Annotated in this window: 62 protein-coding genes and 1 pseudogene; 24 read left to right on the top strand and 39 right to left on the bottom strand. The window is 71.2% G+C overall.

The features are described from left to right. The first annotated feature begins 145 nt into the window (after positions 1-145). Together ACTVAJ_RS25745 and ACTVAJ_RS25740 are read left to right on the top strand one after the other, a co-directional pair. On the top strand, positions 146-1,723 hold the full coding sequence (locus ACTVAJ_RS25745) for a hypothetical protein (protein WP_470390850.1): 1,578 nt from the start codon (positions 146-148) through the stop codon (positions 1,721-1,723). 92 nt (positions 1,724-1,815) lie between these two features. Further along, the gene (locus tag ACTVAJ_RS25740; RefSeq protein ID WP_470390849.1) at positions 1,816-2,055 is read left to right on the top strand and encodes a hypothetical protein; all 240 of its coding nucleotides are present in this window, start codon (positions 1,816-1,818) and stop codon (positions 2,053-2,055) included. 40 nt (positions 2,056-2,095) lie between these two features. Here the strand turns inward: ACTVAJ_RS25740 and ACTVAJ_RS25735 are convergent, their stop codons facing one another. From ACTVAJ_RS25735 to ACTVAJ_RS25705, 7 genes and pseudogenes are all read right to left on the bottom strand, one after another. Continuing rightward, the gene (locus ACTVAJ_RS25735; RefSeq protein ID WP_470390848.1) at positions 2,096-2,749 is read right to left on the bottom strand and encodes a pyridoxamine 5'-phosphate oxidase family protein; all 654 of its coding nucleotides are present in this window, start codon (positions 2,747-2,749) and stop codon (positions 2,096-2,098) included. 218 nt (positions 2,750-2,967) lie between these two features. Beyond that, positions 2,968-3,456: a globin domain-containing protein gene (locus ACTVAJ_RS25730; protein ID WP_470390847.1), complete on the bottom strand. Its 489-nt coding sequence runs from the start codon at positions 3,454-3,456 to the stop codon at positions 2,968-2,970. Positions 3,457-3,823: 367 nt separating this feature from the next. Then, positions 3,824-4,783 carry an ABC transporter substrate-binding protein gene (locus ACTVAJ_RS25725; protein ID WP_470390930.1) on the bottom strand — a complete coding sequence of 320 codons (960 nt, stop codon included), beginning with the start codon at positions 4,781-4,783 and terminating at the stop codon, positions 3,824-3,826. Between the two features lie 4 nt (positions 4,784-4,787). Continuing rightward, entirely contained in the window at positions 4,788-6,737 is a 1,950-nt protein-coding gene (locus ACTVAJ_RS25720) for an ABC transporter permease (protein ID WP_470390846.1), read from the bottom strand. A 190-nt stretch (positions 6,738-6,927) separates the two neighbouring features. Beyond that, positions 6,928-8,091 (bottom strand): annotated as a pseudogene (locus tag ACTVAJ_RS25715) (quaternary amine ABC transporter ATP-binding protein); the annotation flags it as partial. Then, the gene (locus ACTVAJ_RS25710; RefSeq protein ID WP_470390845.1) at positions 8,091-9,662 is read right to left on the bottom strand and encodes a GMC family oxidoreductase; all 1,572 of its coding nucleotides are present in this window, start codon (positions 9,660-9,662) and stop codon (positions 8,091-8,093) included. The pseudogene ACTVAJ_RS25715 and the gene ACTVAJ_RS25710, both read right to left, overlap by 1 nt. 121 nt (positions 9,663-9,783) lie before the next feature. Next, positions 9,784-11,310 carry an aldehyde dehydrogenase family protein gene (locus ACTVAJ_RS25705; RefSeq protein ID WP_470390844.1) on the bottom strand — a complete coding sequence of 509 codons (1,527 nt, stop codon included), beginning with the start codon at positions 11,308-11,310 and terminating at the stop codon, positions 9,784-9,786. A 314-nt stretch (positions 11,311-11,624) separates the two neighbouring features. On the opposite strand from ACTVAJ_RS25705, the gene ACTVAJ_RS25700 reads away from it, so the two are divergent. Next, positions 11,625-12,287 carry a class II aldolase/adducin family protein gene (locus ACTVAJ_RS25700; RefSeq protein WP_470390843.1) on the top strand — a complete coding sequence of 221 codons (663 nt, stop codon included), beginning with the start codon at positions 11,625-11,627 and terminating at the stop codon, positions 12,285-12,287. Between the two features lie 3 nt (positions 12,288-12,290). Here ACTVAJ_RS25700 and ACTVAJ_RS25695 read toward each other — a convergent pair whose 3' ends face one another. From ACTVAJ_RS25695 to ACTVAJ_RS25670, 6 genes are all read right to left on the bottom strand, one after another. Next, the gene (locus tag ACTVAJ_RS25695) at positions 12,291-12,692 is read right to left on the bottom strand and encodes a type II toxin-antitoxin system VapC family toxin (protein WP_470390842.1); all 402 of its coding nucleotides are present in this window, start codon (positions 12,690-12,692) and stop codon (positions 12,291-12,293) included. Beyond that, positions 12,677-12,934 (bottom strand): type II toxin-antitoxin system Phd/YefM family antitoxin, encoded by a 258-nt coding sequence (locus ACTVAJ_RS25690; protein WP_470390841.1) that lies wholly within the window; start codon positions 12,932-12,934, stop codon positions 12,677-12,679. Before ACTVAJ_RS25690 ends, ACTVAJ_RS25695 begins: the two co-directional genes overlap by 16 nt. Before the next feature lie 142 nt (positions 12,935-13,076). After that, entirely contained in the window at positions 13,077-13,652 is a 576-nt protein-coding gene (locus ACTVAJ_RS25685; protein WP_470390840.1) for a hypothetical protein, read from the bottom strand. Between the two features lie 35 nt (positions 13,653-13,687). After that, positions 13,688-13,981, bottom strand: coding sequence for a helix-turn-helix transcriptional regulator (locus ACTVAJ_RS25680; protein WP_470390839.1), 294 nt, complete (start codon positions 13,979-13,981; stop codon positions 13,688-13,690). Further along, positions 13,971-14,825, bottom strand: coding sequence for an ABC transporter permease (locus ACTVAJ_RS25675; protein WP_470390838.1), 855 nt, complete (start codon positions 14,823-14,825; stop codon positions 13,971-13,973). The genes ACTVAJ_RS25680 and ACTVAJ_RS25675 overlap by 11 nt, the downstream gene beginning before the upstream one ends. After that, positions 14,822-15,706 carry an ABC transporter ATP-binding protein gene (locus ACTVAJ_RS25670; protein ID WP_470390929.1) on the bottom strand — a complete coding sequence of 295 codons (885 nt, stop codon included), beginning with the start codon at positions 15,704-15,706 and terminating at the stop codon, positions 14,822-14,824. Before ACTVAJ_RS25670 ends, ACTVAJ_RS25675 begins: the two co-directional genes overlap by 4 nt. Positions 15,707-16,017: 311 nt before the next feature. Here ACTVAJ_RS25670 and ACTVAJ_RS25665 point away from each other — a divergent pair, with 311 nt between their 5' ends. Continuing rightward, positions 16,018-16,428 (top strand): VOC family protein, encoded by a 411-nt coding sequence (locus ACTVAJ_RS25665; protein WP_470390837.1) that lies wholly within the window; start codon positions 16,018-16,020, stop codon positions 16,426-16,428. Between the two features lie 30 nt (positions 16,429-16,458). On the opposite strand, the gene ACTVAJ_RS25660 is transcribed toward ACTVAJ_RS25665, so the two are convergent. Beyond that, entirely contained in the window at positions 16,459-17,247 is a 789-nt protein-coding gene (locus tag ACTVAJ_RS25660) for an alpha/beta fold hydrolase (RefSeq protein ID WP_470390836.1), read from the bottom strand. A gap of 170 nt (positions 17,248-17,417) precedes the next feature. Between ACTVAJ_RS25660 and ACTVAJ_RS25655 the strand changes: the two genes are divergently transcribed. Together ACTVAJ_RS25655 and ACTVAJ_RS25650 are read left to right on the top strand one after the other, a co-directional pair. Next, the gene (locus ACTVAJ_RS25655) at positions 17,418-17,945 is read left to right on the top strand and encodes a DinB family protein (RefSeq protein WP_470390835.1); all 528 of its coding nucleotides are present in this window, start codon (positions 17,418-17,420) and stop codon (positions 17,943-17,945) included. Between the two features lie 107 nt (positions 17,946-18,052). Continuing rightward, positions 18,053-18,574, top strand: a complete 522-nt coding sequence (locus ACTVAJ_RS25650) for a DinB family protein (protein WP_470390928.1) — start codon at positions 18,053-18,055, stop codon at positions 18,572-18,574. Between the two features lie 58 nt (positions 18,575-18,632). On the opposite strand, the gene ACTVAJ_RS25645 is transcribed toward ACTVAJ_RS25650, so the two are convergent. From ACTVAJ_RS25645 to ACTVAJ_RS25635, 3 genes are all read right to left on the bottom strand, one after another. Continuing rightward, entirely contained in the window at positions 18,633-18,989 is a 357-nt protein-coding gene (locus ACTVAJ_RS25645; RefSeq protein ID WP_470390834.1) for a fluoride efflux transporter FluC, read from the bottom strand. Next, positions 18,986-19,477 (bottom strand): fluoride efflux transporter FluC, encoded by a 492-nt coding sequence (locus ACTVAJ_RS25640; RefSeq protein WP_470390833.1) that lies wholly within the window; start codon positions 19,475-19,477, stop codon positions 18,986-18,988. Before ACTVAJ_RS25640 ends, ACTVAJ_RS25645 begins: the two co-directional genes overlap by 4 nt. A 90-nt stretch (positions 19,478-19,567) precedes the next feature. Beyond that, positions 19,568-20,011 carry a hypothetical protein gene (locus ACTVAJ_RS25635; RefSeq protein ID WP_470390832.1) on the bottom strand — a complete coding sequence of 148 codons (444 nt, stop codon included), beginning with the start codon at positions 20,009-20,011 and terminating at the stop codon, positions 19,568-19,570. Positions 20,012-20,158: 147 nt separating this feature from the next. Here ACTVAJ_RS25635 and ACTVAJ_RS25630 point away from each other — a divergent pair, with 147 nt between their 5' ends. The 4 genes from ACTVAJ_RS25630 to ACTVAJ_RS25615 all read left to right on the top strand — a co-directional run bounded on the left by ACTVAJ_RS25630 (position 20,159) and on the right by ACTVAJ_RS25615 (position 23,014). After that, the gene (locus tag ACTVAJ_RS25630) at positions 20,159-20,380 is read left to right on the top strand and encodes a type II toxin-antitoxin system VapB family antitoxin (RefSeq protein ID WP_470390831.1); all 222 of its coding nucleotides are present in this window, start codon (positions 20,159-20,161) and stop codon (positions 20,378-20,380) included. Between the two features lie 618 nt (positions 20,381-20,998). Continuing rightward, complete coding sequence (locus tag ACTVAJ_RS25625; protein ID WP_470390830.1) at positions 20,999-21,304, top strand: prevent-host-death family protein; 306 nt, start codon at positions 20,999-21,001, stop codon at positions 21,302-21,304. Continuing rightward, positions 21,304-21,822 (top strand): type II toxin-antitoxin system RelE family toxin, encoded by a 519-nt coding sequence (locus ACTVAJ_RS25620; protein WP_470390829.1) that lies wholly within the window; start codon positions 21,304-21,306, stop codon positions 21,820-21,822. The genes ACTVAJ_RS25625 and ACTVAJ_RS25620 overlap by 1 nt, the downstream gene beginning before the upstream one ends. Positions 21,823-22,228: 406 nt before the next feature. Continuing rightward, a complete protein-coding gene (locus tag ACTVAJ_RS25615; protein ID WP_470390828.1) occupies positions 22,229-23,014 on the top strand; it encodes an SURF1 family protein in 786 nt (261 codons plus the stop codon). Here the strand turns inward: ACTVAJ_RS25615 and ACTVAJ_RS25610 are convergent. Together ACTVAJ_RS25610 and ACTVAJ_RS25605 are read right to left on the bottom strand one after the other, a co-directional pair. Next, positions 22,993-23,394 (bottom strand): DUF3817 domain-containing protein, encoded by a 402-nt coding sequence (locus ACTVAJ_RS25610; protein WP_470390827.1) that lies wholly within the window; start codon positions 23,392-23,394, stop codon positions 22,993-22,995. The two genes, ACTVAJ_RS25615 and ACTVAJ_RS25610, sit on opposite strands and share 22 nt — an antisense overlap. Positions 23,395-23,522: 128 nt before the next feature. Further along, positions 23,523-25,121 carry a glycosyltransferase family 2 protein gene (locus ACTVAJ_RS25605; RefSeq protein ID WP_470390826.1) on the bottom strand — a complete coding sequence of 533 codons (1,599 nt, stop codon included), beginning with the start codon at positions 25,119-25,121 and terminating at the stop codon, positions 23,523-23,525. Positions 25,122-26,041: 920 nt separating this feature from the next. Here ACTVAJ_RS25605 and ACTVAJ_RS25600 point away from each other — a divergent pair. Both ACTVAJ_RS25600 and ACTVAJ_RS25595 read left to right on the top strand, forming a co-directional pair. Then, positions 26,042-26,755, top strand: coding sequence for a PIG-L deacetylase family protein (locus tag ACTVAJ_RS25600; protein WP_470390825.1), 714 nt, complete (start codon positions 26,042-26,044; stop codon positions 26,753-26,755). A gap of 162 nt (positions 26,756-26,917) precedes the next feature. Next, on the top strand, positions 26,918-27,901 hold the full coding sequence (locus tag ACTVAJ_RS25595) for an NAD-dependent epimerase/dehydratase family protein (RefSeq protein WP_470390824.1): 984 nt from the start codon (positions 26,918-26,920) through the stop codon (positions 27,899-27,901). 118 nt (positions 27,902-28,019) lie between these two features. On the opposite strand, the gene ACTVAJ_RS25590 is transcribed toward ACTVAJ_RS25595, so the two are convergent. Together ACTVAJ_RS25590 and ACTVAJ_RS25585 are read right to left on the bottom strand one after the other, a co-directional pair. Continuing rightward, positions 28,020-28,400: a DUF202 domain-containing protein gene (locus ACTVAJ_RS25590; RefSeq protein WP_470390823.1), complete on the bottom strand. Its 381-nt coding sequence runs from the start codon at positions 28,398-28,400 to the stop codon at positions 28,020-28,022. Continuing rightward, positions 28,397-28,744 carry a DUF202 domain-containing protein gene (locus tag ACTVAJ_RS25585; protein ID WP_470390822.1) on the bottom strand — a complete coding sequence of 116 codons (348 nt, stop codon included), beginning with the start codon at positions 28,742-28,744 and terminating at the stop codon, positions 28,397-28,399. The genes ACTVAJ_RS25590 and ACTVAJ_RS25585 overlap by 4 nt, the downstream gene beginning before the upstream one ends. A gap of 285 nt (positions 28,745-29,029) precedes the next feature. On the opposite strand from ACTVAJ_RS25585, the gene trxA reads away from it, so the two are divergent. The 3 genes from trxA to ACTVAJ_RS25570 all read left to right on the top strand — a co-directional run bounded on the left by trxA (position 29,030) and on the right by ACTVAJ_RS25570 (position 31,520). Continuing rightward, positions 29,030-29,428: a thioredoxin gene (gene trxA / locus ACTVAJ_RS25580; protein WP_470390821.1), complete on the top strand. Its 399-nt coding sequence runs from the start codon at positions 29,030-29,032 to the stop codon at positions 29,426-29,428. A gap of 347 nt (positions 29,429-29,775) precedes the next feature. After that, positions 29,776-30,648, top strand: coding sequence for a phosphate ABC transporter ATP-binding protein PstB (gene pstB, locus ACTVAJ_RS25575; RefSeq protein WP_470390820.1), 873 nt, complete (start codon positions 29,776-29,778; stop codon positions 30,646-30,648). 50 nt (positions 30,649-30,698) lie between these two features. Continuing rightward, complete coding sequence (locus tag ACTVAJ_RS25570; RefSeq protein ID WP_470390819.1) at positions 30,699-31,520, top strand: response regulator transcription factor; 822 nt, start codon at positions 30,699-30,701, stop codon at positions 31,518-31,520. On the opposite strand, the gene ACTVAJ_RS25565 is transcribed toward ACTVAJ_RS25570, so the two are convergent. From ACTVAJ_RS25565 to ACTVAJ_RS25545, 5 genes are all read right to left on the bottom strand, one after another. After that, on the bottom strand, positions 31,517-31,681 hold the full coding sequence (locus ACTVAJ_RS25565) for a hypothetical protein (RefSeq protein ID WP_470390818.1): 165 nt from the start codon (positions 31,679-31,681) through the stop codon (positions 31,517-31,519). The genes ACTVAJ_RS25570 and ACTVAJ_RS25565 overlap by 4 nt on opposite strands. Then, entirely contained in the window at positions 31,678-31,890 is a 213-nt protein-coding gene (locus ACTVAJ_RS25560; protein WP_470390817.1) for a hypothetical protein, read from the bottom strand. Before ACTVAJ_RS25560 ends, ACTVAJ_RS25565 begins: the two co-directional genes overlap by 4 nt. 72 nt (positions 31,891-31,962) lie before the next feature. Further along, the gene (locus tag ACTVAJ_RS25555; protein ID WP_470390816.1) at positions 31,963-32,199 is read right to left on the bottom strand and encodes a hypothetical protein; all 237 of its coding nucleotides are present in this window, start codon (positions 32,197-32,199) and stop codon (positions 31,963-31,965) included. Then, complete coding sequence (locus tag ACTVAJ_RS25550) at positions 32,196-32,441, bottom strand: hypothetical protein (protein ID WP_470390815.1); 246 nt, start codon at positions 32,439-32,441, stop codon at positions 32,196-32,198. Before ACTVAJ_RS25550 ends, ACTVAJ_RS25555 begins: the two co-directional genes overlap by 4 nt. After that, positions 32,441-32,716, bottom strand: a complete 276-nt coding sequence (locus ACTVAJ_RS25545; RefSeq protein WP_470390814.1) for a hypothetical protein — start codon at positions 32,714-32,716, stop codon at positions 32,441-32,443. Before ACTVAJ_RS25545 ends, ACTVAJ_RS25550 begins: the two co-directional genes overlap by 1 nt. A gap of 220 nt (positions 32,717-32,936) precedes the next feature. On the opposite strand from ACTVAJ_RS25545, the gene ACTVAJ_RS25540 reads away from it, so the two are divergent. Beyond that, a complete protein-coding gene (locus tag ACTVAJ_RS25540) occupies positions 32,937-33,770 on the top strand; it encodes a helix-turn-helix domain-containing protein (RefSeq protein WP_470390927.1) in 834 nt (277 codons plus the stop codon). A 17-nt stretch (positions 33,771-33,787) separates the two neighbouring features. Further along, positions 33,788-33,982 carry a DUF397 domain-containing protein gene (locus ACTVAJ_RS25535; RefSeq protein ID WP_470390813.1) on the top strand — a complete coding sequence of 65 codons (195 nt, stop codon included), beginning with the start codon at positions 33,788-33,790 and terminating at the stop codon, positions 33,980-33,982. A gap of 109 nt (positions 33,983-34,091) precedes the next feature. Here ACTVAJ_RS25535 and ACTVAJ_RS25530 read toward each other — a convergent pair whose 3' ends face one another. The 6 genes from ACTVAJ_RS25530 to ACTVAJ_RS25505 form a co-directional block, all read right to left on the bottom strand. Beyond that, on the bottom strand, positions 34,092-35,288 hold the full coding sequence (locus ACTVAJ_RS25530) for a methyltransferase domain-containing protein (RefSeq protein ID WP_470390812.1): 1,197 nt from the start codon (positions 35,286-35,288) through the stop codon (positions 34,092-34,094). A 252-nt stretch (positions 35,289-35,540) separates the two neighbouring features. After that, positions 35,541-35,873, bottom strand: coding sequence for a putative quinol monooxygenase (locus ACTVAJ_RS25525; protein WP_470390811.1), 333 nt, complete (start codon positions 35,871-35,873; stop codon positions 35,541-35,543). Positions 35,874-35,999: 126 nt separating this feature from the next. Beyond that, positions 36,000-36,725 carry a response regulator transcription factor gene (locus tag ACTVAJ_RS25520; protein ID WP_470390810.1) on the bottom strand — a complete coding sequence of 242 codons (726 nt, stop codon included), beginning with the start codon at positions 36,723-36,725 and terminating at the stop codon, positions 36,000-36,002. Between the two features lie 123 nt (positions 36,726-36,848). Continuing rightward, positions 36,849-37,796, bottom strand: a complete 948-nt coding sequence (gene pstA / locus ACTVAJ_RS25515) for a phosphate ABC transporter permease PstA (RefSeq protein WP_470390809.1) — start codon at positions 37,794-37,796, stop codon at positions 36,849-36,851. Then, complete coding sequence (gene pstC, locus ACTVAJ_RS25510; protein WP_470390808.1) at positions 37,797-38,756, bottom strand: phosphate ABC transporter permease subunit PstC; 960 nt, start codon at positions 38,754-38,756, stop codon at positions 37,797-37,799. 28 nt (positions 38,757-38,784) lie between these two features. After that, on the bottom strand, positions 38,785-39,753 hold the full coding sequence (locus ACTVAJ_RS25505) for a PstS family phosphate ABC transporter substrate-binding protein (RefSeq protein WP_470390807.1): 969 nt from the start codon (positions 39,751-39,753) through the stop codon (positions 38,785-38,787). 318 nt (positions 39,754-40,071) lie between these two features. Between ACTVAJ_RS25505 and ACTVAJ_RS25500 the strand changes: the two genes are divergently transcribed. Further along, complete coding sequence (locus ACTVAJ_RS25500) at positions 40,072-40,287, top strand: EF-hand domain-containing protein (protein ID WP_470390806.1); 216 nt, start codon at positions 40,072-40,074, stop codon at positions 40,285-40,287. 31 nt (positions 40,288-40,318) lie between these two features. On the opposite strand, the gene ACTVAJ_RS25495 is transcribed toward ACTVAJ_RS25500, so the two are convergent. Then, entirely contained in the window at positions 40,319-41,002 is a 684-nt protein-coding gene (locus ACTVAJ_RS25495) for a TetR/AcrR family transcriptional regulator (protein WP_470390805.1), read from the bottom strand. A gap of 83 nt (positions 41,003-41,085) precedes the next feature. Here ACTVAJ_RS25495 and ACTVAJ_RS25490 point away from each other — a divergent pair, with 83 nt between their 5' ends. Continuing rightward, complete coding sequence (locus tag ACTVAJ_RS25490) at positions 41,086-42,201, top strand: epoxide hydrolase family protein (RefSeq protein WP_470390804.1); 1,116 nt, start codon at positions 41,086-41,088, stop codon at positions 42,199-42,201. A 92-nt stretch (positions 42,202-42,293) separates the two neighbouring features. Here ACTVAJ_RS25490 and ACTVAJ_RS25485 read toward each other — a convergent pair whose 3' ends face one another. After that, positions 42,294-43,034 (bottom strand): spermine/spermidine synthase domain-containing protein, encoded by a 741-nt coding sequence (locus ACTVAJ_RS25485; RefSeq protein ID WP_470390803.1) that lies wholly within the window; start codon positions 43,032-43,034, stop codon positions 42,294-42,296. After that, positions 42,955-43,965 carry a LysR family transcriptional regulator gene (locus ACTVAJ_RS25480; RefSeq protein ID WP_470390802.1) on the bottom strand — a complete coding sequence of 337 codons (1,011 nt, stop codon included), beginning with the start codon at positions 43,963-43,965 and terminating at the stop codon, positions 42,955-42,957. The genes ACTVAJ_RS25485 and ACTVAJ_RS25480 overlap by 80 nt, the downstream gene beginning before the upstream one ends. Before the next feature lie 59 nt (positions 43,966-44,024). Here ACTVAJ_RS25480 and ACTVAJ_RS25475 point away from each other — a divergent pair, with 59 nt between their 5' ends. The 3 genes from ACTVAJ_RS25475 (at position 44,025) to ACTVAJ_RS25465 (ending at position 46,830) form a co-directional block, all read left to right on the top strand. Continuing rightward, positions 44,025-44,840: an NAD(P)-dependent oxidoreductase gene (locus ACTVAJ_RS25475; RefSeq protein ID WP_470390801.1), complete on the top strand. Its 816-nt coding sequence runs from the start codon at positions 44,025-44,027 to the stop codon at positions 44,838-44,840. Positions 44,841-44,923: 83 nt separating this feature from the next. Next, on the top strand, positions 44,924-45,334 hold the full coding sequence (locus tag ACTVAJ_RS25470; RefSeq protein ID WP_470390799.1) for a DoxX family protein: 411 nt from the start codon (positions 44,924-44,926) through the stop codon (positions 45,332-45,334). Between the two features lie 188 nt (positions 45,335-45,522). Further along, the gene (locus ACTVAJ_RS25465) at positions 45,523-46,830 is read left to right on the top strand and encodes a glycoside hydrolase family 6 protein (RefSeq protein WP_470390798.1); all 1,308 of its coding nucleotides are present in this window, start codon (positions 45,523-45,525) and stop codon (positions 46,828-46,830) included. A gap of 65 nt (positions 46,831-46,895) precedes the next feature. On the opposite strand, the gene ACTVAJ_RS25460 is transcribed toward ACTVAJ_RS25465, so the two are convergent. Then, the gene (locus ACTVAJ_RS25460) at positions 46,896-47,441 is read right to left on the bottom strand and encodes a hypothetical protein (RefSeq protein ID WP_470390797.1); all 546 of its coding nucleotides are present in this window, start codon (positions 47,439-47,441) and stop codon (positions 46,896-46,898) included. Positions 47,442-47,516: 75 nt separating this feature from the next. On the opposite strand from ACTVAJ_RS25460, the gene ACTVAJ_RS25455 reads away from it, so the two are divergent. Continuing rightward, positions 47,517-48,989, top strand: coding sequence for a cellulase family glycosylhydrolase (locus tag ACTVAJ_RS25455; protein ID WP_470390796.1), 1,473 nt, complete (start codon positions 47,517-47,519; stop codon positions 48,987-48,989). Between the two features lie 50 nt (positions 48,990-49,039). Here ACTVAJ_RS25455 and hisG read toward each other — a convergent pair whose 3' ends face one another. From hisG to ACTVAJ_RS25440, 3 genes are all read right to left on the bottom strand, one after another. Further along, positions 49,040-49,894, bottom strand: coding sequence for an ATP phosphoribosyltransferase (gene hisG, locus ACTVAJ_RS25450; protein WP_470390795.1), 855 nt, complete (start codon positions 49,892-49,894; stop codon positions 49,040-49,042). 65 nt (positions 49,895-49,959) lie between these two features. Continuing rightward, complete coding sequence (locus ACTVAJ_RS25445; RefSeq protein ID WP_017601182.1) at positions 49,960-50,223, bottom strand: phosphoribosyl-ATP diphosphatase; 264 nt, start codon at positions 50,221-50,223, stop codon at positions 49,960-49,962. Positions 50,224-50,357: 134 nt separating this feature from the next. Further along, the gene (locus ACTVAJ_RS25440; protein ID WP_470390794.1) at positions 50,358-51,188 is read right to left on the bottom strand and encodes an SDR family NAD(P)-dependent oxidoreductase; all 831 of its coding nucleotides are present in this window, start codon (positions 51,186-51,188) and stop codon (positions 50,358-50,360) included. Between the two features lie 193 nt (positions 51,189-51,381). Here ACTVAJ_RS25440 and ACTVAJ_RS25435 point away from each other — a divergent pair, with 193 nt between their 5' ends. Next, a complete protein-coding gene (locus tag ACTVAJ_RS25435) occupies positions 51,382-52,080 on the top strand; it encodes a class I SAM-dependent methyltransferase (RefSeq protein WP_470390793.1) in 699 nt (232 codons plus the stop codon). Positions 52,081-52,651 lie beyond the last annotated feature (571 nt).

The raw sequence follows: 52,651 nt of genomic DNA, 5'->3' as shown, positions 1-52,651 counted from the left end.
GCCCCCTGTTTGAAATGGACGTTCCCCCTCTCGAATGCCGCCGGAAGAATTCCATCAGTCCGAATTGAAGGGATTTACTGAGATATCTGAAACACGGCTGTGCGGGCTCCGCCGTGCCCCGGCTGGGTAGGGGTGGGGGAAGGGGGTGACGCGCGTGCGGGTGGAGTCCCCCACCAGGAGCAAGGGCACCGCCCCGCGCTGGCTGCCCCTGGTACCGGTGACCGCCGTGGTCACAGCCCTCGCGGCGACCGGTGTCCTACCGATCTGGCCGGGCCTGGTCCACCTCGTCGCGCTCCCGCCCCTGGACCTCTTCGGCGACCTGCGGGTCCTCCTGACCACGACCACCGGACCCGTGCTGTTCACCCTCTTCCTGGCCCTGATGACCGGTGGGCTCACCCGCGAGCGGCTGGCCCTTGCCGCCGCCTTCTACGGGGTCCTGCTCCTGCCCACGCTGCTCGCGGCCGAGGCCGTGTACATCGCGGGCACCCTCCTGTACGCGCGCCTGTTCTGGGGCGGGGTCGTCTCGGTCGCCGTGCTCGTCCTGGCGTTCGCCCCGCTGCCCTGGCGGGCGGGTCCACGGATCCGGGACACCCTGGCCCGCGCCTGGCGCGACGGCTTCCGCGTCGGTGTGACGCTGCCCTACGGCTGCGCGGTGGTCGGGGTCGGCGCGCTCGCCGACCTGTTCCCGGGGCTGACCCTCGCACTCGTCCCGGTCTCGGCCGCCGCCACCGCCGTCGCCGTCTCCGCCCTGGCCCGCCCCGCGCGGCCCGGGGGCCCGATTCGCCTGGGCGCGGTCGCCGTGGCGTTCGCCCTGCTGGCCTGGGCGTGGGTCGCCACACGCGGCACCGACCCGCCCGAACCCGACCGACCCGCCCGCCCGCCCCCGCGAGGGATCGGTCCTGATCATGTCCGGCATCGACTCGCGCTCCGGCGCCGGGACCGCGTTCCGGACCCGCACCGACCTGCTCGGCTACGACTGCGACCAGACCTCCTACTTCTCCTACGCGGGCCCCGGGTCGGCCAACCGCGGGGCGAGGCGCTGTGCCCGATCCGGACCGGCGCCCCCTACGTCAGCGCCCACACCCAGCGGCCGGTCGACGAACAGGTCCGGGCGTTCGCGGAGCAGACCGAGGACCTGCCGCGCCCGCTGGTCGTGGTGGGGCACTCGCAGGGAGCGTGGATCGCGTGGAAGGCGGTGGCCACCGGCGCGGCTCCCCGGGTGGACGCCCTCATCCTGGTGGGCCCCTTCCTCGAGAGCACCGGCGGCTACCGGCCCATCGGCGAGCCGGGTCCGGGCCGCCCCGCGTCGGACCTGCTCCAGGTGCTGACCCCCCTGAGCCGCACGGCCGACTTCACCTTCGACCCCGACTCCCCCGCGGGCTACGCACTGCTGGGCACCACGGAGGCTCCCAGTTCGATCCTCGCTCTTCCTCTGCCGGAGCACACGCGTTCGCTCAGCGTGGTCTCCACCGTCGACCTTCCGCTCATGCCCTCCGGGTGGCGGCTGCCGGTCGACCGGAACGCCTGCCCGGTACGCGCACCGCACGCAAGCCTGCCGACCAGCGCCGCCTTCCGCGAGGAGGCGAACCGGTCCCTCGACGGCGCGCCCGCCCCGCACTGTCCGCTCCTCCGCGACTGGGGCGGCCCGGCGGCCCGGCCCTTCGGCGGCCCGGTGCTCGACGTGACACCCCGGCCCGAGGAGGAACCGCGTCCGGATGGGTAGGGGTGGGGTGCGGGGCCCGTCGAGCGGGGCCACTGCGTCCGCCCGACGACGCACCGGTAGAACGGACACGGACGGTGCGAGGGGAGGACACCATGCGGCGGGGAAGTCTGAAGGGTCCGCTGGGCAGCCACGACCGGCCCGCGAGCGCACTGGGGTTCCGCATGGTGTTGGCGGTGTTCGGGGCCCTGATCCTGCTGGTGGGCGTGGTCACCGCGGCGCTGCTGACGGACGAGGCGTGGCTGCCCGTGCTGCTCGGCGCGGGGTGCGCGGGCGCGTGCGTGAACGTGTACTGGGTGTACCGGAGGCTGCGCTACGAACGCCCCCGCCACTGAGCGGTGCGGGGAGGGAGGGACCGCCCTCCCCTCCCTGGGCTCACCCCGGACGGCCGTGCGCCGCGGGCTCGGCGGCCTCCCACGGGCCCGGGGTCGCCCTGGCCCCGAAGAAGTCGCCGCCCTTGCTCCTGACGTCGTCGGTGCCCCACGCCTCGTCCCGGCCGACCTCACGCAGACGGGGGATGTGCTTGCGGCAGTGGATGTAGGCCTCCTCGACGTGGACGACGACCCACACGAGCGCGCGTTGCCCGGGCACCTCCGGTGTCGGGAGCGTGGGGACGTGCTTGCGGAGCTGCTCGTCCTCCACGACCCGGGCGCGGCCGTTGACGTGCAGCCCGATCCGGTCGTGCAGGAAGTCGAGGAACATCAGGCCGATGTGCGGGTTCTCCGTGATGTTGCCGAGGCTGGCGAACACGCCGTTGCCCCGGTACTCCGGGTAGGTGACGGTGTACTCGTCGATCGTGTGGACGAAGCCGGGCGGTCCCGCGCGGAAACTGGAGTCGCACTCGCCCTTCCCGTCCGAGGTGGCGATGAACAGCATCTGCTGGCGTGCGACGAACTCGCGCATCCTCGGGTTCAGATGGTCGAGCATCTGGTCCTGGTAGAAGCGGTCGGCCCGGTCGGTGGTGCCGAGAACCGTCTGCACGTGGCGTTCGCCGTCCGTGCCGGGGGTGCGGTGGTCGTGTCCGGTCATCAGGATCCCTTGTGGACTGTCAGGCGTTGAGGGCGGTGGCGGGCGACGGGCGGGCGAGGTGAGCCGCGAGCGAGGAACGAGCGGCAGGCGACGCCGGAAGAAGGAGCCGCGCCGCAGGCGTCCGTTGAGGGCGGTGGCGGGCGACGGGCGGGCAGCACACCGCCTCCCGGGCCCCCGAACCCGGTCCCGAGCGCAGCGCAGGACCACGACGAACACGGTCAGCGCCGGGAGCGGACGTGCCGGGCCCCGGCCCGCCCGCCGTTCGCCGCGTCCTCGGCTCCGGCCAGCATGTGGGCGGTGATCCACTCGTAGACCAGGACCCAGGCCGAGCTCATGGAGGAGGTCCAGGTCGGGGAGACCTCGCTGACGGCGCGCACCAGGGCGCGGCCGACGTAGGGGTAGTGCTCGGGCCTGACGCCGAGTTCCCGGTGGTGCTGGGCGCCGAGCCGGCGCAGCTCGTGGGCGACCTCGTCGGGGGTGTCGAGGTACTGGACGACCTGGAGGAGGGCCTGGGACATCCGCCTCTGCTGGGGTCGCAGGTCGTCGGCGAACATGGCCCGCACCCCGGGGGCCATCTCGAAGAGGTTGCGGTAGAAGCACTCGGCCAGCCGTGTCGATCCGGACGGCAGTTCCGAGCAGGACCGGCGGACGGCCTCGATGACCGACTGGTCGGGGAGCGGTACTTGGGAAAGCGAGCGGGGAGGCATGGAGTTCCAAGTGGTGTCGGTGACAGGTGCCGGACCACTGGGGGAGCGAACGTCGGTACGCGAGGTCCGGGGAGGGGTCGCGGCGGTGATCACCGCACCGTCGCGACCACGTGCGCCGGTTGGGGCGCGGGGGGCTCGTGCGACTCGGCGCGCGGCGGTCCGCGCATGTCGGAGGGGCCCGGGAACGTGGTCCGGGAACACCGGGGGATGGCTGGTTCTCCGCCGTCGGATCGCCTGCCGCAGAGGCGGTCGTACTCTAACAGAGACATTCCGTTGGCACGCCGTTACCAAGAACAACACCCGTGACCAGCCATGACGTACGACGGTGGCCGGGGCAGGTCGTCCCCGCCCCGGCCACCGGTCCGGCTCAGCGCCCCTCGTACCCCTCGGGGATCCAGTCGCGCCACACGTCCGGGTTCTCGTCCACCCAGATCTCGGCCGCCTCGGAGGGGTCGAGCCCCTCGTCCGCGATCATCCTCGCCACGGCGTTCTGGTCGGCGTTGGACCACCTCCAGTTGTCGAGGAACTGGTAGGCGGGGTCCCCCGTCTCCACGAACCCGGTCCGGAAGATCTTGTTCAGCTCGTAGGTCGGGTAGTCGCAGTCGACGTACTCCAGGTCGGCGTCGCACCCCTCGTAGTACGGCGGGAAGTCCACCTTGACCAGGTCGAGCTCCTCCTGGAGCCACTGCGGGTCGTAGAAGTAGAAGAGGACCGGCTCCTCGTCCGCGTACCGGCGGCGGACCTCGGTGATCTGGGCCGCCTCCGACCCCGCGTAGACGATCTCCAGGTCCAGGTCGAACGCGTTGATCATCCCCTGGTCCTGCGTGACGAACCCGGGCGCCCCGGCGAGGAACTCGCCGCTGTCACCGGTCTGGGCCGTCCGGAACAGGTCGGTGTGCTCCTTCAGCCCCTCCACGGTCGTGATCTCCGGGTACTCCTCCGCCAGGTAGGCGGGGACGTACCAGCCGATCACGCCCTCGTTGCCGTTGGGGCCGCCGTCGACGACCGTGCCCTTCCCGTCGGGGCCGTAGAGCTCCATGAGGCCCTCGTGGCCCCAGTTCTCCACGATGACGTCCAGTACGCCCTGGTCGAGCGCCTGCCACGAGGGCTGCTCGTCGACCCGCATGAGCTGGACCTCGTACCCCATCTCCTCGCGGAGGATGTAGGCCAGCACCTCGGCGCTCGCCTCGTACCCCACCCAGCCGTTGACGGCGATCCGCACGCTGTTGGGGTCGCGGGCCACCTGGTCCGTACGCACCGCGCAGGAGCTGACCGCCAGCACGGCCAGGACCGCCGCGAACAGGCGGATCAGGGCGCCCTTCCTCATGAACCTAGGCACGGGGTGCCCTCCTTCCCTGCGTCACGCGGTCCAGGAACAGTCCGAGGCAGACGATCGCCAGGCCGGAGGCCATACCCAGGCCGAACTGGTTCTGGGCCAGGCCGAACACGACGCCGAAACCGAGCGCACCGGCACCGACCAGCGCGCCCATGACCACCATGGACAGCACGAGGATGATGCCCTGGTTGACCGCGAGCAGCAGCGACCCCCGTGCCATCGGCAGCTCCACCTTGGTGAGCAGCTGCCACTTCGTGGACCCCTGGGAGAGCCCGGCCTCCAGGGTGTTCGCCGGTACCCCGCGGATACCGTCGTTGACCAGCCGGATCACCGGAGGCAGGGCGAAGACGACCGCCGCGACCAGGGCCGGGACCGGGCCCAGGCCGAAGAAGGCCACGGCCGGGATCAGGTACACGAACGGCGGCAGGGTCTGCATCGCGTCCAGGATCGGCTTCAGGATCGTCGCGAACACGTCGCTGCGCGAGGCCAGGACGCCGATGACCACGCCCAGGGCGATCGTCACCAGCGCCGCGACCAGGACCTGCGCCAGGGTGTTCATCGCCTCGGTCCACACGCCGAGCAGCCCGACCACGACGAAGGACACACCCGAGACCACGGCGGTGCGCGCCCCGGCGAAGATCCACCCCAGCGCGGCGGCGACGAGCACCACCAGCCACCAGGGCGACCCCGTGAGCACGGCGGTCAGCGGGTTGATCACGACGTTCTGGGTCACGGTGCCCAGGGCGGCGGTGAAGCCGCCCGCCACCGACTGGAACCACGCGTTGAACGCGTTGATCGGGCCGCTGATGTCGATCGCCAGGCCGCGCGGCCACCCGTCCACGCCGAGGAAGCGCGCGACACCGACCGAGGCGATCACGGCCGCCAGACCGGCGCCGAGCACCGGGAGGCGGAACCGCGGCGCGATCTGCGGCGTGTGCGCGCCGTGCCCGACCGCGCCCGTCACCCGGTCCATCGCGATCGCCAGCATGACGATCGCGACACCGGCCTGGAACGCCTGCCCGACGTTGACCTTGGCCAGCGCCTGGTAGATCGCGTCACCGAGACCGCCCGCGCCGATGACCGAGGCGATCACGACCATGGAGACCGCGAGCATGATGGTCTGGTTGACGCCCAGCAGGATGGTGCGCCGCGCCATCGGGAGCTGCACCTTGGTGAGGATCTGCCAGGGGGTGGAGCCGAGCGACGCCGTCGCCTCGATCGCCCCCTTGTCGACCTCGCGGATGGCCAGGGCCGTGATCCGCACCGCGGGCGGCATCGCGTACACCGCCGTCACCACGACCGCCGCCGGGTTGCCGATACCGAAGAGCAGCACGAACGGCAGCAGGTAGGCGAAGGCGGGCATGATCTGCATGAAGTCCAGCACCGGCCGGATGCCCCGGTAGAACCGTTCGCTGCGTCCGGCCAGGACGCCCAGCGGGAAGCCGACCAGCAGGGCGGCCAGGACCGAGGTGATGATCAGCGACAGCGTGGTCATCGACTCGTTCCACAGCCCGGTCAGCGCGAACACCGCGAACGTGACCAGCACGAGCAGGGCCACCCGCCATCCGGCGATCCGCCAGGCGGCGAGCGTCCCGAGGACGGTGACGCCCGCCCAGGTGAGGAAGTCGAGGATCTGGTTGATCAGCACGACCGCCGACCCCAGACCCACCGAGACGTAGTTGAACCCGTACAGGAACAGCGGGCTGTCGTTGCGGTTCAGGACGATCCACAGGTAGAGGTCGTCCATCCACGCCATGAACCGCTCCCCGACGGCGGTCGGGAAGGGGCCCGACCACCCGGGGTTGCCCAGGGCGGCGCTCACCCAGTACCCGGCGACGAGCACCGCGACCGCGATGACCGCCTGGAGCCAGGTCCACGTCAGAGGAGCCCCGCCGGCGGCGTTCCCGGTGGTCTGGCCGGAGTCCGACCTGGTCACCGTGGCCATGTCACCCACCGTCCCCGGTCGGGGCCGGACCGCCGTGCCCCTTGTAGCCGCTGGGGCCGTTGTATCCGCCCTCCTCGGGAGGGGCGGAGGACTCCGGTGCGGCGGCCGCACCTCCCGCCTCCTGTGCCGAGGCGGTCCCGGACTCCTCCGCGGCACCGGTTCCGGTGCCCCCGCCGGACGCCGGGGCGGTCCCGCCCGATCCCCCGTACGTCGGCTGCCCGTCCCCGGGCTCCTCGCCGACCTCCTCGACGGCCTCCTCCTCGATGGCCGCGGCGACCGTGGCGTCGGCCAGTTGGTCCTCGGCGATCGCGCGCAGCACGTCGTCGCGGCCCACGTACCCGAGGAAGACGTCCCCGTCCATGACCCGCACGGGCGCCGTGGTGGCGGCCAGCATCGGCAGCACCTCAGCCAGGACGGTGCGCGCCTGGCAGACCGGACCGTCGGTGCGTTCCTCGGGGAACGCGTCGCGGACCAGCCACCGTGCGGTGAGCACCGTGGTCCGGGCGACGTCCGAGGTGAAGTCGGCGACGTAGGCGTCGGCCGGGCGGCCGACCACCTCCTCCGGCGTGCCCACCTGCACCAGCTCGCCGTCGCGCATGATGGCGATGCGGTCGCCGAGCTTGAGCGCCTCCTGGAGGTCGTGGGTGATGAACACCGACGTCTTGTCGAGTTCGCGCTGGAGCCGGATGACCTCGGCCTGCATGTCGCGGCGGATCAGCGGATCCAGGGCGCTGAACGGCTCGTCGAACAACAGGACCTGCGGGTCGACGGCGAGCGCGCGGGCCAGGCCGACCCGTTGCTGCATACCGCCGCTCAGCTGGCTCGGGCGGGAGTCCTCGTAGCCGGTCAGGCCGACCATATCGATCATCTCGCGGGCACGGGCGTGGCGCTCGGGGCGCGGCATCCCGCGCACCTCCAGCCCGTAGGCCACGTTGTCGATGATCCTCCGGTTGGGCAGGAGCCCGAAGTGCTGGAAGACCATCGCCATCTTGTGGCGGCGCAGCTCCCGCAGCCGCTGCGGGCTGGCCTCCTCGATGTCCTCGCCGTCGAGCAGGATCTGGCCGGCGGTCGGTTCGATCAGGCGGGTCAGGCACCGGATCAGGGTCGACTTGCCCGACCCGGACAGTCCCATGACCACGAAGATCTCACCGGGGCGGACGTCGAACGACACGTCGCGCACGGCGACGGTGCAGCCGGTCTCCTCCCTGATCCGGTCCCGGTCCGCGCTCTCCAGCTCGGTACCGATGACCTTGTCGGCGTTCTTCCCGAAGATCTTCCACAGGTTGCGGACCGAGAAGGTGACGTCGGATCCGCCGCTGCGCGGACCGGCCGCGTCGGCCGTCTGCGTACTCATCAGGCCCCCTCCTTCCTGGCGACACGGTCGGCGCGGATCAGGTCCGCGGCACGTTCACCGAGCGCCAGCACCATGACCATGGGGTTGGGCGTGGGCAGCGTCGGGAAGACGGAGGCGTCGGCGACCCGCAGACCCCGCAGGCCCCGTACCCGCAGCCGGGGGTCGACCACGGCGGTGTCGTCGTCGGCGGCGCCCATCTTGCAGGTACCGGCCGGGTGGTACACGGTGTGCGCGGCGCGGCGCCCGTACTCGGACAGCTCCTCGTCGGTCCGGACCTCGGGGCCGGGGGCGACCTCGCGCTTGATCCAGGAGCGGAAGGGCTCGGTGGCGGCCACGTCGCGCGCGATCTTGAGCCCGTCGACGATGGTCCGCTCGTCGTAGCCGTCGGGGTCGGTGAAGTAGCGGAAGTCCAGCGCGGGCTTCACCTTCGGGTCGGAGCTGGTCAGGTACAGCTTGCCGCGCGAGCGGGACCGGGGGATGTTCGGCGTCATGCACACCGCGTAGCCGTCCGCGGGGGACTCGTAGCCCAGTCGCTTCGTGTTGTCGTCGAAGGGGATCTGGTAGATGTGGAACATCAGGTCCGGGCGCGGGTCGCTCTCGTCGCGGCGGACGAACAGGGCCGCGTCGGAGTCCATCACCGTCTCCCGCGGGACGGGGCGCTCGGTCTCCCACATGATGATCGACTCGGGGTGGTCGAGCAGGTTCTCCCCGACGCCGGACAGGTCGTGGCGGGCCTCGATGCCCACCGAACGCAGCTCCCGGGCGTCGCCCACACCGGAGAGCATGAGCAGACGCGGGCTGTCGACGGCACCGGCGGCCAGGATGACCTCCTGGCGGGCGTTGACGGTGACGCGCTCACCCGACTTCAGGGTCGCGCTGACACCGGTGGCGCGGTCGCCGTCGAAGACGATCCGGTCGACCCAGGTCTCCAGCATGACCGTGAGGTTGTCGCGCACGCCCATGATCGGGTGCAGGTAGGCGACGGAGGCCGAGGAGCGGTTCCCGGTGTAGGGGTCGTAGGCGATGGACAGGAAGCCCGCGCCGTCGGCGAACCCGCCGCCGTGCGAGGTCAGGGCGTTGAAGTCCTCGACGACGGGGACGTCGGCCGCCTCGGCGGCCGAGGACACCCAGTCCTTGACCATGGCGTTGCGGTCCTTCTCGGCGACCGGGACGATGTTGCACTTGATCCGGTCGGCGTAGGACTGGACGGTGGCGTTGTCCCAGCCCTCGGCGCCCATGGCGACCCACTCGTCCAGGTCCTCGGCGAACGGCCGGAAGCTGATGAGCGTGTTGTGCGAGGAGCATCCGCCGAGCACGCGGGCGCGCGAGTGCAGGATGTGGGAGTTGCCGCGCGGCTGCTCGGTCGTGGTGTAGCCGTAGTCGAGGTCGCCGTCGAGTACGCTCAACCAGTCGCGGAGCTTGATCACGTTCTCGTGGTCGCGGTCGTCCGGACCGCCCTCGATGACGCAGACGGTGGTTCCGGGGTCCTCGGTGAGCCGGTTGGCGATCACCGAACCCGCGGTCCCACCTCCCACGATCACGTAGTCGTAGGTGCTCTGGTTGTCGGACACGTGCTGGTTCCTCTCGTGAATTCTTGCTCTGGGGGATGCCGGGGTACCGATCCGCGCGTGCCCGGTTCGGCGCCCCGGTAACGACCGCCCCGGACGGTCGGACCGTCCGGGGCGGTGGCGGCTAGCCGAACCAGCGCTGGGGTTCGGGGGCGAGATTGCGGTAGATGTGCTTGGCCTCCCGGTACTCGTCGAGTCCGGCGAGACCGAGTTCGCGGCCGACGCCGCTCTGGCCGAAGCCGCCCCACTCGGCGCCCGGGAAGTAGGGCCCGTAGTCGTTGACCCAGACGGTCCCGTGCCGCAGCGCGGCGGCGACGCGCTCACCGCGCGCGGTGTCGTCGGTCCACACGCCGCCGGAGAGCCCGTAGTCGGTGTCGTTGCCGAGCTCGATCGCCTGCGCCTCGGTCTCGAACCGCTCGACCGTCACGACCGGGCCGAACACCTCGGTCTGCACGATGTCCATGGAGCGGTCGCAGTCGACGAAGACCGTGGGGCGGTAGAAGTAGCCGTCGGCGAGTTCGGGGGCGTCGGGGCGCCTGCCGCCCGCGATGATCCGGGCGCCCTCCTCGACGCCGCGCGCGACGGCGGCCTCGACCTTGGCGCGGTGCTCGGCGGAGACCAGCGGGCCGCACCGCACGCCCTCGGCCTGGCCGCGGCCGATCCGGATGGCCTCGGCGCGGCGGGCGAGTTCGGTGGTGAAGGCGTCGTAAATGTCGTTGTGCACGATGAGCCGCGCACCCGCCGAGCAGACCTGGCCGGAGTGGAAGAACGCGGCGCTGAGCGCGTAGTCCACGGCGGTGTCCAGGTCCACGTCGGGGAAGATGATGTTGGGGTTCTTGCCGCCGAGCTCCAGGGCGATCTTCTTGACCGTCCCGGAGGCCGCCGCCATGATGCGCCGCCCGGTGACCAGTCCGCCGGTGAAGGAGACCAGGTCGACGCCGGGGTGCTCGGACAGGGGCGCGCCCGCGTCGGGGCCGCTGCCGAGGACCAGGTTGACCACGCCCGCCGGGACGCCCGCCTCGGTGCTCAGCTCGACCAGCTTGGCGGTGGTGACCGGGGTGATCTCGCTGGGCTTGATCACCATGGTGTTGCCCGCGGCGATGGCGGGGGCCATCTTCCAGGCGAGCTGGAGCAGCGGGTAGTTCCAGGGGGTGATCATGCCGCAGACGCCGACGGGCTCGTAGACGACGCGGCTCTGCACGCCCTCGGGCGCGGAGACGAGCCGGCCGGCGTCCTTGTCGGCGAGACCGGCGTAGTGGCGGAAGACGTTGGTGACGTCGTCGACGTCGATTCCGCCCTCCTCGATCGTCTTGCCGGTGTCCAGCGACTCCATGACCGCGATCTCGTCGCGGTCGCGCTGGAGGAGGTCGGCGATGCGCTCCAGGACGCGGCCGCGCTCGGTGGCCGTGGTGCTCCGCCACTCACCGTGGTCGAAGGCGCGTCGGGCGGCGGCGATGGCGTCCTCGGCGTCGGCGCGGCCGCCCTCGCTCACGATGGTGAGGACGGATCCGTCAGCGGGGTCGAGGATCTCCCGGACACGGCCGTTCCGGGCCGCCCGCCACTCACCGTCGATGTACAGGCTCGTGGCCGTGGCCGCCCCGGGTTCCGACAGGTACGGCACGGACGGGAGGGTTGCGTAGGGTTCGTTCACGGGTCCGGTTTGCCCGAGATCGGTAGTCACAAACTGCCTCGTCTCATAGGACACTTACGTCACAAAACTCCCACAAACCGCTTCTGGTCAGCAAAAACACAGCCACCGGAAGCCGTGACCCGTGGTGAGCATCACGCCACGACAGTGTCCACAGGTACTCGGCGCGGATGATCCGCCACCCGGCGGACACACCGGGCTGGGGAATACCTGGGAGAGAGTTTGACGTACATTTAGGTGTACCTCAGTAGTTTCGTCCGACTCAGGACGTCCACGCCACGGACCGCACCGCCAGAGCGCGCGTCGAGGATGCCCACATGCTGCTAGAACAGGAACGCCGGGACGTCTGTCTGACCGCCCGCAGCCTCGCCTCCACCGCCGGCTGCGCCCCCGGGGAATCGATGACCGTCAGCGTCCGCAGCGGCGACCTCGTGGTCGTCACTCCGTACGGCGTCGCCCCCGACCAGCTCCAGCCCGCCGACTGCCCGGTGATGTCCCTGGACGACCGCGTCCTGGAGGGGCGCCGCGACCCCGCGGCCGAGACCACGCTGCACATGGCCGTGCACCGCCGGGCCGTCGAGCACGGGCGCGACGTCACCGCCCTGGTGAACGCCTTCACCGCCGACACCGTCGCCGTCTCCTCCGCCCTGGCCGAGCTGCCCCCGGTACACCACCGGGCCGCCGCCCTGGGCGGGGCGATCGCCGTGACGCCCTACACGACCTACGGCACGGGGGAGATCTCCGACCAGGCGGTCAAGGCGCTCAAGGGGCGCGACGCCGCCCTGCTCGCCAACCACGGCGGGCTGGCGCTGGGACGCGACCTGGAGCACGCGCTGGAGAACCTGCGGCTGCTCGACTGGCTGTGCGCCGCCTACCTCAGGGCCCGCCAGCTCGGCGGGCCCCGGGTGCTGTCCGAGGACGAGCTGGCCCGCGTCCGCGAGCGGGACACCTACGGCTGGGCGGGCCCGGACATCTTCTGATTCCTACTCGACCCCGGTCGCCAGGACGCCGGGGAGGTCACCGAAACGTGCCTTGGCGTCGCGGCTCACGACGGTCCGACCCGTCTGCGCGGCGTGCGCGGCGATCATGAGGTCGAGGGCACCGCGCCTACGCCCACTGGTGATCGCGTGTGCGAGCAATGCGGCGTGGTGCACTGACGTCGCCTCCGTGTACTCCAGGACCTCCACGTAGTTGAGGATCTCCGCCAGTGCACGAGAACGCACCGCCGCCCGCTTCGCCGTGTCGGCGAGCTCGATTCCCACACGGAACTCGGCCACGGTGACCGCGGCGATCGCGAGTTCGTCGTCGTCGAACAGGTATCGGCCGAAGTCACCCCGCTCGTAGGCGATGAGAACGGTGGTGTCGAGTATCAGACGTCGCCCCACGGGTTCCTTACCTCATCGTCCACGGCGGCCCTCGCCTTGAGCACATCGCCCTCGAACTCATCGTCGAGAGGCTCGATCCTCTCGAGAGCGGCACGCAGGTCGGCACCCGTGTACCGAGGAGCGGGTCCCATCACCGCGACAGGGGACTTTCCCCTGGTGATGGTCACCCGTTCACCGGCCTCGATGGCGTCCAGGAGATCCGAGAACTTTCTCGCGGCCTCGGTCGCGGTGATCGTACGCATACACAACATGATATCTGACTATCAGATTTTTTCCGGCTCTCGCGGGAGAACGGAAGAACCCAGTCGTCCGGGCCGGACCGGGTCCGCCAGCGCGACACCTACGGCTGGGCGGGCCCGGATCTCTTCTGATCAGCCCTCCGGATCACCCCCGGAGCGTCTCGTCCCCGTCGTCGAGGGTCTCGTCGGGCTGCGTCCACGCCAGGTAGGCGCAGGGCACCGAGACGTGCAGCACGGTGATCAGCCACAGGAGCGGCAGCACCCACTCCCCGGGGAAGCTGACCTGGTCATAGCTGTAGACGTTCAGCACCGCGACGAGGGCGAGCGCGGCGATCAGCGCCGTACCGGTCACGTGGTGGCCGATCCGGGTCGAACGGTCGCGCTCGATCCGCTGGCGCTCGTCCAGGTGCCGGTAGCTCACAGCCAGGCGCGTGGCCATGTTCAGCTGCCCGATCAGCCAGATGAACACCACGGCGATGACCGTCAGGATGAGGCCGAGGACCAGGCCCAGGCCGTCGGGGGTGCGGGCCTGCCACCCCAACAGCAGTGTCCCGCCCAGCACCAGTACCCCGACGAGGACGGTGGCCACGCGCCGCCGGGACCGGGCCGCCCAGCGGCGGCGGATCCTCGGGTGCTCGCTGCGGAGCCGGTTGGCGTCGTCGATGTCGTCCTTGATCCGGGAGGGGCGGAACTCGTCGGCGAGCCTGCTGATGACGCTCATGGAATCTCCCTTTCCTGGGATCGGGCGTGGTCCGGTCACTGGCCGAGGCGCGGGAAGGGTTCGGTGGAGAAGACCACCTCGACCGGCACCTCGAAGTAGCGCGCGATGCGCAGGGCCAGGTGGAGGCTGGGGCTGTACTCGCCCCGCTCCAGGTAGCCGACGGTCTGGTAGTGGACGCCCAGGGCCTCGGCCAGCTGGCGGCGGGACACGTTCCGCTCCGCGCGCAGCATCGCGATGCGGTTGTAGATCGCCTCGCCGCCCCCGGACGCCGGACGCTTCCTGCGCCCGGGCCCGTCGCTTCCGTTCGCCGGGGCCTTCTCAGTAGCCACGCTTCATCGCCTTCTCCCGCGCCGCCTGCACCCGCGACCCCGACTCGCGCCGGGCCATCCGCTTGAGCACCCGCGGCGCCACCAGGGCCCCGGCCACCGCCCACGCGGCCAGGACCGCCGCCACCACGGGCAGCTGCCAGGATCCGGCCGGTTCGAGGGCGGCGTAGTCGGCGGGAAGGGTGCCGGCGCGCACCCCGAGCCCCATCCAGTACACGGGCAGCGCCCGGGCGACGGTGAGCACCCAGCCGGGCAGGAGTTCCAGCGGGAACACCACACCGGAGAGCATCACCAGAGCCATGATCGGGACCATCATGATCCCCACGGCGCGCGGGTTGCCCAGCAGGGCGCCGATGATCGCGCCGATCGGGGCCATGGCCAGCAGTCCCAGCACGCAGACCCAGACGAGGGTGAGGGCGGCGCCCCACCCCTGGGGGCCGAAGCCGTCCACGACGAACGGACCCGGCACCGCCATGAGCGCCACCGCCACCGCCGACATGGCCAGGAGGTGGACCACCTTGGCCACGGCGTACCCGAGCATCCCGTGCGGCACGGCCTTGGCCCGCAGGAACGTGCCGTCCTCCCGTTCGGTCGCCAGCACCTGCGCCACGGTCAGGGTCCCCAGCATGATCAGCATGAGGACCACACCGCCGGAGTAGGTCACCGCGCCGTAGTTGGTGGCCGCGCCGTCGACCTCCTCACGGCCCAGGAACAGACCGAGGGCGACGAACAGGGCGGGCAGGTAGAGGTACCCGAACAGGTCGGTCGGGTTGGTGAAGGTCCCCCGGAACTCCAGGAGGCCGCGGGCGGCCCCCGTACGGACGGCGTTGCTGATGGCGTGGTTCACCGGATCCCCTTCACGAACTCGTGGGCGGCCTCGTCCGCGTCGCCGGACTCGTGGCGGCGGACCAGTTCCATGTAGACGTCCTCCAGGGAGGCCCTGCTGACCCGCAGGTCGGACAGGTCCTCGCCGTGTTCCGCGTACAGCTCGGCGATGTGCCGGGCCGGGCTCGCGGTGGTGTGCACGCTCCGGCGGCCGTCGACGCTCCAGCGGACCTCGCTGTCCCGTTCCACCAGGGCGGACAACTGCTCGACCGTGCCGTCGGCGACGATGGTGCCGCCCGCCAGGACCAGGATGCGGTCGGCCAGCTTCTCCGCCTCGTCCAGGTCGTGCGTGGTCAGCAGGACGGTGGTGTCGTCGCTGTCGACGATGTCGTGCACGAGGTCGTGGAAGTCGCGGCGGGCCCGGGGGTCGAACCCCGCGGTGGGCTCGTCCAGGAAGAGGACCTCCGGGCGTCCCACGACGCCGATCGCCACGTCCAGTCGGCGCCGCTGCCCGCCGGACAGCTTGTTGATCCGCTGGTTCGCGTGCTCGGCGAGGCCGACCCGCTCCAGCAGCTCGTCGGTGTCGTGGGGGCGGACGCGGTCGGGGGTCGAGTAGGGGGCGTGGAACCGCCCGAAGTGGTGGAGGAGGTCGCGCACGCGCCAGCGGCCGTGGTCGCGCCAGGACTGGAGGACCACCCCGAGTCCGGCGCGCCAGTCCTCCCCGCCCTGCGCGGGGTCGGCGCCCAGTACCTCGACCTCGCCCCCGGAACGCTTCCGGAACCCCTCCAGGATCTCGACGGTCGTGGTCTTACCCGCGCCGTTCGGCCCGAGCAGCGCGACCACCTCGCCCCTGCGGGCGGTGAGGTCGACCCCCCGCAGGACCTCGGTACTCCCGTAGTTCATGCGCAGGTCGCGGACCCGGATCACGGTGTCGGCCACGGCCTCGGTCGCCTGAGCCTCCGCCCTGGACGTCCGCGTGGTCGGTGTTTTCGTCACACCACTCCTCCACTTCATCTCTTTCCTACTGCCATTGATAGTACATGTACTACATTCTGAGGCAGAAGGACAACGGGTGGCCGGAAACGGCCACGGACACACACCGCACTGATCCGGCCATGGCTGCGGAGAACACGGGTACAGATACCCGGTGATCCACCGTCCGGCCCGCGCGCGACGGCTCGTCGGGCCCCGGACAGCGACCGGCAGGAGGCCCCATGCGCTGCACCTACATCAGGCTCCTCGTCAACGACTACGAAGCCTGCCACCGCTTCTACTCCGACGTGCTGAAACTCCCCGTGCTGCGGGGGGACACGGGCAGCCGCTACGCGGAGTTCGACGTGGGGTCCGCCACCCGCCTGGCCATCAGCCAGCGCGAGGTGATGGCCGAGGCGCTGGAGACCGACACGGCCGATCCCGAACTCCCCCACCAGGACCGGCTGGCCGTGGTCTTCGAGGTGGACGACGTCGACGCGACCGCCGCCCGGCTGGTCGCGGACGGGGTCCGGATGGTGAGCGAACCGAGGGACTGGACCGCGTGGGGCATCCGTGCGGCGCACTTCCGGGATCCGGACGGCTATCTGCTGGAGATCAGCCGCCCGCTGATCCCTGCCGACGACGCGGCGTGACCGCCGCCCCGGTACGCCCTCGTGAGGGGGTCAGACCACGCTGCCCGGGCGCCAGCGGGTCAGGTGCTCGGTGACCAGCTCGTTGACCCGCTCCGCGCGCTCCACCCCCACCAGGTGCGCCGCACCGGTGACCACCTCGAAGCGGGAGTCGACGATCCCGTCCGCCAGCCTGCGGCCGTGTCCGGGGGGCAGCAGCGGATCGTGGGCTCCCGTCACCACGAGGGTCGGTGCCCGCACGGCGGCCACCAGGTTGCGCTGGTCCATGGCGGCGACGGCGTCGCAGACCGAGGCGAACGCTCCCGGGTCGAGTCTGCCGAAGGCCTCCTCGAGCCGCTCGACGACCTCCGGGTGGTCGTCGAGCATGTCGGGGGTGAACCACGGCAGCGCGATCTCGGCGGCGACCGCCGCCAGGCCGCCGACGCGGACCCTGGCGGCGATCCGGCCCCAGTCGTGCGACGGGGGCGTGCGCGGCGCCGCGGCCAGCAGCGCGAGCCGGTCCAGGGTGCGCGGGGAGTTGGCGGCGATCCACACGAGCAGTGAGGAGCCGAACCCCGCCCCGACCGCCGAGACCCGGGGGAACCCCCGCTCCTCCAGCACGCGCAGGACGTCCAGCGCCATGTCGGCGATCGTGTACGGCCCCTCCGGCGCCGGGGAGAACCCGTGCCCCCGGTGGTTGACCCGCAGGACCTGGTGGTCGCGGGTCAACGCGGGTAGCTGGGCGTCCCACACCGACATCGTCGTGCCGAAGGGCGGCACGAGCAGGACCACGGGCGCGTGCCTCGGGCCGTCGAGTCGGTACTGGAGCGGGATGAGGGCCATGAAACCTCCGGGTCGCCAGAGGCCCAGGTTATCGGGAGAGCTTCCGAGGGTTCCAGGGACGAGTGCGAAGCCCGGGCGAACATAGGACGGGAGCTGACCTCCGTTCGCCCTATCGTCGGTACCGATCACGGGGAACGACAGAAGAACGACATCGGAAAGCGGTGGTCACCATGGCGGGTCAGCCCCAGGACACGACGCTCGGCGCCGAGCGGGCGGAACTGCTCCGGGCACTGGAGGAGGCACGCGGGAACCTGCGGTACACGGTCCGGAACCTGACCGAGGAACAGGCGCGCGAGCGCACGACCCGGAGCGAACTCTGCCTGGGCGGGATCATCAAACACGTGACCCGCGCCGAGCGGCGCTGGGCCCGGTTCATGGCGGAGGGCGACCGCGGCACGGACTACCAGGACCCGCGGGTCATGGCCGCGCACGAGGCCAGCTTCCGGATGGCGGACGACGAGACCCTGGCCGACGTCCTGGCGGACTACGAGCGCGCGGCGGGGGAGACCGAGGCCGTCGTCGCCGCACTGCCGAACCTGGACGTCCGGCAGGAGCTCCCGGTCGCACCCTGGTGGCCGGAGGGCGGCTCCAGGAGCGCCCGCGAGACCCTGCTGTTCGTCATCTCGGAGACCGCCCAGCACAGCGGGCACGCCGACATCATCCGCGAGTCCCTGGACGGCCAGAGGACCATGGGCTGACGCCGGACGAACCAGGACCCGCGTCGAGTGCAGGACAGAGTCTGACCTACATGCTTCCTACCGTGGGGACCGAGCTCGAAGGACGACAACGGGAAGCGGTGGTCGGGATGCAGGCACTGGAGACGAAGGTGGACGTCGAGCGCGCGGCTCTTCTGGAGGTGCTGGAGAGGACCCGGGGGAACCTGCGGTACACGGTCCGGGAGCTCACCGACGAGCAGGCGCGCCATCGGCCGACCGCGAGCGAACTGCGTCTGGGCGGGCTGGTCAAGCACGTGGCCATGGTGGAGCGGCGCTGGATGGATTTCATCCGGGAGGGAGACCTGGGCCTCGACCTCTCGGACCCGGAGGTCATCGCCGCCCACGCGGACGGCTTCGAGATGAGGGAGGACGAGACGCTCGCCGGTGTCCTGGCGGAGTACGCGCGGGCGGCCGAGGAGACGGCCCGGGTCGTCAACGCGCTGCCCGACCTGGAGGTCCGCCACGCGCTCCCGGTCGCGCCGTGGTGGCCGGAGGGCGCCTCCTGGAGCGCCCGCGACGTCCTGCTGCACATCATCGCGGAGACCGCCCAGCACAGCGGGCACGCCGACATCATCCGCGAGACGATCGACGGCCAGAGGACCATGGGCTGATCGTCCCGCCCGCCGCCCCGCACCCGCACCGACGGGGGCGGGGCGGCTCGCGCGGTGGTCAGAGCGCGGTGGCCAGGGCGGCGCCGATGTAGGCCGCGCCCAGCCCCGCGCCCACGGACGCCGCCGCGTTGGCGAAGGCGAGGAACCAGGTCTCCTTCTCGATGAGGCGCAGGGTCTCGTAGCCGAAGGTCGAGTACGTGGACAGCGCACCCAGGAAACCGGTCGCGACCAGGGCGTACGCCCACTCGGGCAGGGCGAGCACACTGACGAAACCGAAGACCAGGCAGGCGGTCGCGTTGGCCGCGTGGGTCCCCCAGGGGAACACGGAGTCGTGGCGGATCTGCACGAACCGGTCGGTGAGGTAGCGCAGGGGGGCGCCCACCGCGCCGCCGACGGCGACCATGAGCAGGATCATCGCTCCGCCTCCCCCGACCGGAACGGACGCGTGGCCCGGGTGGCCAGGGCGATACCGGCCCACGCCGCCGCCAGTCCGCCCGCCAGATTGGCCCCGAGGAAGGCCAGGGTGAGCCCGGCCCGACCCGCCTCCAACAGGTCGTGGGCGTCCATGATGTGCGTGGAGAAGGTGGTGAAGCCGCCGAGGAATCCGACGCCGAGCAGGGGGCGCAGCAGCACCAGGCGCGGCCAGACGTCGACGACCAGCACCATGAGCACACCGATGAGCAGGCAGCCGGTCACGTTGACGAGCACCGTGGACAGTGCGAACGCGTCCGGGGCGTGCGGGAGCGCGGTGTCGACCCCGTAGCGGGCGGAGGCGCCGAGCGCTCCCCCCAGGGAGATGGCCGTGAGGACCGCCCAGGGTTCGTCGGGCAGTTCACGGCGCTGCCTGGGGAAGTGGACGTCGACGTCCGAGTCGACGGGGAGCTCCCCGTCCTCACGCTGCATGGCCGTCCCCTCTCGCGCGCCATCCGGGCACGGCGATCGTACCGGCCCCGGGATCCGCCCCTCCCGTGGCGTGCGTGGCCGAACCCCCGGTCAGGACCGGATGCGCACGGCCGAGGTCCCGGTGGCGACCGCCCACGCGACCGCCCACACGGCTCCCACGGCGAGCGCCACCCACGCAGCGACGCCGTCCGCGGGCGCGCCGAGTCCGGGAACCAGGCCCGTCGCCCGTGCCCCGAAGGCGAGTACTCCCGCGCCGACCACGGCGGCGCCCACCGCGTTGGCGAGGACCAGGGCCCAACGCCAGAACATCCCGCCCGGTGGTCGCGAGAGCCCGAGGATGAGGACCACCAGAACCGCGCCCACCGCGGCGTTGGAGAGCTGCCCGGTCAGCGGGTCGTAGGTCGTGTAGGACTCCGGCGGGGCCGGGAAGCCCGGCATCCCCAGTCGTCCGGACAGCGCCAGCTCCACCTTCGAGACCGCGTAGGCGGCCGCCCCTCCGGCGGCCACGAGGACGGACACAGTGTGTCGGTTCATGCCGCCGAGTCTGACGCACCGCCGCACCGGGCGCCTCACCCTCGGGGGTGGGGAACCTCCCTCGTGCGGGGGATCAACCGACCATCGATCATGACGATGTCCATGGGACGTGATGTGTGTGTACATACTCATGACCAGGCGGACGCCGTGAGCCTGACCCAGGTCGACATCGACGACGAGGCCCTGCGCGAGGCCATGAGACTCTCCGGTTCCCAGCCGAAGAAGGAGACCGTCAACCTCGCGCTCAGGGAGTACGCGGCACGCCACAGGCGCATCGCCGTGCTCGAACACTTCGCGGAACTCGCCCAGGGGTGGGACTACGAGGGCTGGGCGGAACTGCGGGCCAAGGAGAAAGGCCCACGGGAGTGATCCGGTACCTGATCGACTCGTCCGCACTGTGGCGCGTACTGCGGGAGAGGAGACACCGGAACGCGTGGAGTGACGTCATCCACGAGGGGACGGTGGGCTCGTGCTGCGTCCAACCCACCGAGTTCCGCGGGTCGGCCCGCGATCTCGACGAGTACGAGCAGTTCGACGAGATGTTCGAGATCCTGCACCCGAACGTCCCCACACCCGAGAGCGCCTGGCAACGGGTGGAGTCAGCGCAGTACCGGCTGTCGCGCGCAGGCCCACATCGAGCGCTGTCCTCGACGACCCGCGGCGGCGCGCGGCCGGTGCCAACTCCCCGGGAACGGCACCGGGGGCGCCCCCACCGACCAGTGGGAACGCCCCCGGGAAAGAGTGGCGGGGGTCGCCTCCGCATCCCGTGCGAGCAGGGGAACGGGAAGCATCCGGGTACCACCGGGCGCGGGTGGGGACGGGTAGCGGAACCCCCGGCCACATCCGGGGGCATCCCGGGACACCCCGAAACTCGGACGGCAGTATCACGGGAAGTATCACGACGGGTATCAGCGGCGGGGCGGCTGGACTCTTCCCGGGACAGGCGCACCCGTCGCCAATCTGTATAGTTTTCTATACAGTTGAGGTATGGCGATTCTTGAGCACACCCAGGAGATCAGCGTCACGGATGCGGCCAGACGCGGCGTCGCGGGCATCGTCCACGACGCGGAACAGGGCACCGAGGTCATCGTGACCCGCCGGCACGAGCCGGTCGCGGCCGTGGTCGCGTTCGCCCGGCTCGCGGAACTGGAGCAGGCGGAGGCGGATCTGCGGGATCTGGCCCTGGTCATGGCACGGGAGTTCACGGACAGCGGACGGCGCACCTCCATGGACGACGTACTGGCCGCCTTCGGGCACAGCCGTGCCTCACTCGAAGAACTCCCCGAGGACTGATGGCCGAGATCACCTTCACCGACGCCGCCCTCGACGATCTGCGGCGACTCGGCCCGGACGCCGTGCCCGAGGTCCTCGGGAAGGTCCTTCTCCTGGAGGAGAACCCAGAGGCCGGATACCCCCTGGGCGGCGAACTCACGGGGTTTCGCAAACTGGTCGTCGGACGCAACACCTGGCGTGTCGTGTACCGCGTCACCGACGAGAAACATGTGGAGATCTGCGAGGTCTGGGCCGTCGGAGCGCGCGCGGACGCCCAGGTCTACGCCGAGGCCTCCCGGAGAGTCCGGGCAGCCTCCAAGGACACCCCCACCGCCCGGAAGCTCGCGGTCGTCATCGAGCACCTCGGCACACCGGCGGAGAAGGTGGCGCATGAATCGCCCCCCGCGAGAGAACCCGTCCCGGACTGGTTGGCCGAACGTCTGATCCACACCGTCGGCATGCCCCCGGAAGAGGTGGCCGCCCTCGGCCTGGAACAGGCCGTGGACCTGTGGGCCGACTTCCGCTCACGACCACACTGACCCCACACTCCGCCCTCGATGTCCGAACGCGTACCAGCGGCGCGGAACTCCCCGGGAACGGCACCGGGGGCGCCCCCACCGACCAGTGGGAACGCCCCCGGGAAAGAGTGGCGAGGGTCGCCTCCGCATCCCCCCTCAAAGTACGGAGACGACCCTCGCTCTGGGAAACGGCCTGCGACTCCTCCCCCCTGGAGTCGCGGCCTGGAAGGCCTGTCCGCGGATCCGATCCCGCTCGTTCCGCGTTGATAGAGACACTACCCACCCCACCCCCGAATAACAACCCTCAGTCACTGGAAACTACTTAAAGTGATCGTCATTCTCCGGCCCCCTCGCCGCCAAGCCCGTGCGGGCAGTGTCAATCCGGGGTCATGACCGGTACCGCGGGGGGCACGCATAGCCTGGTCGGGTGAGAACACTGCTCAGTCCCCGCTGGATCGGCCTGCACCTGCTCCTCGTGCTGGTCGTCGTCGTCTGCTCGGCCGGGACGTACTGGCAGTCCCTCCGCTCCGTCGAACCCGACCGCGAGGTCATCACCAACCCGGCCGAGGACCTCGCCGACGCCACCGCGCTCGACGACCTCATCGAGCCCGGCGCCTACATGCACCCGGACCTGTACGCCAACACCGCCGTCGAGGTGTCCGGCAGCTACGACGCCGACGCCCAGCTCCTGGTCCCGCGGGCGTCGGAGGGCGTCCGCGGCTACGACGTCATCCTCCCCCTCGTCACCGACGACGGCACCGCCGTCACCGTCAACCGCGGTTGGACCGAGGACGGCTCCGGCGTCCCCGACGCCCCCGGCGGCCGGGTCACCGTCACCGGCTGGATCCTTCCGCCCGACGCTGCGCCCGACGGCATCGTCCCCGTCGACACCCCCGACGGCCAGGTCGCGCGCATCGCCACGTCGGTCCTGGTCAACGAGTGGGACTACCGCCTCTACGAGGGCTACGTCGCGCTCCCCGAGGACGACCCCGCGACCGCGTCCCTGCGGCCCGTCCCCCCGCCGGAGCCGCCCACCGAGATCACCGTCAACTGGCGCAGCTTCAGCTACGCCGTCCAGTGGGCGATGTTCGGCGTCTCCGCGATCGCCTTCTGGGCCATCCGCGTGCGCCGGGACGTCAAGGAGGCCCGCTCCGCACGGGAACGGGCCTCGGAGACGGAGGACGGAACCGCTCAGGAGGTCGGCGCGGGCTGAGCGCCGAGGGCCTGGTCGGCGGCGCGCTCGGCCTTGACCAGCCGGTGCTCGACCACGAAGCCCAGGACCGGGATCGTGCCGGCGAGCACCACCCCCAGGGTCCGCCCCGCCCCCCAGCGCCGGTTGAGCGACACCCACAGCACGACCAGCACGTACGCCATGTACACGTAGCCGTGCGGCATCGCGATGAACATCATGAGCGGCGACTCGGGGCCGAACCAGTGCTCCATGCCGCTCGGCGCGGGGATGAGCGCGAGCGCCGAACCCTCCCCCACCAGGTACTTCGCGGGCATGGCCACGAAGGTCAGACCGAGCAGGAACACGCCGGTCACGTACGCCAGCACCCGGTACAGCGTGAACGACACGCGTCTGCTGTCCACCGCTACTCCACCTCATCCGCACGACTGCCGCCCCGAGGAGGGTCGGGGCCCCTCCCCGAGGCTAGACGCTGTCCGGGACCACCCCGCGCCGGGGTGGGCGAGGCGGTGGGATCTCACACCGTTCCTGGTCAGGGCCGGTTCGACACGCGTACCGGGCTGCTCCACCGACCGTCGGAGTCGGCCGTCCACGCCCGGGGGATCATCCGCAGCGCGAGGTAGGCGTCGATCAGCCGCATCGGGAGGAAGAACAACCCGTACAGCAGGTAGGACGGCCGCCGCCGGACCATCGCCATCACGCACGTGAGCACGTAGTCGGGCACGAACAGTCCCACCGCGATCGCCACCGGCGGCAGGAGGGCGGTCACCGCGGCGACACCCTCCCCGTAGTAGGGGATGCTCAGGACCGGCTCGCCGCCCACCACACCGACCAGGACGAACAGGCCCAGCGCGGCCGTGGCCAGCAGGACGGCGGAGACCAGCACGACCTCCAGCAGGTACGGGGCCAGGAACAGCCAGAACGCGCTGGGCCACACCCCGTGGCGGCGGATCGTCTGCCAGAAGCCCAGCGTCCACCGGCCCACCTGCTTGGAGTAGTCCCGCAGCGTGAACGGGTCCTGGCTGTAGGCGCGGGTGTCGGGCCGCATCGATATCCGTCCCAGGCGCTTGCGCTGGAGCTCGAAGGTCATGTTGAAGTCCTCGATCACCAGCCCCCTGGGGTTGACCTCGATCTCCCGCAGCGCGCTGCTGCGGTACACGCTGGCGAACCCGGGCACGATGAACGCCGTGCTGGAGCGGCGCCAGGTCTGCCCGAACCGCATGAAGTACTGGAGCATGAAGTACAGCCGGTCGCGGTAGGCGGAGATCAGTCGGCCCGTGAACGTGCGCTCGCGCGGCTTCCACTCCGACACGACGAACCCGGCCACGGCCGCCACGTCCGGGTCTTTGAGCTGCCGCCTGGCGCCCTCGACGTATCCGGGGTCCAGTTCGGTGTCGGCGTCCAGGATGAGCACGCCGTCGTAGTGCTCGGTCAGCGAGAACTCCTCGATCACCGCCTCCAGCGCGCCCGCCTTCCCCCGGTTGGTGAGCAGCTCCAGGACGTTCACGCCGGTCCTGGCGGCGATGTCCGCGGTGGCGTCCTTGGAGGAGTCCGAGACGACGTACACGTCCCACCGGTCGAACAGCTTCAACGCCGATTCGATCGCCCCGCCGATCACCGGTTCCTCGTTGTGCGCCGGGATGATGACGGCGATGCTCACGTCCCGGGGGTCGTCGGCGCCCTCGCCGCCGTCCGCGGCCACCGCGCCGCCGACCGGCGCCACGTCCCCCGGTTCGGGGCCGTCCGGGGGGTCCGCGGCCTCCCCGGCGGGGGCGGCTGCGTCCGTGCCCGCCCCGACCGCCGGGGGCGCGCCCGCGGCAGGGGCCCCGGCGCCGACGAGGACGCGTTCACTCGTGCTGCCCGCGGTGACCTCGGCACGACCTCGCGCACGGGACCGGCCCCCGGCCGCGGCCCGGACCGAGCCCTCCCCCAGGCGCAGGAGTCCTACGACGGTCCACCACAGGAGGTTCGCGCCGAAGGCCAGCCACAGGAAGGCGTAGGCGAGTGCGCCTCCCCCGGCCGCCGCGACCGAGGTCGTGGCGAAGTCGAACCAGTAGACGAACAGTGCGACTGCCAGGGCGAGGGCGACCAACCCCGCCAGCAGTCCTCCGATGAAACGCACGATACGCACAACCCTGGGACCCTCCGGAAGTCACTGGTTTTCGGGCCGACATCAACCGCAAAGTCGGCGTTAGGTTGACGCCCTGCGACTCGGATGGGTTCACCCGCCTTCGCGTCCTATGTAGGCCACGCAAATCGTATACACGGGCTTGCGTGAGGTGGTACCCATTAGAGGATATTTGTGATGACGGCCGGAGCCCGCCCCACTCCGGTTTCTTCGAGGCTGCCCGGAAAACCGGAAAACCTCGCGAACGGTGACACGAAGAGACAAGGAGAACGCCAGACGTGATCGGCGACCACACTTGCGTCCGGCCGCCAGGGGCCCGAACCGAGCGGAAACGGGACCGCGGGACCTCATCCCACCAGCTATGACGCCGCTCATCCCCACGCAACGGACTCCCCGACGCGCGCGCCGCCCCCGTCACGCCGGGCCCGCGAAGACGGTGGAATCAACGGATCCCGCGTTTTTCCCAACACGGGCACGGCGCCAAACGCGGAACGACTCGAAGCACCGCTCCGACATAACCGAAACGACGTAGTAGACCAAGGGGATCTCCGCTCACCGATCATCCGAGCAAGCCATGAGAAGCCCATAAAGGACACGACTCGTGACACCAACGGTGAAACAGACAGCACGAGGGCCTCTCTGAACACATTCTTCACAAATCACCGTCACGCGGTCGTGGGAGCACCGAATTCGCACATGCGTTCGCCGGAAAGCGGGCGATCCCACCGAACCGGACACCGGCCACAGGCGACCCCGGAGCCCCGACAACCCCCGGAGCCCTGACTCCTGCCTCATCACCATCGCGACCACGGCAACAACCACACACCACACGGGTCCCGCTCCCCACTCCGGTCCCGGGCACACCTGTGCCGACCGACCGGAATCCCCCGCACGCACCTTTCGCTGAAGGACGGGAAACTGGCATGAAGACAGACTGGTCCCAGGAGCGCATCCTGGTCCTCGCACCCCACCCCGACGACGAGACCCTGGGCTGCGGCGGTCTCATGAGCAAGGCCAAGGACGCGGGCGCCCAGGTCTTCGTGCAGTTCATGACCGTCGGGGACACCGCCGACCTGTCCGCCCGGGGCTTCTCCACCGCCGAGGAGCGCTTCGCCGAGATCAAGCAGGTGCGCGACCACTTCCGCTGGGACGACTGGCACATGGCCCTGCCCGGCGACGAGTACCACCTCAAGCTCGACCTCGTGGGCCGGATGCGGCTCGCGCAGGTGATCGAGCACGAGAGCCCGATCTCCGTCTCCCGTCTCCGCCCCACGGTCGTGATCACGCCGCACCACACCAGCTACAACCAGGACCACCGGGCCGTCGCCGAGGCCGCACACACCGCCCTGCGCCCGTCCAACGCCGCCCTGAGGCACCACCCCCCTCTGGTCCTCGCCTACGAGGAGGCGGCCGACCAGTGGCGGACCGAGCCGCTCGGCCCGCCCTCCCTCCTCGTCGAACTGGACGAGAAGGCCATGGCGGACAAGCTCCAGGCCATGGCGGCCTACGGGTCGCAGAGCCACCCCCACCCGCACACCCGCTCCGAGGCGACCCTGCGCGCTCTGGCCGTGCTCCGGGGAATGCAGGCGGGGGTCGCGTTCGCCGAGGGGTTCCACGTCCTGCGCCAGGTCGTCTGAACCGCCGGTCCGCGCCCCGGCGAGAAGCGGCCGACGACGTCCCAGATCCGTTCCCGGCCCTCCCCTGCCGCCCCGCGGTCCCGCACGCTTCCCACCGATCCCATGCGCTCCACCAAGCCCCCGAAGAACGACAACGCACAACCCTCTCAGTGGAGGTCAACGATGAAGATCCTCGTCACCGGCGGCGCCGGTTTCATCGGCTCGCACCTGTGCGACCACCTGGTCGCCCAGGGGCACGGAGTCACCGTGCTCGACGACCTGTCGACGGGTTCGGCCGACAACCTGGCGCACGCCGAACGGGCGCCGGGGTTCCGCTTCGTCCACGGCGACATCCTCGACCGGGACCTCGTCGAGGCCCTCGTCGCCGAGTCCGACGCCGTCTACCATCTCGCCGCGGCGGTCGGCGTCCACACGATCGTGGACAACCCCCTGCGGTCCCTGCGGACCAACCTGCACGGGACGGAGAACGTGGTGGAGGCCGCGGTGGCCCACCGGGTCCCGTACCTGGTCGCCTCGACCAGCGAGGTGTACGGCAAGAACGACGCCGACGGCCTCACCGAGGACGACGACCGCGTCTACGGGTCGCCGACCAAGAGCCGTTGGTCCTACGCGGCCGCCAAGGGCCTGGACGAACTGGTCGCCTACGTCCACGGTGTGGAGTCCGGGGTCCCGTGCGTCATCACGAGGTTCTTCAACGTGGTCGGCCCCCGGCAGACGGGCCGCTACGGCATGGTCGTCCCGCGCTTCGTCGGCCAGGCCCTGGCCGGTGAGCCCGTCACCGTGTACGGCACCGGCACGCAGCGCCGCTGCTTCGGCTCGGTCTTCGACGTGGTCCCCGCGATGACCCGGCTGATGGAGACCCCGGAGGCGTACAACCGCGCCGTCAACCTGGGCGGCCGGGAGGAGGTGTCGATCAAGGGGCTCGCCGACCGCGTGGTCGAGCTGACCGGCTCCGCCAGCGCGATCACCTACGTCGACTACGAGGCGGCCTACGGCGAGGGGTACGAGGACATGCAGCGCCGCTACCCGGACACCTCGCTGGCCCGGCGGCTGATCGGCTTCGAGCCCACCCGCGACCTCAACGACATCATCCGCTCGATCGTCGATCACCGCCGGTCGGCCCGCTCCGTGCCCGCGCCGGCCTGACGGGAGGCGTCCGCCGACGGGCCCCGGTGCGCCCCCGTACCCGTGCGAGGGAGGGAGCACGGCCGCCGGGCGCCCCACACCGGCCCGAACAGGGCATGCGGAACCGGCGGGCGGACGCTCAGGCCAGGAGGACCGTCAGCACGAGGACAGCGCACAGGGCCAGGACGCCCGCGCTGAGCAGTGCCAGCGCCCACGGACTGGCCAGGGTCGGCGGAGGATCGCCGGTGGCGGGGTCGCGCAGGCCGTGCCCGGTCCGCCACCACCGGTACAGCAGGTGCAGGCCGAGGACCACGCACAACAGCAGGAGGCCGGTCAGGGTGGCCAGGCGCACGAACAGCGGCGCCTCCGGAACCGCGGGGCTCCCCGGCACCAGGGATCCGCGCAGGTACAGCAGACCCAGCACGAACACCAGGATCAGCGTCCGCTGCCAGGCCATGAGGGTGCGCTCGGGCTGGAGGCCCGGGTCCCGGCCCCCGCCGCTCCGGCGACGGGCGGTCACCGCAGGTTCCCCCAGAGGATGACGGCGCACACGACGAAGACCGCGACCGTGGTCACGATGGGCAGCACGCTCATCCGCAGGGTCTGGCCCCGGCTCATGATCTTCTGCACGTGGTACCAGCGCAGGGGCGCGTACGCGGTGATGACCCCGGCCAGGACGGTCAGCATCAGACCCACCGTGGTGCGCTGCCCCTCGTCCCAGTCGAGCGGAAGCAGGTGCAGGACGGCGACGGCCCCGGCGAGGAGGGCGAGGGCCGTGCGCAGCCAGGCGAGGAAGGTGCGCTCGTTGGCGAGGGTGAAGCGGTAGTCGACCGGGGTGTCCTTCCCGGATGTGTCCGTGCCCATCCGTCCCCCCGTTGACCTCGTTGTTCTCGACTTTCGGGCCACAGTTGGCACCCGCGTCACGACAATGGGAGCGTGGCCCCATGAGCCGACCCTAGCCCCAGTGCGCTCTTCCTCCCAAACAGGTATGTAACCCGTGTTGAGTAGGAAACCGGCAGTTCAACGACGTCCCCGGGCGACGCCGACACGGTGTGGAACAAACCTGAGGACGCCACCGCTGTAGCACTGGAAGAGGATGGCCGTTGGCCGCAGGTCGACACCAGACGACGATCAGATTCAGGAGACCCCGTGCCCACTGTCACGCTCACCAAGGACAACTTCGCCGACACGCTCCGCGACAACGACCTCGTCCTCATCGACTTCTGGGCGGAGTGGTGCGGCCCCTGCCGCCAGTTCGCCCCGGTGTTCGAACAGTCCTCGGAGAAGCACGCCGACGTCGTGCACGCCAAGGTGGACACCGAGGACCAGCGCGAGCTCGCCTTCGAGTTCGAGATCCGCTCCATCCCGACGCTGATGGTCGTCCGTGACCGGACGGTCATCTACAACGAGGCCGGAGCGCTCCCGGCCGAGGCCCTGGAGAGCCTGATCAGCCAGGCCCGCGAGCTGGACATGGACGAGGTCCGTGCGAAGATCGCCGAGCAGCAGCGCGCCGCGGGCAACGGCGAGGGGCACGCCGCCCAGGAGTGAGCCCCCCGGCGACCGGACGCCCCGCCGACCGCCCCGGGCACCGCGAGCACCGGTGCCCGGGGAGGCGCCGGTGTCCGTGATCACCCGACCGTTCGTCCGCCGCCCCCGTCCGGTCACCGACGCCGTCACCTCGCATCCGGTCACGGACGGTGTCCGCGCCCCTTCCGATCGTCCATGTCGGAACGGTGACATCCGGAATCATCCGAGTTCATCGCACACGTTCACTTTGACCACGAGGTTCGTTCACCTCCGCTTCATTCGGACACCTTTGCATGGGGAACGACCGCGCTCCGCGGATCCGCCCCCTCACCGACCGCGCAAGCTCCGTCCGACCCGGAAGTGGCCTCATGTCTGTCAGCAACACCGCGACTCCCCGCGATTCCGAGTCCGGCCGTGGCGTCGCCCCCGACACCGTCCGGTACAACCGACAGGTTCCCGGACTGGACGACCCCGTCTTCGACGTCAGTGGCCTCTCCATCCACTACGGCTCCAACAAGGCCGTCCGCGACGTGAACATGAAGGTCGGACCGCGTCAGATCACCGCGATGATCGGCCCGTCCGGCTGCGGCAAGAGCACCGTGCTGCGCACCCTCAACCGGATGAACGACCTCATCCCCGAGGCCCGGGTCGAGGGCAGCGTGAGCTACCACGGCGAGGACCTGTACGACCCCGCCGTCGACCCGATCGAGGTCCGCCGCCGGATCGGCATGGTCTTCCAGAAGGCGAACCCGTTCCCCAAGTCGATCTACGACAACATCGCCTTCGGCCCCCGGATCACGGGCATCCGGAGCGGCCTGGACGACATCGTCGAGGAGTCGCTGACCAAGGCCGCCCTGTGGGACGAGGTCAAGGACAAGCTCAAGCAGAGCGCGTTCGCCCTCTCCGGCGGTCAGCAGCAGCGTCTGTGCATCGCGCGCGCCATCGCGGTCAACCCCGAGGTGATCCTGATGGACGAGCCGTGCTCCGCGCTCGACCCCATCGCGACCCTCAAGATCGAGGACCTGATGTACGAGCTCGCCGAAGAGTTCACCATCGTCATCGTCACCCACAACATGCAGCAGGCGGCGCGCGTCTCGGACCGCACCGCGTTCTTCACCGCCGCCGTCGACGACAACGGCGACCGGTACGGCAACCTGGTCGAGTACGACGAGACCGCCACGATCTTCAGCAAGCCCTCCGACAAGCGGACCGAGGACTACATCTCCGGGCGTTTCGGGTAGGCCGCCGCTCCCCGATCGCCCTCCCTCCCCTTCGACGAAGTGGATCGCCCATGCCCGCGTTCACCCCCTCCACCTCCGTCCCGCGGCCCTCGGGCGCCCCGGACGAGGAGGAGCGGGTGGAGCGGGCCGAGCGGATGGAGCACACCGACCGCGCGGACCGGTCGGAGGGGCCGATGCGCGTCCTGCTGGTGGAGCCGGAGTCGGAGCAGTCGCACCAGCTCGTGCTCTCGCTGAGCGGGCACGACATGGACATCACCGTCTGCGTCGACGGGGCCGAGGCCCTGCTCAGGATCGGCATGATCCGACCGGACACCCTCGTCACCAGCGCGGCTCCCCCCGAGGTCGACCTGGAGACCCTGGTGCGCGTGGTCCGGCGCGCGACCGACATCCCCATCCTCATCGGGGTGGGTTCGGGCGACTCCCAGCGGGCCCTCAGGGCTCTCACGGCCGGGGCGACCGCCTGCGTGAACCGCCCCTACCGGATCCCCGAACTCTCCGCGCTGCTGCGCGGCTCGCTCCCGGCCGGGGAGGGTCCCTCCGCGGGCTCCGGAGGCCAGCAGGCCACGGCCCTGAAGTCCGGCGCCCTGGAGCTCGACGCGCTGGGCCACCGGCTGTTCGTGGACGGGAACCCGGTCAACCTCGCGCTCCGGGAGTTCGGGATCATGGACTTCCTCATGCGCAACAGCGGTCGTGTCGTGAGCCGCGAGGAACTGTGGACCGAGGTGTGGCACAAGCCCCTGCCGCCGGTGAACAACACGATCGCCGTGCACATCAGACGCCTGCGCCACAAACTCGGGGACTCCGAGTCCCAGCCCCGGTTCATCCACACCGTTCGCGGGATCGGTTACCGCCTGGACACCCTCGCGTCCTAGTCGCCCCACTCGACGTTGTCGAAGGGGCCCGGAACCGGCTCGCCCCGGGCACGGAGCCCCTCCTCCCACGCGATCCGCAGCGCCACCCAGCGGCCCTGGACCTGGACCGCCCGCTCCTCCTCGGCCGTCAGCGGCCGGTCCTCCCACTCCTCGTACGTCATGGCTGCCCGCTCCCCTGCGCCCGGGAGCCGGGCAGCCGACGGATCCGGGCCGCGCCGGACCGCTGACCACCGCCCGGCCTGCGCGCGCACCGCACCCGGCCCTGGCGCGCCCACCGGTGCACCATCGCGTCCGCCACCCACAACGGTGCCACCGCCCCACCGGCCGTCCACAGCCCCGGCGCGTCCCGCACCGCGACATCATCACTCATCAGGAGTTCCTCTCCACGGGCCCCGCCCCGGGGCCGACGACCGTTCGTCCGCCCCGGGGGCGCGGCGGTCCCTCACCTGCCGGGCGGCTCCTCGAAGGGGGAGCGCCACACGATCGGGTGCGCGCGTCCGTCCGGCGGGGTGACACACACCCGGGTGACCACACCCCGGGTGGCGCCCCAGACCTCACCGCCGTCCATCGCCGCGCCCAGCCACCGGACGCGGGCGCCGTGCGCACGCGCCCACAGGCGCAGTTCGGCCATCGAGGCCACCCGGCGGATCTCGCACACCGTCCGCCCGCGCCGCCTCATCGCGCACCCCCGTCCCGGGGCCCGGGCACGACGCCCCCATGCCGGACGTGGTCGGCGATCACCGCGAACAGCTCCCGGTAGGAGGGGGCCTCCAGCTTCACGAAGGGGTCGCCGCCGCCAATCCAGCCGACCGGCCGCCGGGCGGTGTAGGTCCGCACCCCGGCGTGGTCCACCTCGTAGGAGAGCACCCACCGGCCCGCGATCAGCTCGTCCAGGGCGCGACGCACCTCCAGCCGGTCCATCACCGCACCCCCGCCCCGAGCCACGACAGGCCCAAGGCCACGGCGGACAGCGGTCGCGCCTGGGCCACCAGGCGGAGCAGGTCGCCGGGGCCGGAGACGACGAACGGCAGCGCCGGTCCGGGGCGGGCGTAGCGGCGGGGACGCGACGCCCGACGGGGGCGCAGGCCACGAACGAGGCGACCGGCGACGCCGACGGTGCGGTCGGGGAGTTCAGGGCGGGAGGCGGCACGGGACAGCGGCCGCGACGCCAGCAGGAACAACAGCAGGTAGCGCACAGGCGCACCTCCAGGAGTGGAAGCCGGATGGGAGGTCCGGCGGACATCATCGGGTGGATCCATAGTCACCCATCGAGCGAAAATCTGCAATGCTCAGATCATGATTGATGTCTAAGATCGATTAGATCCGTCATTATGAATGTGAGAGGTGAGCAGAATGTCTGATTCTCAGACCCTCGCCGTAAGATCAGAGAACGACCATCCGAGGGGAGAGGACCACGTGGCAGGCAGCCCCACAGTGCGCCGTCGACGTCTCGCGCGAAAGCTCCGCGAGCTGCGGGAAGCCGCACATCTCACCTCCGACGCCGCCACGAAGAAGGCGGGGTTCTCCCGGGGCAAGCTGACCCGGATGGAACGTGACGAATGGGTGCTGCCCAACCCGCGTGACATCGAGAAACTGCTCGACGTCTACAAGGTCACGGACCCCGCCGAACGGGGCGCCTACATCGCCTTGGCCGAACAGTCCCGGCTCAAGGGCTGGTGGGTCGGCTACTCAGACGTGCTGGGCAAGGGCGCCTACGTGGGATTGGAGGCGGAAGCCTCCTCCATCCGCACAGTGGAAACCCTGCTCATCCCAGGGCTGCTCCAGACCGAGTCCTACGCCCGCGCTGTCATACGAGGCCACGGCATCACCGACGAGGACACCATCAGTCGCAGCGTCGAGGCTCGGATGATTCGCAAGCAGATCCTCGCCCGGCCGGACGCCCCGAAACTGTGGGCGGTCGTCGACGAGTCCGCGCTCCGCAAGATCACACCGGAACTCGTCGGCCAGCTCCAGTACCTCCTCGACGTGCAGCGCCCGAACCTGCGTATTCAGGTGCTCCCGAACCGCTTGGGTCCGCACGCGGTGATGCCGGGCGGGTTCACCATCCTCGACTTCCCCGAGGACCCCAGCTGCGTGTACCTGGAGACGTCCGGCCTGAACACGCTGTTCCTGGAGGAAGCCGACGATATTCGGCAGCACGAGCTGCTGTACGACTACGCACAGGCGTCCGCTCTCTCGGTGGATGACTCGCGCGCGTTCATCGCCGAGGTGCTGGAGTCTGTGTCCTAACCCGAAGAAGGATCCCGATGCTCGATATGTCCCACGAGTCGAAGTTCCGCAAGTCCAGCTACTCCAGCGCCACACAGGAGAACTGCGTCGAGGTAGCGGGCATGAACGGCGGCGCAGCCGTTCGTGACACCCAGAACCGGCACTTGGGCCATCTCGAAGTGCCCTCCCACGAGTGGGCGGCTCTGCTCGGCACGGTGCGCGCGAGTCTGTAGCGGTAGGCAGACACAAGGAACCCCCAGCCGCCGGCCGGGGGTTCTTCGCATGCATTACCCGATGCATGTCCCGCGCCGAGTGTACCGAGGGGGCGGTGATCCGGCCAGGCTACGGCCGCGCCTGACCGGACCGGGGCAACAGCGGCCCGCGGTCCGGGCCGTCGATCCACACCCGCTGCCCCTCGGCGGTGACCGTCAGCCCGAACCGGTCCCGGTTCGGGCGACCGGCACCCCACCACGCACGCACAGCGTGCTCGATCTCCGCACACAAGTCTCGGGGTCCGAACCGGTAGGCCTCGTACTCGTCGGCACCCGGGGTGTACTCGATGAGAACCCACGACCCCTGCCTGTCGTAGAAGTACACGCTCGCTTCGCCACTACCATCCGTGGCGTGGAAACGGGTGAAGCTCAGGCACGGCACGAGCGCTCCGAGCGTCAGGGCCAGGCCACACGCCGGGTCCGCGTCACAGACCGGCATCGGATCCAGCGTGGCCCGGAACTCCTCGACCCCCTCAGCGGTTTCGTCGACGTGGTCACGCAACTCGCCTGGAGCGACCCGTTGGCCACGCAGCCACATGAAAGGCGCGTCACCGAGCACACGCCCGTGCGCGACACCGTCCTCACCCACCACCAGCCGCAGCAGTGCCGTGGTGGCGAATCCGGTCGCCCAGGGGGTGACCACCATGCCTCCGGGACGGGTCTGGGCAATCCAGGCCTTGGGGATGTCGTGTGCCGCGACGGTGGCGAGGATCCGGTCGAACGGAGCCCGTTCGGGGGCTCCCAGAGCACCGTCACCGACCACCAGGTGCGGTTTGTACCCGATCAAGCGCAGATTGGCCGCAGCCTGCCTGGCGAGCACGGGATCCAGCTCGACCGAGGTCACGTTCTCCGAACCCGAGCGCTCGCACAGCAGAGCGCAGTTGTATCCGGTGGCGGTGCCGATCTCCAGCACGCTCATCCCGTCCTCCGCGTCGAGTGCCTGAAGCATCTCCACGACGAGGGAAGGTTGGGAGGCCGAGGAGGTCGCTCTGTCTCCGCGCCCGTCAGGGAAGACGGGGGTTCCGTCGTCGACCTGGGTGATGACGGAGACGTCGTCGTAGGCCCACCGGGTCCAGTCCGGATGTGAGCGAACGACCGCGGTGAGGCGCCCGTCCGCGGCGGCGGTGTCCTCGCCCCAGACGGTCTCGGGGAGGAAGGCGTGCCGGGGCACCTTGAGCATGGCTGCGCGCCACGCCGGATCGGTCAGAGTGCCCCGGGAGGTGAGCCGGTCGACGAGCGCGAATCGCCGTTCGGTGAGTTCGTCCACCTATGTGCCCTGCTTCTCCCCACCGCCGCCGTGTGGGGAGGGGTACTGACTGTCGTTGTCCTTGGGATCGCCGCGCTGGTCCTGGGGCTTGTCGGGGTTGCTGTGCTTACCCATCGCGCTCTCCTGACGTTGAGAGGGCCTACACCACGACCGTAACCGCACGCACTCGCCTTGTCACAGGAATGTCCGGATGCGGACTGGAGAGCGTGACCCCGCCGGACACGGGGTACGGAACGGTGGAAGCCGCACCGGTCAGTCCTCGCGCGGCGCGGTCTCCCCCATCTCGCCCCAGCCGCTCATCCCGGGGATGTCGGTGGAGACGATCGAGGGCCGCTCCGCGATGGCGTAGGACATGTCGTCCATCGCCCGGGCGAAGTGCGGCGACTCCACGTGCGCGCGTCCGGCCTCACCGTCGGCGAACGCCTCGACCAGGTAGAAGACGGTGTCCTCGTCGACCGAGCGGGACCACTCGAAGAAGATGTTGCCCGGCTCGGCCCGGGTGGCCTCGGTGAAGGGGCGGGTGAGGTCGAGCCAGCCGTCGGCGCGTTCGGGGCGGACGGTGAACTTGACGGTGATGAAGATCAACGGGCTCTCGCTTCGCTGTGGGTGCGTTCGTCCGCGTCGGACCGGGGCCGCCGCCCCGCCGACGCTCCGTCCACCCATCATGCCCGGATGCCGCACGCGGGAAGGTCACCCGGGGCGAGGAGCGCGTCACACGTCGGCCCCCGGGACGGTGAGCCGGTAGCCCACCCCGTGCACCGTGCTGATCCACCTCGGACGGGCGCGGTCGTCCCCCAGGCGTCTTCGCAGCCGCATGATGTGCACGTTGAGGGTGTTGCTGCGCACCCCCGCGTCGTCCGCCCAGGCCACCCGGATCAGCTCGTGGCGCGGGACCACCGCGTCCACGTTGCGCGCCAGGTGCCGGAGCAGCAGGTACTCCGTCGGCGGCAGTGCGACGAGCGCCCCGTCGAGCCGGAACGCCGGCGCCTGGCCGTCCACCCGCAACCGCCCCAGGTCGATGGGGGCGAAACCGTGCGGATCGCGCCCGAGCCCCCGGAACAGCGCCCGCACCGAGGGCAGCAGCTCGGCGGCGTCGTAGGGCCGCTCCACCGTGAGCGTCGCCCCGAGGGAGCGCGCCGTGTCGGCGTACGACGCGTCCCCGCGCGGTACCCCCACGGCCACGGGCAGCCCCCGGTCCGAGCTGCGGACGATGCGCAGGAACTCCAGCGGGTCGATCGGCCCGTCCATGGCGCCCAGGAGCACCGCGTCGGGGCTCTCCCTACCGAGGAGCAGCAGCGCCCTGGGCGCCTCGGCGCAGAACAGCACGTCGACCGGCTCGTCGGCCAGCAGCACGCGCAGTCCGGTCTCGGCCCGCCCGTCCGACTCGCCCACCAGCAGCAGCGGCCGCCCCTCCGGGACCGGCGACGGAGACTCCACGCGTGGCCCTCCAGGGACGGGACGAACCCGACACGGCCGTGGCGCCGGTCGGGGGGCTGACCGAGCGAGCGGGCCCGTGGGCGTCCACGGGCGCGGCCCGGGGTGCGCTCGCGGGCACCCCGGTCATCTCGCGTTCTTGTTCTCGTAGTGGTTGCGCAGCCAGATCGCGAACGAGTTCATCGTCAGCAGCACGGCCAGCATGAGGATCACACCGGCGGCGGCGAGGACGCGGAACTCCTCCTGCGGGCGACCGGCGTAGTTGTAGATCTGGACCGGCAGCACCGAGTACTGGCCCTCCAGGAAGGAGGGGTCGAACGTCACGAACGTGACGGCGCCGACCAGCAGCAGCGGCGCGGACTCACCGATCGCGCGGGAGACGGAGAGGATGAGTCCGGTCAGGATGCCCGGCAGCGCTCCCGGAAGCACGTGGTGCCAGATCGTCTGCCACTTGGTGGCGCCCAGGCCGAGCGAGCCCAGGCGGGTCGAGTTCGGCACGGCCTTGATCGCCTCACGGGCGGCGAGGATGACCGTCGGCAGCACGAGCAGGGACAGCGTGAGCGAACCCGCGGCGGCCACGAACCCGAGGCTGAGCGGGCCGCGGACGATGAACGCCAGACCCAGGATGCCGAACACGATGGAGGGCACGGCCGCCAGGTTCTGGATGTTCACCTCGATGGTGCGGTTCCACCACCGGGTCTTGTCCGCGTACTCCTCCAGGTAGATCGCCGCGCCCACGCCCACGGGGACGATGAACAGCACGACGCCGCCGATCACCCAGAGCGTGCCGAGGATCGCCGTGCGGTATCCGGCGCTCTCCGGCCGGATGGAGGACGGGCCCTCGGTGATCAGCTCCGGGTCCAGCCGGGGCGCGCCCTCGACGAGCGACCAGACGATGATGGAGACCAGGCCGAGCAGGGCGACGCCCATGCCGAGCAGCAGCAGGGCCCGGAACAGCACGTTGCCCACGCGGTCGGCGCGCGACGACGTGGTGAAGATGCTGTCGGTGGCCGCCCGGGCTCCCGCGACGGCCAGCCGCGACCTCTGGGGCCGCTTTCCCTTGTCGATGACCATTTACTCGTACACCTCACGGAAGCGGCGGACCAGACGGGTCGCGATGATGTTCATGACCAGCGTCATCGAGAAGAGCAGGGTGCCGACGGCGAAGATCGTGTCGTAGACGATCGTGCCCTGCGGGATGTCGCCGGTCGCGGTGCCGCCGATGTAGGCGGTCATGGTCTGGGCGGAGTTGAACCAGTCGAAGGTCAGGTTCGGGTTGCCCGCGCCCGCGGCGATGAGGACGACCATCGTCTCGCCGATCGCCCGGGAGGTGCCGAGCACGATCCCGGCGATGATGCCGGAGATCGCGGCCGGGAACACCACGCGCAGGGTCACCCGCATCTTGCTGGCCCCGAGCGCGTAGGCGCCCTCCCGGAGCCCGCCGGGCACCGACCGCATCGCGTCCTCGGACACGGAGGCGACCAGCGGCACGATGAGCAGGCCCACGGCCATACCCGCGATGCCGATGGAGAACGGGGTCTCCCAGGGGAAGAACGGGAACAGGCTCTCCGCGATCGGGCGCATGAAGAAGAACGCGAAGAGGCCGATCGCGACGGTGGGGATGCCCTCCAGGACCTCCAGCACCGGCTTGATCGTCTTGCGCACGCGCGGCGAGGCGTACTCGGACAGGTAGACGGCGGAGGCGAGACCGACCGGGATCGCGACCAGGAGAGCGGTCACGACGACGATCATCGTGCCCACGACGATCGGCAGGACACCGAAGGACGGGTTGGCGAACGCGGGCTGCCAGACGGTGCCGAAGAGGAACTCGGAGAAGGTGATCTCCCCGAAGAAGCTCACCGTGGGAATCACCAGGGCGACGACGATCCCGGTGGTGACGATGATGGAGAAGGCCGCGCACAGGGCGAGGAGGAACTTGATGGTCTTCTCGCCCAGGTGGGAGGATCCGGCGCCCGCCAACGGCCGGCGCTGCTCAGCGCCGGCCGGAGGGGTCGCCATGCTGCTTTTTGCCATGGCTTGTGTGCTCTCGGATCGAGGACGGTCAGGAGGTGAGGGACTCGATCTGCTCGTTGGCCGTGGTCATCTGCTCCTCGGTCAGCGGGACGTAACCGGCGGTCTCGCTGATCTGGGCGGAGTTCTCGATGTAGAAGTTCATGAAGTCCACGGCGGCCTGCTCCTGGAGGGCGACGTCACTGGCGTAGACGAAGAGCCCGCGGCCCAGGGGGGCGTAGGAACCGTTCTGGACGTTCTCCAGGGAGGGCTCGGTGCAGCCATCGCCGGAGTCGATCTGGAGCGGCTTGACCGCGTCGCCCGCCTCGGTGAAGTAGGAGTAGGGGATGTAGGCCATGGCGCCCGCGTCGCCCTCGACGCCGACGACGGCGGCCTGGTCGTCCTCGCCGATGTCGGTGTAGTCGTTGCGGATCACGCCCTCCTCACCGTTGATGGCCTCGGTGAAGTAGTCGAACGTGCCGGAGGAGGAACCGGGGCCGTAGAGGGTGATGTCCTCGCCGGAGAGGTCGCCCACGTCGAGCCCGTCGACGTCACCCCAGGTGGAGACGGTGGAGCCCTCGTTCCAGATCTGGCTGGCCTGGTCGACGGTGATGCACTCGAGCGGGTTCTCGGGGTTGACCACGATGGCGAGGGCGTCGTTGGCGACCTGGACGCTCTCGAACGCGATGTCGTTGCCCTCGCAGGCGGCGATCTCGTCCTCGCTGATCTCGCGCGAGGCGTCGTTCATGTCGGTCTCGCCGTTGCAGAACTTCTCGAACCCGCCGCCGGTGCCGGACTGGGCGACCGACACCTGGACGCCGGAGTTCTCCTCCATGAACATCTCGGCGGCGACCTCGGAGAGGGGGCCGACGGTGCTCGAACCGTCGATCGAGATCGTGCCGGACAGCTCCGAACCGCCGTCGGCGCCGTCCTCACCGCCGCCGTTCCCACCGCACGCGGTGAGGATGAACGGAACCGCTCCGGCGACGCCGGCGACCTGAAGCCACTTCTTGGAGATCACGTGGGAATCCTCGACTCGTTACTTTCGGCCGGCGGGGGATGCCGACCCGGTGCAGGGACCGCCCGGCGTGTCCCGCCGAGCACGTTCCCCATGCAAGGCGGTCCGACTGATCAGGGAAAAGAGAAAAGATGAACGAAAGGTGAAGGAGCCGACTCAATTCAATCCATGCCCCGCCAGGGCGCCACCAAGAGGATTCCCGTGGCCACGCGGAGTGACATCTCCCCTCGTGCCGCCACCCGGGCGCCGCGCCCTTCCTGGCCCGCGACGCGCCCCGATACGCTGGCGCGGACCGCAGCCAGCGCCGAGAAGGGGGACCCCATGTCCGACACCAACGAGTACGCGACGACCTTCGCGTTCGTCGACGCCGACAGCGACGGCCTCATCTCCGCCCAGGAGTACGCCGACCTGATGCACCGCCTGGGCGACAGCTGCACCGAGGAGCAGGCCCGCAAGGCGATCGAGGCGATGGACCAGGACGGCGACGGGATGATCACCCTGGAGGAGTTCACCGACTACATGTCGGGCGAGGACTGATCCTTCGCGCGCACCCCCGCCGGACCGGCCGTCAGCGTGACCAGCGCCAGGCCAGTTCGGCTCCCTCCGGCGGCGGGCCCGGCAGCGCCGCCGCCCGCTCCCCCTCCGACCGCTCCCCGGCGGCCGCCATGCCGGAGATGAGCAGTGCCAGGTGGCGCTCCCGCAGCCGCCGGGTGCGCTCGGGGTCGGGCAGCCGGATCGCGGCGCACCCCTCCAGGACCAGGGTCACGTCGTCGGGGACGACGTCCGGCCTCAGGCACCCCGCCTCCCGGGCCCTGACCACCAGTGCGGCGCCCAGCTCGGCGGCGCGCACGGCGTCGCGGTTCATCTCCTCCGTGGGGGTGAACGATCCCGCCAGGTGCACGGCGAGCGAGTGCACGTCGGCGTCCACGACCCTCCTGAGGAAACCGGTGAGGGCCCGCCAGGGATCCGGGTCCCCCGCCGCCCGCTCGGCCTCCGCGGCGAACGTGAGCAGACCGTCGTGGCAGAGCCTGCGCAGCAGTTCCTCCTTGCCCTTGTAGCGCCGGTACAGGGCGCTGATCCCGACCCCCGCCCGGGCGGCGACGGCCGAGACGGGCGCCTTGGGATCCTCGACGAACACCGCGCGGGCGGCCTCCAGGATCACCTCGTCGTTGCGCGCGGCCTGACCCCGGCGACCGGGGAGCCCGGCACCCCGACCGCCGCCGTCGGCCTTCTCCTCTTTTTTCTTCACCATGGAGCCATCCTAGCAGTGGAACGGATCATTCCGTTCTGGTACAGTCAAGGGGAACGAAACATTCCGCTCCAAGGAGGATCAGCATGAGCCACCCCCGGATCCGCCCGTTCCGCGTCGAGGTCCCGCAGACCGCCCTGGACGACCTGGAGCAGCGGCTGCGCCGCACCCTGCCCCCCAACGAGCTGCCCGACGCCGGGGACGACTACGGGGTCTCCGGCGAGCGCGTGCGCGGCCTGCTGCGGTACTGGCTGGAGGAGTTCGACTGGCGCGCCCTGGAGGCGCGGCTGAACGCCCACCCGCAGTTCACGACGGAGATCGACGGGGAGGACATCCACTTCCTCCACGTCACGTCCTCCCGCGAGGACGCCACGCCGCTGCTCCTCACGCACGGCTGGCCCGGATCGGTCCTGGAGTACCTGGAGGCCATCGCCCCGCTGGCGGAGCCGGAGTCCCCGGAGGACCCCGCCTTCCACCTGGTGATCCCCTCGCTGCCCGGGTTCGGCTTCTCCGGCCCGACCCGCAGCAGGGGATGGGGCACCCAGCGCACGGCCCGCGCCTGGGCGGAGCTCATGCGGCGGCTGGGCTACGCCTCCTACGGACTGGTGGGCAACGACGCGGGTTCGATGATCGCGCCCGAGGTCGGCAGGCTCGCCCCGGACAGCGTCGTCGGGGTGCACGTCACCCAGCTGTTCTCGTTCCCCTCCGGCGACCCCGCGGAGTTCGCCGGGCTGAGCGAGGAGGACCAGGGAGCCCTGGCCCACCTCCAGTGGTTCTACGAGAACAAGTTCTCCTTCAACACCCTGCACAGCCAGCAGCCGCAGACCCTGGCGTTCGCGCTGGCCGACTCCCCCGCCGGCCTGCTCGCCTGGAACTCCCAGCTGATGGACACGACGCTGGACGACGCGTTCGTGGTGGGGAACGTGGCCCTGTACTGGCTGACCGGCACGGCCGCGTCGTCGATCCGCTTCTACTACGAGGACGACAAGGCCAAGCGGGAGGAGGCGGGGCCGACCACCGTCCCCACGGCCCTGGCGATGTTCGAGGGCGACTTCCGTTCGATCCGCGCCTTCGCCGAGCGCGACCACGCCGACATCGTGCGCTGGAACTCCTACGGGTCGGGGGGCCACTACGCGGCACACGCGGCGACGGACACCCTGGTCGGTGACGTCAGGGCCTTCTTCGCCGGACTGGTCGGCTGAGGCGGTCGCGCCGCCGGGGCCGCGGGCGCGCCCGCGGCCCCACCGGCCACCCGGCCCGCCGCCGCCCGGGGCGGCGGCGGGTCACCCCCGGCTCAGCCGCCCGCGGCCGCCGCGCGGGGCCCGCCGGCCACGTAGACGACGTCGGGCACGCCCCGGGCCACGGGCACCTCGACGACCTCCACCGAGACGAAGCGGGCGCGCAGCGCCGCCTCGAACGCGGGCGCGCTGTCGGCGCTCCAGAAGGACAGCAGCCCGCCCGGGGCGAGCAGCCCGGTGAGCGCGTCCAGCCCGGCGTCCCCGTAGAGCCGGCCGTTGCCCTCGACGACCGTCCAGTCGGGGCCGTTGTCGGTGTCGAGGCAGATGACGTCGTAGCGGACCGGGTCGGCGGCGGACCGGGCGCCGTCGAGCCAGGCCACGATGTCGGCGTTGTACACCCGGCAGCGCGGGTCGCGGTGGACGTACCCGGCCGCCTCGCCGAGTTCGCCGTCGTGCCAGGCGATCACCCGCGGTTCGAGTTCGACCACGTCGACGCGGGCCACCCGGGGGTGGTCGAGGGCCTCGCGCGCGGAGAAGCCCACCCCGAGTCCCCCGATCAGCACGCGTGCGAGGGACCGCCCGCGGGGCAGCGCGGACAGGCTGGCCCGCACCATCTCCCGTTCCGACGTGCCGTCGCGGGTGTCCATGAGGAACACCCCGTTCGAGTAGATCTCGTAGTGCGCGCCGACCCGGCGCAGCACCAGGTCGCCTCCGGTCTCACCGGTCACCCGCTCCAGGGTGACCGTCTCCTCCCCGGCGATGGTGTGCGCCTCCCGCTCCGTCCTTCGCTGTTCCATGCCCACATTGTGCCCCCGCGTCACGACGCAGTGTCCCGGCGGACTCGTCCAGCAGGGGGAGGAAGGCGGACACGGCCGGGGAGGGCGCGATCCCGCGGGCGGTGGCCGCGTAGACGGTCCTGGGCGGCAGGTCGTCGGGGTGCACGGGAACCACCGCGAGGTCGGGCCGGACCACGCCCGCCGCCAGGGACGGCACGAGGGTGACCCCGAGTCCCGCCGCGACGTAGCCCTGTTTGGCGATCCACTCCGCCACGACGCAGCGGACCCTGGGCCGGAACCCGGTGCGCAGCGCCGCGCCGATCAGGGTGTCCTCGGGCTCCTGGCGGCCGGTGATCCACTCCTCGTCGGCCAGGTCCGCCAGGCGCAGGCACGCGCGGTCGGCGAGCCGGTGCGTGCGGGGCAGCGCCACGGACATCACGTCGTCGAGCAGGGGGCGCAGGTCCAGACCGTCCAGGGACGCCGCCCCGGTGGTGCTGAGCACGGCCACGTCGATGTCGCCCGCCGCCAGCCGCGCCGCCAGGCGGGTGGTCATACCCTCCTCCGCGGTGACGTCGAGCCCCGGGTGGCGGGCGCGCAGGGCGGCCACGGCCGCGGGTACCAGGGCTGCGTTGGCGGTCGCGAAGGCGCCGACGCCGAGGCGGCCGGCCCGCGTCTCACGCAGGGCCGCGAGGTCGCGGTGGGCGTTGTCCAGCCGACGCAGCACGGCCTCGGCGTGCTCCAGCAGGCAGCGGCCGTGCTCGGTGAGCCGGACGCCCCGCGGCAGCCGGTCGAACAGAGCGGCACCGGCCCCGTTCTCCAGCGCGGAGATCTGCCGCGAGACCGCGGACTGGGTGTAGTCCAGCTCCCGCGCGGCGGAGGTGAAGGAGCCGTGCCGCGCCACGACGCTGAACACGCGGAGCCAGGACGTGTGGAAGCCATGCGGTTCTGACATGGCAGCCATGCTATTCATTCGCTTGTGGCAGAGCTGGTCCCGGATCTAGCGTCGCGGACATGAACGAGATCGCCTTCCTCGGCCTGGGCTCCATGGGAGCGCCCATGGCCCGCCGACTCATCGCCGCCGGCCACCCGGTGACCGTCTGGAACCGGACCGGCGCCCGGACCGCTCCGCTCGCCGCCGACGGCGCGCGGGTCGCCGACACCCCCGCCGAGGCGGTGGGCCGCGCCGACATCGTCCTCACCATGCTCGCCGACCCCGCCGCGGTCCTCGCGGTCGCCGACGCCGCCGTGCCCGCCCTGCGGCCCGGAACACACGTCGTGGACCTGTCCACCATCGGCCCGGACGCCACCGCCGAACTGGTCGACCGCCTGCCGCCGGGCGTGGCACTGGTCGACGCGCCCGTCATGGGCAGCGTCGACCGCGCGGCGAACGGGACCCTGACGGTGCTGGCGGGCGGCGACACCGACCCGGTCGAACCGGTCCTGGCCGAGCTGGGCACGGTGGTCCGCTGCGGTCCCCCCGGGTCGGGGGCGGCACTGAAGCTGGTGCTGATCAACGCCGCCATCGGTGGCGTGGCGCTGGTCGGCGAGGCCCTCGCCCTGGCCGACGCGCTGGGCCTGCCCGGTGAGCTGACCCGCGACGCGCTGGGGCGGGGGCCGCTGGCCGGGGCGCTGCGGCGGGCGCAGGACACCGGATCCCACTTCCCGGTCGCGCTCGCGGCCAAGGACGTCGGCCTGGCCCGCGCGGTGGCCGACCTGCCCCTCTCGGGCGCGGTGCACGGGCTGCTCACCGCCGACCCCGGGATCGCCGACCAGGATCTGGCCCGGCTCGCCGACAGCATCCGCGCCGGCCGCCAGGGGGACCGGTGAGGTCCACACCGCGCAACCCCGGGGGAGCAACCCGGGCTACCGGCGGGTAGGTTGGGCGTCGGCGCGCCACGAGAGGAGTGTGCATGACCGTGAACACCCGCCTGGACAGACTGCGCGCGATGGCCCCGCGCGCCCTGGGAGGCCTGTTCGTCGCCGCGGGGGCGCTGCACTTCGCCGCGCCCCGACCCTTCGAGGCGATCATGCCCCGACGGCTGCCCGCCCACCGGGCCTTCGTGTACGGCAGCGGCGCGGCCGAACTGGCCTGCGGTGTCGGACTGCTGACCCGCCGGCGGTGGGCCGGTCCGGCCAGCGCCGCGCTGCTGGTCGCGGTGTGGCCCGCCAACGTGCGGATGGCCCTGGACGCGGGTTCGGGGCGGCTTCCCGCGGTCGCCGACAACAAGCTGGTCGCCTGGGGTCGGGTCCCCCTCCAGATCCCCCTGATCTGGGCGGCCCTCCAGGCCCGGCCGAGGCGGGGCGGCCCCTCCGGAAGCTGATCGTCGCCGGGGCGGCCTCACGCCCCGGCGACACCTCCCTCACCCCCCTGGGCGCGCCGGGTTCCCCGGGGTACCCTGACGTCGATTGGGAGCGCTCCCAAACAGGGGCCCGCCCGATCCGCCGGCAACGGGGAGCGAGAAGAATCCGAGCGAAGCACAGCGGGGGCCGACCACGGAGGAGAGGACTCATGTCCCGAACACGTACAGCCATCGGAGCCGGAGCGGGCGCCGTCTGCGCCCTGGCCGTCGCAGCCGCGCTGCTCAGCGTGGCTCCGGCCACCGCGGAGGAACCCGGGTTCTACGTCAACCCCGACACCCAGGCGGCCGCATGGGTCCGGGAGCACCCGGACGACCCGCGGGCCGACGTCATCGGCGACCGCATCGCCTCGGTCGCCCAGGCCACATGGTTCACCGAGTACAACCCCGACGAGGTCCGCGACGAGGTCGACGCGGTGGTCGGCGCCGCGGACGACCAGGGGAAGGTCCCCATCCTGGTCGTCTACAACATCCCCGGGCGCGACTGCGGCAACCACAGCGGCGGCGGGGCGCCCAGCCACGAGGCCTACCGCTCCTGGGTGGAGGAGGTGGCCGCCGGCCTGGAGGGCCGCCCCGCCACCATCGTCCTGGAGCCCGACGCCCTCCCCCTGGTGAGCGCCTGCAGCGACCCCTCCGAACTCCTGGACTCGATGGCCCACGCGGGCCGGGCGCTCATGGCGGGCTCCGCCGACGCCCGGGTGTACTTCGACATCGGGCACTCGGCCTGGCTGACCCCCCAGTCCGCCGCCGACCTGCTCAACGGCGCGGACATCGCCGACAGCGCGCACGGCATCGCCACCAACACCTCCAACTACAACCGGACCGAGGACGAGGTCGCCTTCGCCGAGTCCGTCATCGCCGCCACCGGGGTCCCCGGGCTCGGAGCCGTGATCGACACCAGCCGCAACGGCAACGGCCCCGCCCCCGACGACGAGTGGTGCGACCCGCCGGGGCGGATGATCGGCCGCCCCAGCACCACCGACACCGGCCACCCGATGATCGACGCCTTCCTGTGGACCAAGCTGCCGGGCGAGGCCGACGGCTGCATCGCGCCCGCGGGACAGTTCGTCCCCCAGGCCGCCTACGACATGGCGGTGAACGCGCCCCGGCCCACGGAGGAACCCTCCGACCCCGGCGGGGAACCGAGCGGTCCCCCCTCCGGGGAGGACTGCACGGCCGAGTACCGGACCGTCTCCACCTGGTCGGACGGCTTCCAGGCGGCGGTGACGGTCACCGCCGGGTCGGCGCTCTCCGGCTGGACCGTGACGTGGACCAGCACCGACGGCCAGCGCGTCGTCCAGGGCTGGAACGCCGACATCACGACCGACGGGGCACGGGTCACCGCCACCGACGCGGGCTGGAACGGGACGCTCGGCCCCGGCGACAGCACCGAATTCGGGTTCACCGGAACCCACGACGGCGCCCCCGGCGTACCGGACGTGGTCTGCTCGGCGGACTGAGCACCGACCGCGCGGGGCGGGACGGGTTCCGTTCCGCCCCCCGCCGTGGGCACGGCGGGCCCGTGTCAGGCCACGGCCGGGGCCGGGGTCCCCCGGCCCGCCGCCACCCGGTGCACGACCGCGACCGGCACCGCGCACACCCAGCCCGTGCCCACGCCCCACAGCAGGCCGCTGAGTGCCCCGGAGAGCGCGAAGCCGAACACCGCCGCGGGGCCCACTCCTGTGGCGAGCGCGTCGGCGGCGGCGCGCAGGACTCCGGCGGCCACCAGGCCGAGCAGGACGGCGGCCCAGACGGAGAGCAGGAACCGCGGGGAGTTGGCGCCGGGCCGACGCCTCAGGGCGCGGTACGTCCACCACACGGTGACCCCGGCGAGGACCACCACGGCCAGGAGTTCCGTCCCGTGGTGCCAGGACGGCTCGCCCACGGTCGGGGGGCCGAGCCGGGGGAAGGCGAAGGGGACGCCGAACGCGGACGGCAGGAGGAGCCAGGCGGCGCGGGCGCCGAGCCAGGCCGTGAACCCGCCGTTGCCCAGGAGTGCGCAGGGCAGGAGCGCCGCGAAACCGGCGGCACCGGCCAGACGTATATTGCGAATTTTATTCACCTTTTGCATCCTAGTGATCCGCGTCTCATCCGACACCCCCGCTCCGACGCCCCCTCGCCCCCATCCCCCGAAAGGGCGGTGCCGATGCCGCGCCAGACCCGAGGCCCACTCCCCCGCCGACTCACCACCGCCGCCCTCGTGGCGCTCGCACTGCTCCTGACCACCGCCGTCGCGGTCGTCACCGAGCACGATCCCGGGCCCACGCGCTACCTGACCGACGACCGGGGGCGCGCCCTGTTCCTGCACGGGTTCAACACCTCCGGCTCGGCCAAGTCCGATCCCGAGCGCCTGCCCTGGATCACGGAGGAGGCCGTCCAGCGCGAGTACGACCTCATGGGCACCAACTTCGTCCGCCTGCTCGTCCAGTGGCAGGCGCTCGAACCGGAGCGGGGGGTCTACGACCAGGCGTACCTGGACGCGGTCGCCGAACGCGTCGACTGGTACGCCGAGCGCGGCTACCACGTCCTCCTGGACATGCACCAGGACCTCTACGGACGGTTCACCAGCCCCGAGCGGCACTCCGGCAACGGAGCTCCCGAGTGGGCCACCCACACCGACGGCCTGCGCGTGCGACAGCGCCAGATGTGGGAGCTGGTCTACCTGGAGCCCGGCGTCGTCCGGGCCTTCGACCACTTCTGGGGCACCACCGGCGACCACCCCGGACTGATGGACGGGTACGCCGCCGCCTGGGCGCACGTCGCCGCGCGCTTCGCGGACGAACCGGCGGTCATCGGCTACGACCTGATGAACGAGCCCTTCGGCGGCAGCCTCCAGGGGCCCGACTTCGAGAACGGCCCCCTCGCCGAGCTGTACCGCCGCTGCGCCGCGCGGATCCGCGAGGTCGACCAGGACACCTGGCTCTTCGTCGAGGGGCAGGCCGTGGGGGTCAACTGGGGCACGCCGTCGGCCCTGCCGCACCTGGCGGACCCGCGCGAGGGGGAGCCCCGGATCGTCTACGCACCGCACGCCTACCCGCTGCCCATGGACCTCGGACAGCCGTACGCGGGCGAGTCGCGGGAGACGGTGGACACGAGCATCGAGCTGTGGTCGGCGAGCGTCCGGACCACCGCCGAACGGCTGGAGGCGCCGATCGTCCTGGGCGAGTTCGGCCTGAACGTGTCCGGACAGGGCGCCACCGACTACGTGGCGCGGATGCTGGCGGAGACCGAGCAGATGGCCGCGGGGCGGGCCTACTGGTCCAACGACCACGACGGCTGGGGGCCGTGGGCGGACGAGGAGCTCGCCCCCGGCCCCCTCGTCGGCGTGATGAACCGCGCCTACCCCCGCGCGATCGCCGGACGCCCCCTGGCGATCGACCACGACGCGGACGCCGCACGGCTCTCGGTGCGCTTCGCGGTGCGTGAGGGCGTGTCCGGACCGACCGAGCTGTACCTGCCCGAGTCCGACTATCCGGACGGGTTCGACCTGTCCGTGGACGCTCCCGACGGGGCGCGGGACTGGACCTTCGAGTGGGACGGGGACCGGCGCGTGCTGTTCGTGGACACCCCCTCGGGGGGACCCGGAGACGAGTACACGCTCACCGTCGTCCCGGGGTGATCGCGGCGACGGGCCCCGCACGGCGTGCGGGGCCCGTCGCGGACCGGGCCCTACAGGCGGCAGGCGTAGATGTCGGTGACCAGGATGGCGCGGGCACCGAGGTGCCACAGGTCGTCCATGATGCGCTGCGCGTCCTTGCGCGGCACCATCGAGCGGACCGCGACCCAGCCCTCCCGGTGCAGCGGGGAGACCGTCGGCCCCTCCATGCCCGGGGTGAGGGCCACGGCGGACTCCAGGTACTCGGCGTGGACGTCGTACTCCATCATCACGTAGTCGCGGGCGACCAGGACGCCGCGCAGGCGCCGGATCAGCTGCTCGATCTTGGCGTCCTCGCCCGCGCCCGACGGCCGGATCACGACCGCCTCGGAGACCAGGATCGGGTCGCCGAAGGTCTCCATGCCCGCCTGGCGGAGCGTGGTCCCGGTGGAGACCACGTCGGCCACCGCGTCGGCCACACCGAGCTGGACGGAGCTCTCCACGGCGCCGTCCAGGTGGATCACGCGGGCGTCGACGCCCTGTTCGTCCAGGTAGGAGCGGAGCAGGCCGTCGAAGGACGTGGCGATCCGCTTGCCGTTGAGGTCGGCGACCTTCATGCTCGCGCCGTTGGGGGCCGCGAAGCGGAAGGTGGAGGCGCCAAAGCCCAGGGCGAGGACCTCGTCCACGGCGGCGCCGGAGTCCAGCAGCATGTCACGGCCGGTGATCCCGGCCTGGAGGATGCCCTCGCCGACGTAGACGGCGATGTCCTTGGGGCGCAGGAAGAAGAACTCGGTGTCGTTGTCGGGGTCGACCATGACCAGGTCGCGAGAGCTCTTGCGCTGCCGGTACCCGGCCTCGCGCAGCATCTCGACCGCCGGTTCGGACAGCTGGCCCTTGTTGGGCACGGCGATTCGCAGCAGGTCGGACATGTGAGTGGTTCCTTCGTCGGTTCTGGTGTTGCGGGGACGTCCGGTGGGCCGGTGCGGGAGACCGGCTAGAGATGCTTGTAGACGTCCTCGAGGCGCAGGCCGCGGGCCAGCATCAGAACCTGGAGGTGGTAGAGGAGCTGCGAGATCTCTTCGGCCGCGTGGTCATCGGACTCGTACTCGGCGGCCATCCAGACCTCCGCCGCCTCCTCCACGACCTTCTTGCCGATGGCATGGACACCGGCGTCGAGTTGGGCGACGGTCCCGGACCCCTCGGGGCGGGAGCGTGCCTTCTCGGACAGCTCGGCGAACAGCTCTTCGAAGGTCTTCATGGTGTCTTTCCTCGACCGACAGTGCGCTACCAGCGTAGGCGGTCCGAGAGCCCGCCGCCGCACAGGGACGCGGATGTCTCACGATGTGGTCGAAACATCCGGTGAACGACCCTGCGCGCGGGCGGGGGCGGGGCTCAGCCGAGACGGCGGCCCAGGGCGCGCACGACCGAGCGCGGCAGGACCCTGAGGATGCCGTCGGCGGTCTTGTACTGGGCGCCCGGGACGACGTGTGAGCGCCCGGCGGACCAGGCGCGCAGCGCGTCGCGCACGATCTGGGCCTTGGACACGAAGGCGAACTCGGGCAGGCCCCGCTCCTGGACGGCGCGGGTCATGTCGGTACGCACGAACCCGGGCAGGACCACGGTGACCCGCACGCCCTTCTTCCGGACCTCGGCGGCCACGCTCTCGCTCCACAGGGTGACGAACTTCTTGCCGCCCCCGTACACCGAACCGCCCGGGTTCACGGCGGGCTCACCGGCCAGCGACGACACGTTGATCACCCCGAGCCCGGTGCTCTCGCCCGCAGCGCGCCGCGCGATCTGGACGGGCAGGACCGCGCGGGTGAGCTGGAGGACGGCGCGGACGTTGAGGTCGATCATGGCGTCGATCTCGTCGGGGTCCTGGGAGGCGAACGCGCCGCCGTCCCCGCGCCCGGCGTTGTTGACGAGCAGGTCGACCGGTGCGTCGTCGCCCCCGCCGTCGGCGGACAGGCGCTCGGCCACCCGCGTGACGCCCTCACGGCCGCCGAGGTCGGCGGGGAGGGTCTCGACGGCGGTGCCGTAGGTCTCACGGATCTCCTCCGCGAGCTCGTCCAGGAGGGCCGCGCGGCGGGCGACGAGCACGAGCGCGTACCCGCGCTGGGCCAGCCTGCGCGCGAACTCCTCACCGATGCCGCTGGAGGCACCGGTGACCAGCGCGGTCCGGGAACGGGGGGCGGTTCCTGCGGTGTCGTCCTCATGGCTCATGGGGGTCAGCCTACGGCCCGCCCGAGAGGCCGCTCCGCGGCGGAGTGCACACCCTCGACCGACGCCTGCGGAGCGGCACCCCCGCCCGCGGGAGCGCCGCACGCGGCCCCGTTCACACCGCCGGAACGTGCGGGACGCGAGGAGTTGACGCCGACACCTCCCGTCGGCGCGCGCCAGCCGCTAGCGTTCGGGTATGGCCGAGACCACGAGTCCCACCGGACCTCTCACCGCCCTCAGGCTGGACGAACGCCTGCGCGACACCAAGCTCTTCTTCACCCAGGCGGTACGGACCTTCCACGCCACCGGTTCCGTCGTCCCGAGCGGCAGAGCCCTGGCCGACGCCCTGGCCGAGTTCGTACGGGAGCGCCCCGACCCCGACCACCCGCTGCGGATCATGGAGGCGGGCGCCGGGACCGGCGCGATCACCCGCGGTATCGCCGCCGCCATGCGCCCCGGTGACACCGTCGACCTGGTGGAGGCCAACCCCGCCTTCGCCGCCCACGTCGAGGATCTGCTGAGCACCGACCCCGAACTGTCGAGGATCGCCGACAGCGCCACGGTGCACGCGATGCTCGTCAACGACATGGACACCGACCGGGTCTACGACGTGATCGTCTCCGGGCTGCCCTTCGCCAACTTCACGGCGGAGGCGGTCGGGGAGATCCTCGACCACTACTTCGAGGTGCTGAGGCCGGGCGGGACGCTGTCCTTCTACGGCTACCTCTACACCAAGGAGGTCAAGGCGGTCATCGCGCGCCGCGAGGACTACCTGCGCCAGGCGAGGACGAGCTGGCTGGTGCAGGACTGGATCGACCGCTACGGGATCCGCTCCGAGCGGGTGCTCGCCAACTTCCCGCCCGCCTGGGTGCACCACCTGCGCAAACCCGCCTGATCCCGACACAGGGAGCCGCGTTCCGCCCGGCCCCGCTCCCCTCGCCGGGGGCGGGGCCCCGCCGTGCGGCCGGACGGCGGGGCGGGGCCCCGCCCCCGGGCCACGGTCCCGTGGAGAAGGACATTCCGCCGACTTCGGATGGCAAAACATCCATGTGACGCGATTTGCCCGTATTGAGTGTCGCGAGAACCCATGTTGCGCGGGTAGTCTCACGTTGGCTTCTTGAGGACCCGGCCTTGTCCCGGCCGACTGTTAGTCCAGTCTGTCCGTGTTCACACCAAATATTCCCAAGGTCTGATTCAAGTCCCCTGAAGCCCGTCCCGCGCCACAAGCCCTGGGCTCTACGTTCTTCACACCAGCTGCGGTGTGCGCCCGAACCATGCGCGCGGACTCCCGTACCTCACCGACGTCCCCAGGTCGACGAAGACCTATGGAGGAGGCAACGTGACGCTCACCCAGGCGGCCGGAACGGCCCCAGGACTGTCCGGCCGGACCGGCGACACGACCCCAGAGGCCCTGCCCGTGGATGTGCGTAGGCGGGTGTCCGCCCTGGCCCGCACACCACGCCTCC

The sequence above is a fragment of the Nocardiopsis sp. KDC1DS13DA1 genome (assembly GCF_055632325.1).
This window is presented reverse-complemented; position numbering and strand designations above follow the sequence as displayed.

Excerpts from the sequence above, each read along its gene's own strand:
- ACTVAJ_RS25490 (WP_470390804.1), top strand. The coding sequence starts at position 41,086 with ATGAGCCACCCCCGGATCCGCCCGTTCCGCGTCGAGGTCCCGCAGACC.
- ACTVAJ_RS25735 (WP_470390848.1), bottom strand. The coding sequence starts at position 2,749 with ATGACCGGACACGACCACCGCACCCCCGGCACGGACGGCGAACGCCAC.
- ACTVAJ_RS25595 (WP_470390824.1), top strand. The coding sequence starts at position 26,918 with ATGAAGATCCTCGTCACCGGCGGCGCCGGTTTCATCGGCTCGCACCTG.
- ACTVAJ_RS25725 (WP_470390930.1), bottom strand. The coding sequence starts at position 4,783 with ATGAGGAAGGGCGCCCTGATCCGCCTGTTCGCGGCGGTCCTGGCCGTG.
- ACTVAJ_RS25660 (WP_470390836.1), bottom strand. The coding sequence starts at position 17,247 with ATGGCCCTCATCCCGCTCCAGTACCGACTCGACGGCCCGAGGCACGCG.
- ACTVAJ_RS25585 (WP_470390822.1), bottom strand. The coding sequence starts at position 28,744 with ATGGGCACGGACACATCCGGGAAGGACACCCCGGTCGACTACCGCTTC.
- ACTVAJ_RS25570 (WP_470390819.1), top strand. The coding sequence starts at position 30,699 with ATGCCCGCGTTCACCCCCTCCACCTCCGTCCCGCGGCCCTCGGGCGCC.
- ACTVAJ_RS25685 (WP_470390840.1), bottom strand. The coding sequence starts at position 13,652 with ATGAGCGTCATCAGCAGGCTCGCCGACGAGTTCCGCCCCTCCCGGATC.
- ACTVAJ_RS25485 (WP_470390803.1), bottom strand. The coding sequence starts at position 43,034 with ATGGAACAGCGAAGGACGGAGCGGGAGGCGCACACCATCGCCGGGGAG.
- ACTVAJ_RS25555 (WP_470390816.1), bottom strand. The coding sequence starts at position 32,199 with ATGAGGCGGCGCGGGCGGACGGTGTGCGAGATCCGCCGGGTGGCCTCG.
- ACTVAJ_RS25560 (WP_470390817.1), bottom strand. The coding sequence starts at position 31,890 with ATGAGTGATGATGTCGCGGTGCGGGACGCGCCGGGGCTGTGGACGGCC.
- ACTVAJ_RS25635 (WP_470390832.1), bottom strand. The coding sequence starts at position 20,011 with ATGAACCGACACACTGTGTCCGTCCTCGTGGCCGCCGGAGGGGCGGCC.
- ACTVAJ_RS25740 (WP_470390849.1), top strand. The coding sequence starts at position 1,816 with ATGCGGCGGGGAAGTCTGAAGGGTCCGCTGGGCAGCCACGACCGGCCC.
- ACTVAJ_RS25480 (WP_470390802.1), bottom strand. The coding sequence starts at position 43,965 with ATGTCAGAACCGCATGGCTTCCACACGTCCTGGCTCCGCGTGTTCAGC.
- pstB (WP_470390820.1), top strand. The coding sequence starts at position 29,776 with ATGTCTGTCAGCAACACCGCGACTCCCCGCGATTCCGAGTCCGGCCGT.
- hisG (WP_470390795.1), bottom strand. The coding sequence starts at position 49,894 with ATGTCCGACCTGCTGCGAATCGCCGTGCCCAACAAGGGCCAGCTGTCC.
- ACTVAJ_RS25565 (WP_470390818.1), bottom strand. The coding sequence starts at position 31,681 with ATGACGTACGAGGAGTGGGAGGACCGGCCGCTGACGGCCGAGGAGGAG.
- ACTVAJ_RS25535 (WP_470390813.1), top strand. The coding sequence starts at position 33,788 with ATGCTCGATATGTCCCACGAGTCGAAGTTCCGCAAGTCCAGCTACTCC.
- ACTVAJ_RS25625 (WP_470390830.1), top strand. The coding sequence starts at position 20,999 with ATGGCGATTCTTGAGCACACCCAGGAGATCAGCGTCACGGATGCGGCC.
- ACTVAJ_RS25665 (WP_470390837.1), top strand. The coding sequence starts at position 16,018 with ATGCGCTGCACCTACATCAGGCTCCTCGTCAACGACTACGAAGCCTGC.
- ACTVAJ_RS25700 (WP_470390843.1), top strand. The coding sequence starts at position 11,625 with ATGCTGCTAGAACAGGAACGCCGGGACGTCTGTCTGACCGCCCGCAGC.
- ACTVAJ_RS25465 (WP_470390798.1), top strand. The coding sequence starts at position 45,523 with ATGTCCCGAACACGTACAGCCATCGGAGCCGGAGCGGGCGCCGTCTGC.
- ACTVAJ_RS25640 (WP_470390833.1), bottom strand. The coding sequence starts at position 19,477 with ATGCAGCGTGAGGACGGGGAGCTCCCCGTCGACTCGGACGTCGACGTC.
- ACTVAJ_RS25445 (WP_017601182.1), bottom strand. The coding sequence starts at position 50,223 with ATGAAGACCTTCGAAGAGCTGTTCGCCGAGCTGTCCGAGAAGGCACGC.
- pstC (WP_470390808.1), bottom strand. The coding sequence starts at position 38,756 with ATGGCAAAAAGCAGCATGGCGACCCCTCCGGCCGGCGCTGAGCAGCGC.
- ACTVAJ_RS25720 (WP_470390846.1), bottom strand. The coding sequence starts at position 6,737 with ATGGCCACGGTGACCAGGTCGGACTCCGGCCAGACCACCGGGAACGCC.
- ACTVAJ_RS25650 (WP_470390928.1), top strand. The coding sequence starts at position 18,053 with ATGCAGGCACTGGAGACGAAGGTGGACGTCGAGCGCGCGGCTCTTCTG.
- ACTVAJ_RS25620 (WP_470390829.1), top strand. The coding sequence starts at position 21,304 with ATGGCCGAGATCACCTTCACCGACGCCGCCCTCGACGATCTGCGGCGA.
- ACTVAJ_RS25600 (WP_470390825.1), top strand. The coding sequence starts at position 26,042 with ATGAAGACAGACTGGTCCCAGGAGCGCATCCTGGTCCTCGCACCCCAC.
- ACTVAJ_RS25670 (WP_470390929.1), bottom strand. The coding sequence starts at position 15,706 with ATGAACTACGGGAGTACCGAGGTCCTGCGGGGGGTCGACCTCACCGCC.
- pstA (WP_470390809.1), bottom strand. The coding sequence starts at position 37,796 with ATGGTCATCGACAAGGGAAAGCGGCCCCAGAGGTCGCGGCTGGCCGTC.
- ACTVAJ_RS25690 (WP_470390841.1), bottom strand. The coding sequence starts at position 12,934 with ATGCGTACGATCACCGCGACCGAGGCCGCGAGAAAGTTCTCGGATCTC.
- ACTVAJ_RS25730 (WP_470390847.1), bottom strand. The coding sequence starts at position 3,456 with ATGCCTCCCCGCTCGCTTTCCCAAGTACCGCTCCCCGACCAGTCGGTC.
- ACTVAJ_RS25455 (WP_470390796.1), top strand. The coding sequence starts at position 47,517 with ATGCCGCGCCAGACCCGAGGCCCACTCCCCCGCCGACTCACCACCGCC.
- ACTVAJ_RS25475 (WP_470390801.1), top strand. The coding sequence starts at position 44,025 with ATGAACGAGATCGCCTTCCTCGGCCTGGGCTCCATGGGAGCGCCCATG.
- ACTVAJ_RS25495 (WP_470390805.1), bottom strand. The coding sequence starts at position 41,002 with ATGGTGAAGAAAAAAGAGGAGAAGGCCGACGGCGGCGGTCGGGGTGCC.
- ACTVAJ_RS25550 (WP_470390815.1), bottom strand. The coding sequence starts at position 32,441 with ATGGACCGGCTGGAGGTGCGTCGCGCCCTGGACGAGCTGATCGCGGGC.
- ACTVAJ_RS25655 (WP_470390835.1), top strand. The coding sequence starts at position 17,418 with ATGGCGGGTCAGCCCCAGGACACGACGCTCGGCGCCGAGCGGGCGGAA.
- ACTVAJ_RS25470 (WP_470390799.1), top strand. The coding sequence starts at position 44,924 with ATGACCGTGAACACCCGCCTGGACAGACTGCGCGCGATGGCCCCGCGC.
- ACTVAJ_RS25435 (WP_470390793.1), top strand. The coding sequence starts at position 51,382 with ATGGCCGAGACCACGAGTCCCACCGGACCTCTCACCGCCCTCAGGCTG.
- ACTVAJ_RS25500 (WP_470390806.1), top strand. The coding sequence starts at position 40,072 with ATGTCCGACACCAACGAGTACGCGACGACCTTCGCGTTCGTCGACGCC.
- ACTVAJ_RS25645 (WP_470390834.1), bottom strand. The coding sequence starts at position 18,989 with ATGATCCTGCTCATGGTCGCCGTCGGCGGCGCGGTGGGCGCCCCCCTG.
- ACTVAJ_RS25440 (WP_470390794.1), bottom strand. The coding sequence starts at position 51,188 with ATGAGCCATGAGGACGACACCGCAGGAACCGCCCCCCGTTCCCGGACC.
- ACTVAJ_RS25460 (WP_470390797.1), bottom strand. The coding sequence starts at position 47,441 with ATGCAAAAGGTGAATAAAATTCGCAATATACGTCTGGCCGGTGCCGCC.